General features: G+C 61.4%; 59 protein-coding genes (2 of these 59 only partly in view). 19 read left to right on the top strand and 40 right to left on the bottom strand.

The genetic code is table 11. The annotated features are described in order from the left end of the window. The 7 genes in view from Q0899_RS00850 to Q0899_RS00820 are tightly spaced (at most 9 nt apart) and all read right to left on the bottom strand, a layout consistent with a single transcriptional unit that may run on beyond the window. Positions 1-1041, bottom strand: partial view of an NADH-quinone oxidoreductase subunit E gene (locus Q0899_RS00850; RefSeq protein ID WP_299190786.1) — the 5' portion only. The gene continues 117 nt to the left of window position 1, outside the view; 1041 of the gene's 1158 nt are visible here — the first part of the coding sequence; its start codon is at positions 1039-1041; the stop codon falls past the left edge of the window. Further along, positions 1042-1317 carry a hypothetical protein gene (locus tag Q0899_RS00845; RefSeq protein ID WP_299190784.1) on the bottom strand — a complete coding sequence of 92 codons (276 nt, stop codon included), beginning with the start codon at positions 1315-1317 and terminating at the stop codon, positions 1042-1044. Continuing rightward, a complete protein-coding gene (locus Q0899_RS00840; RefSeq protein WP_299190782.1) occupies positions 1314-2531 on the bottom strand; it encodes an NADH-quinone oxidoreductase subunit D in 1218 nt (405 codons plus the stop codon). The genes Q0899_RS00845 and Q0899_RS00840 overlap by 4 nt, the downstream gene beginning before the upstream one ends. Further along, the gene (locus tag Q0899_RS00835; RefSeq protein WP_299190780.1) at positions 2531-3391 is read right to left on the bottom strand and encodes a sulfotransferase; all 861 of its coding nucleotides are present in this window, start codon (positions 3389-3391) and stop codon (positions 2531-2533) included. Before Q0899_RS00835 ends, Q0899_RS00840 begins: the two co-directional genes overlap by 1 nt. Next, positions 3391-4002, bottom strand: a complete 612-nt coding sequence (locus Q0899_RS00830) for an NADH-quinone oxidoreductase subunit C (protein WP_298292660.1) — start codon at positions 4000-4002, stop codon at positions 3391-3393. Before Q0899_RS00830 ends, Q0899_RS00835 begins: the two co-directional genes overlap by 1 nt. A gap of 9 nt (positions 4003-4011) precedes the next feature. Then, positions 4012-4545 carry an NADH-quinone oxidoreductase subunit B family protein gene (locus tag Q0899_RS00825; protein ID WP_298292662.1) on the bottom strand — a complete coding sequence of 178 codons (534 nt, stop codon included), beginning with the start codon at positions 4543-4545 and terminating at the stop codon, positions 4012-4014. Continuing rightward, a complete protein-coding gene (locus Q0899_RS00820) occupies positions 4536-4901 on the bottom strand; it encodes an NADH-quinone oxidoreductase subunit A (protein WP_298292664.1) in 366 nt (121 codons plus the stop codon). The genes Q0899_RS00825 and Q0899_RS00820 overlap by 10 nt, the downstream gene beginning before the upstream one ends. 296 nt (positions 4902-5197) lie before the next feature. On the opposite strand from Q0899_RS00820, the gene Q0899_RS00815 reads away from it, so the two are divergent. From Q0899_RS00815 to Q0899_RS00805, 3 genes are read left to right on the top strand one after another with little or no spacing between them, the layout of a single operon-like run. Next, on the top strand, positions 5198-5710 hold the full coding sequence (locus Q0899_RS00815) for a GNAT family N-acetyltransferase (protein ID WP_299190778.1): 513 nt from the start codon (positions 5198-5200) through the stop codon (positions 5708-5710). A 10-nt stretch (positions 5711-5720) separates the two neighbouring features. Continuing rightward, a complete protein-coding gene (locus Q0899_RS00810; RefSeq protein WP_299190776.1) occupies positions 5721-6719 on the top strand; it encodes an acyl-CoA desaturase in 999 nt (332 codons plus the stop codon). Continuing rightward, positions 6716-7372, top strand: a complete 657-nt coding sequence (locus tag Q0899_RS00805) for a CatB-related O-acetyltransferase (RefSeq protein WP_298359071.1) — start codon at positions 6716-6718, stop codon at positions 7370-7372. The genes Q0899_RS00810 and Q0899_RS00805 overlap by 4 nt, the downstream gene beginning before the upstream one ends. Here Q0899_RS00805 and Q0899_RS00800 read toward each other — a convergent pair. From Q0899_RS00800 to Q0899_RS00745, 12 genes are all read right to left on the bottom strand, one after another. Next, positions 7360-7821, bottom strand: coding sequence for a hypothetical protein (locus Q0899_RS00800; RefSeq protein ID WP_298359073.1), 462 nt, complete (start codon positions 7819-7821; stop codon positions 7360-7362). The genes Q0899_RS00805 and Q0899_RS00800 overlap by 13 nt on opposite strands. Beyond that, complete coding sequence (locus tag Q0899_RS00795) at positions 7818-8486, bottom strand: hypothetical protein (protein ID WP_299190773.1); 669 nt, start codon at positions 8484-8486, stop codon at positions 7818-7820. Before Q0899_RS00795 ends, Q0899_RS00800 begins: the two co-directional genes overlap by 4 nt. Beyond that, entirely contained in the window at positions 8486-8872 is a 387-nt protein-coding gene (locus tag Q0899_RS00790) for a Rid family hydrolase (RefSeq protein ID WP_299190771.1), read from the bottom strand. The genes Q0899_RS00795 and Q0899_RS00790 overlap by 1 nt, the downstream gene beginning before the upstream one ends. Before the next feature lie 6 nt (positions 8873-8878). Beyond that, positions 8879-10003, bottom strand: a complete 1125-nt coding sequence (locus tag Q0899_RS00785) for a lytic murein transglycosylase (protein ID WP_298359082.1) — start codon at positions 10001-10003, stop codon at positions 8879-8881. A 69-nt stretch (positions 10004-10072) separates the two neighbouring features. Continuing rightward, complete coding sequence (locus Q0899_RS00780) at positions 10073-10852, bottom strand: crotonase/enoyl-CoA hydratase family protein (protein WP_299190769.1); 780 nt, start codon at positions 10850-10852, stop codon at positions 10073-10075. After that, on the bottom strand, positions 10845-11699 hold the full coding sequence (locus Q0899_RS00775; protein WP_299190767.1) for a hydroxymethylglutaryl-CoA lyase: 855 nt from the start codon (positions 11697-11699) through the stop codon (positions 10845-10847). Before Q0899_RS00775 ends, Q0899_RS00780 begins: the two co-directional genes overlap by 8 nt. Then, on the bottom strand, positions 11696-12346 hold the full coding sequence (locus Q0899_RS00770) for a glutathione S-transferase family protein (RefSeq protein ID WP_298292684.1): 651 nt from the start codon (positions 12344-12346) through the stop codon (positions 11696-11698). The genes Q0899_RS00775 and Q0899_RS00770 overlap by 4 nt, the downstream gene beginning before the upstream one ends. Beyond that, positions 12343-14265, bottom strand: coding sequence for an acetyl/propionyl/methylcrotonyl-CoA carboxylase subunit alpha (locus tag Q0899_RS00765; RefSeq protein WP_299190765.1), 1923 nt, complete (start codon positions 14263-14265; stop codon positions 12343-12345). Before Q0899_RS00765 ends, Q0899_RS00770 begins: the two co-directional genes overlap by 4 nt. 99 nt (positions 14266-14364) lie before the next feature. Next, positions 14365-15978, bottom strand: coding sequence for a carboxyl transferase domain-containing protein (locus Q0899_RS00760; protein ID WP_299190763.1), 1614 nt, complete (start codon positions 15976-15978; stop codon positions 14365-14367). A 2-nt stretch (positions 15979-15980) separates the two neighbouring features. Further along, a complete protein-coding gene (locus Q0899_RS00755) occupies positions 15981-16478 on the bottom strand; it encodes a hypothetical protein (protein ID WP_299190761.1) in 498 nt (165 codons plus the stop codon). Positions 16479-16494: 16 nt separating this feature from the next. Beyond that, a complete protein-coding gene (locus tag Q0899_RS00750) occupies positions 16495-16851 on the bottom strand; it encodes a hypothetical protein (protein ID WP_298292693.1) in 357 nt (118 codons plus the stop codon). Then, a complete protein-coding gene (locus Q0899_RS00745) occupies positions 16848-18011 on the bottom strand; it encodes an isovaleryl-CoA dehydrogenase (protein WP_299190758.1) in 1164 nt (387 codons plus the stop codon). Before Q0899_RS00745 ends, Q0899_RS00750 begins: the two co-directional genes overlap by 4 nt. Before the next feature lie 625 nt (positions 18012-18636). Between Q0899_RS00745 and Q0899_RS00740 the strand changes: the two genes are divergently transcribed. Then, the gene (locus Q0899_RS00740) at positions 18637-19155 is read left to right on the top strand and encodes a hypothetical protein (protein WP_299190756.1); all 519 of its coding nucleotides are present in this window, start codon (positions 18637-18639) and stop codon (positions 19153-19155) included. Between the two features lie 3 nt (positions 19156-19158). On the opposite strand, the gene Q0899_RS00735 is transcribed toward Q0899_RS00740, so the two are convergent. Continuing rightward, positions 19159-20367 (bottom strand): aminotransferase class I/II-fold pyridoxal phosphate-dependent enzyme, encoded by a 1209-nt coding sequence (locus tag Q0899_RS00735; protein ID WP_299190754.1) that lies wholly within the window; start codon positions 20365-20367, stop codon positions 19159-19161. Between the two features lie 113 nt (positions 20368-20480). Between Q0899_RS00735 and Q0899_RS00730 the strand changes: the two genes are divergently transcribed. Next, positions 20481-21788 (top strand): MmgE/PrpD family protein, encoded by a 1308-nt coding sequence (locus tag Q0899_RS00730; RefSeq protein WP_298359102.1) that lies wholly within the window; start codon positions 20481-20483, stop codon positions 21786-21788. On the opposite strand, the gene Q0899_RS00725 is transcribed toward Q0899_RS00730, so the two are convergent. After that, entirely contained in the window at positions 21785-22450 is a 666-nt protein-coding gene (locus Q0899_RS00725) for an HAD-IA family hydrolase (protein WP_298359105.1), read from the bottom strand. The genes Q0899_RS00730 and Q0899_RS00725 overlap by 4 nt on opposite strands. A 114-nt stretch (positions 22451-22564) precedes the next feature. Here Q0899_RS00725 and glmU point away from each other — a divergent pair, with 114 nt between their 5' ends. Genes glmU through Q0899_RS00710 form a run of 3 tightly spaced genes read left to right on the top strand, consistent with a single transcriptional unit; the run spans position 22565 to position 26406 of the window. Further along, complete coding sequence (gene glmU / locus Q0899_RS00720; RefSeq protein WP_299190751.1) at positions 22565-23905, top strand: bifunctional UDP-N-acetylglucosamine diphosphorylase/glucosamine-1-phosphate N-acetyltransferase GlmU; 1341 nt, start codon at positions 22565-22567, stop codon at positions 23903-23905. Next, on the top strand, positions 23906-25729 hold the full coding sequence (gene glmS / locus Q0899_RS00715; protein WP_299190749.1) for a glutamine--fructose-6-phosphate transaminase (isomerizing): 1824 nt from the start codon (positions 23906-23908) through the stop codon (positions 25727-25729). It abuts the gene before it with no gap. Further along, positions 25726-26406: a DNA alkylation repair protein gene (locus Q0899_RS00710; RefSeq protein WP_299190747.1), complete on the top strand. Its 681-nt coding sequence runs from the start codon at positions 25726-25728 to the stop codon at positions 26404-26406. The genes glmS and Q0899_RS00710 overlap by 4 nt, the downstream gene beginning before the upstream one ends. Here the strand turns inward: Q0899_RS00710 and Q0899_RS00705 are convergent. Further along, the gene (locus tag Q0899_RS00705; protein WP_299190745.1) at positions 26398-26907 is read right to left on the bottom strand and encodes a hypothetical protein; all 510 of its coding nucleotides are present in this window, start codon (positions 26905-26907) and stop codon (positions 26398-26400) included. The two genes, Q0899_RS00710 and Q0899_RS00705, sit on opposite strands and share 9 nt — an antisense overlap. 97 nt (positions 26908-27004) lie before the next feature. On the opposite strand from Q0899_RS00705, the gene moaA reads away from it, so the two are divergent. Then, the gene (moaA, locus tag Q0899_RS00700; RefSeq protein WP_299190743.1) at positions 27005-28009 is read left to right on the top strand and encodes a GTP 3',8-cyclase MoaA; all 1005 of its coding nucleotides are present in this window, start codon (positions 27005-27007) and stop codon (positions 28007-28009) included. Positions 28010-28015: 6 nt separating this feature from the next. Here moaA and Q0899_RS00695 read toward each other — a convergent pair whose 3' ends face one another. The 3 genes from Q0899_RS00695 to argE all read right to left on the bottom strand — a co-directional run bounded on the left by Q0899_RS00695 (position 28016) and on the right by argE (position 30999). Next, on the bottom strand, positions 28016-28432 hold the full coding sequence (locus tag Q0899_RS00695; protein WP_299190742.1) for a hypothetical protein: 417 nt from the start codon (positions 28430-28432) through the stop codon (positions 28016-28018). A 166-nt stretch (positions 28433-28598) separates the two neighbouring features. After that, complete coding sequence (locus tag Q0899_RS00690; protein WP_299190740.1) at positions 28599-29759, bottom strand: M20 aminoacylase family protein; 1161 nt, start codon at positions 29757-29759, stop codon at positions 28599-28601. 88 nt (positions 29760-29847) lie between these two features. Continuing rightward, positions 29848-30999: an acetylornithine deacetylase gene (argE, locus tag Q0899_RS00685; protein WP_299190738.1), complete on the bottom strand. Its 1152-nt coding sequence runs from the start codon at positions 30997-30999 to the stop codon at positions 29848-29850. 226 nt (positions 31000-31225) lie between these two features. Here argE and Q0899_RS00680 point away from each other — a divergent pair, with 226 nt between their 5' ends. The 5 genes from Q0899_RS00680 (at position 31226) to Q0899_RS00660 (ending at position 37010) form a co-directional block, all read left to right on the top strand. After that, positions 31226-32233, top strand: coding sequence for an ABC transporter ATP-binding protein (locus Q0899_RS00680; RefSeq protein ID WP_298292714.1), 1008 nt, complete (start codon positions 31226-31228; stop codon positions 32231-32233). Further along, complete coding sequence (locus Q0899_RS00675) at positions 32220-33251, top strand: oligopeptide/dipeptide ABC transporter ATP-binding protein (RefSeq protein WP_299190735.1); 1032 nt, start codon at positions 32220-32222, stop codon at positions 33249-33251. Before Q0899_RS00680 ends, Q0899_RS00675 begins: the two co-directional genes overlap by 14 nt. A 23-nt stretch (positions 33252-33274) precedes the next feature. Further along, positions 33275-34990, top strand: a complete 1716-nt coding sequence (locus Q0899_RS00670) for a peptide ABC transporter substrate-binding protein (protein WP_298292718.1) — start codon at positions 33275-33277, stop codon at positions 34988-34990. Positions 34991-35071: 81 nt separating this feature from the next. Next, positions 35072-36097 carry an ABC transporter permease gene (locus tag Q0899_RS00665; RefSeq protein WP_298292721.1) on the top strand — a complete coding sequence of 342 codons (1026 nt, stop codon included), beginning with the start codon at positions 35072-35074 and terminating at the stop codon, positions 36095-36097. Next, on the top strand, positions 36090-37010 hold the full coding sequence (locus tag Q0899_RS00660) for an ABC transporter permease (RefSeq protein WP_298292723.1): 921 nt from the start codon (positions 36090-36092) through the stop codon (positions 37008-37010). Before Q0899_RS00665 ends, Q0899_RS00660 begins: the two co-directional genes overlap by 8 nt. A 70-nt stretch (positions 37011-37080) precedes the next feature. Here the strand turns inward: Q0899_RS00660 and Q0899_RS00655 are convergent, their stop codons facing one another. The 7 genes from Q0899_RS00655 to Q0899_RS00625 form a co-directional block, all read right to left on the bottom strand. Further along, complete coding sequence (locus Q0899_RS00655; RefSeq protein ID WP_298292725.1) at positions 37081-37365, bottom strand: hypothetical protein; 285 nt, start codon at positions 37363-37365, stop codon at positions 37081-37083. A 128-nt stretch (positions 37366-37493) separates the two neighbouring features. Then, the gene (locus Q0899_RS00650) at positions 37494-38786 is read right to left on the bottom strand and encodes a DUF3422 family protein (RefSeq protein ID WP_299195164.1); all 1293 of its coding nucleotides are present in this window, start codon (positions 38784-38786) and stop codon (positions 37494-37496) included. 139 nt (positions 38787-38925) lie between these two features. Further along, a complete protein-coding gene (locus Q0899_RS00645; protein ID WP_298292727.1) occupies positions 38926-39213 on the bottom strand; it encodes a hypothetical protein in 288 nt (95 codons plus the stop codon). Positions 39214-39347: 134 nt separating this feature from the next. Next, positions 39348-40214, bottom strand: coding sequence for a glutathione-dependent disulfide-bond oxidoreductase (gene yghU / locus Q0899_RS00640; RefSeq protein ID WP_299190732.1), 867 nt, complete (start codon positions 40212-40214; stop codon positions 39348-39350). 108 nt (positions 40215-40322) lie between these two features. Further along, the gene (locus Q0899_RS00635) at positions 40323-40850 is read right to left on the bottom strand and encodes a hypothetical protein (protein ID WP_298292731.1); all 528 of its coding nucleotides are present in this window, start codon (positions 40848-40850) and stop codon (positions 40323-40325) included. A gap of 182 nt (positions 40851-41032) precedes the next feature. After that, positions 41033-42466: an NAD(P)(+) transhydrogenase (Re/Si-specific) subunit beta gene (locus Q0899_RS00630; RefSeq protein WP_299190730.1), complete on the bottom strand. Its 1434-nt coding sequence runs from the start codon at positions 42464-42466 to the stop codon at positions 41033-41035. Positions 42467-42478: 12 nt separating this feature from the next. Continuing rightward, entirely contained in the window at positions 42479-44053 is a 1575-nt protein-coding gene (locus tag Q0899_RS00625; RefSeq protein ID WP_298292735.1) for a Re/Si-specific NAD(P)(+) transhydrogenase subunit alpha, read from the bottom strand. Positions 44054-44244: 191 nt separating this feature from the next. On the opposite strand from Q0899_RS00625, the gene Q0899_RS00620 reads away from it, so the two are divergent. Both Q0899_RS00620 and Q0899_RS00615 read left to right on the top strand, forming a co-directional pair. Continuing rightward, positions 44245-45000 carry an SDR family NAD(P)-dependent oxidoreductase gene (locus Q0899_RS00620; protein ID WP_298292738.1) on the top strand — a complete coding sequence of 252 codons (756 nt, stop codon included), beginning with the start codon at positions 44245-44247 and terminating at the stop codon, positions 44998-45000. A gap of 3 nt (positions 45001-45003) precedes the next feature. Next, a complete protein-coding gene (locus Q0899_RS00615; RefSeq protein WP_298292740.1) occupies positions 45004-45465 on the top strand; it encodes a GNAT family N-acetyltransferase in 462 nt (153 codons plus the stop codon). 96 nt (positions 45466-45561) lie between these two features. On the opposite strand, the gene Q0899_RS00610 is transcribed toward Q0899_RS00615, so the two are convergent. Together Q0899_RS00610 and hppD are read right to left on the bottom strand one after the other, a co-directional pair. Beyond that, on the bottom strand, positions 45562-46104 hold the full coding sequence (locus tag Q0899_RS00610; protein ID WP_299190727.1) for a flavodoxin family protein: 543 nt from the start codon (positions 46102-46104) through the stop codon (positions 45562-45564). A 49-nt stretch (positions 46105-46153) separates the two neighbouring features. Then, positions 46154-47251, bottom strand: coding sequence for a 4-hydroxyphenylpyruvate dioxygenase (gene hppD, locus Q0899_RS00605; protein ID WP_299190725.1), 1098 nt, complete (start codon positions 47249-47251; stop codon positions 46154-46156). A gap of 136 nt (positions 47252-47387) precedes the next feature. On the opposite strand from hppD, the gene Q0899_RS00600 reads away from it, so the two are divergent. Together Q0899_RS00600 and Q0899_RS00595 are read left to right on the top strand one after the other, a co-directional pair. Continuing rightward, the gene (locus Q0899_RS00600) at positions 47388-47855 is read left to right on the top strand and encodes an Lrp/AsnC family transcriptional regulator (RefSeq protein WP_298292745.1); all 468 of its coding nucleotides are present in this window, start codon (positions 47388-47390) and stop codon (positions 47853-47855) included. Positions 47856-47915: 60 nt separating this feature from the next. After that, on the top strand, positions 47916-48728 hold the full coding sequence (locus tag Q0899_RS00595; protein WP_299190723.1) for a cyclase family protein: 813 nt from the start codon (positions 47916-47918) through the stop codon (positions 48726-48728). Positions 48729-48736: 8 nt separating this feature from the next. On the opposite strand, the gene Q0899_RS00590 is transcribed toward Q0899_RS00595, so the two are convergent. Continuing rightward, positions 48737-49117 (bottom strand): DUF1801 domain-containing protein, encoded by a 381-nt coding sequence (locus Q0899_RS00590; RefSeq protein WP_299190721.1) that lies wholly within the window; start codon positions 49115-49117, stop codon positions 48737-48739. A gap of 64 nt (positions 49118-49181) precedes the next feature. Further along, positions 49182-50192 (bottom strand): nicotinate-nucleotide--dimethylbenzimidazole phosphoribosyltransferase, encoded by a 1011-nt coding sequence (gene cobT, locus Q0899_RS00585; protein ID WP_299190719.1) that lies wholly within the window; start codon positions 50190-50192, stop codon positions 49182-49184. 98 nt (positions 50193-50290) lie between these two features. Here cobT and cobS point away from each other — a divergent pair, with 98 nt between their 5' ends. Then, a complete protein-coding gene (gene cobS / locus Q0899_RS00580; protein WP_299190717.1) occupies positions 50291-51055 on the top strand; it encodes an adenosylcobinamide-GDP ribazoletransferase in 765 nt (254 codons plus the stop codon). A 54-nt stretch (positions 51056-51109) separates the two neighbouring features. Here cobS and Q0899_RS00575 read toward each other — a convergent pair whose 3' ends face one another. The 4 genes from Q0899_RS00575 to Q0899_RS00560 form a co-directional block, all read right to left on the bottom strand. Further along, positions 51110-51619 (bottom strand): CarD family transcriptional regulator, encoded by a 510-nt coding sequence (locus Q0899_RS00575; protein WP_298292754.1) that lies wholly within the window; start codon positions 51617-51619, stop codon positions 51110-51112. A gap of 221 nt (positions 51620-51840) precedes the next feature. Then, the gene (gene fdxA / locus Q0899_RS00570) at positions 51841-52176 is read right to left on the bottom strand and encodes a ferredoxin FdxA (protein WP_298292756.1); all 336 of its coding nucleotides are present in this window, start codon (positions 52174-52176) and stop codon (positions 51841-51843) included. A gap of 51 nt (positions 52177-52227) precedes the next feature. Beyond that, positions 52228-52602, bottom strand: coding sequence for an RNA-binding S4 domain-containing protein (locus Q0899_RS00565; protein ID WP_299190714.1), 375 nt, complete (start codon positions 52600-52602; stop codon positions 52228-52230). A gap of 111 nt (positions 52603-52713) precedes the next feature. After that, positions 52714-54230, bottom strand: the 3' portion of a protein-coding gene (locus Q0899_RS00560) for a helicase-related protein (protein ID WP_299190712.1). Its footprint extends 1174 nt past the window's final position; 1517 of the gene's 2691 nt are visible here — the last part of the coding sequence; its start codon lies beyond the right edge, outside the window — the gene reads right to left on this strand; it ends in the stop codon at positions 52714-52716.

Here is a 54230-nt window from a genome sequence, read left to right as displayed (position 1 = left end):
ATTTTCGTCGACCCAGGCCACCTCGGCTTTGCGCCACCCGGCGACCTGGTCAAAATGATAAACGCCCAGCTTGTTGAGCAATTTCTCCAATGCGGGGCCGACGCCTTTGATCATCTTGAGATCATCCGCGCCCCCGGCGCGCGCCTTCTTCAGCATCTCCGGCTTGCCGTCCTTGGCCACGGGCTTCTTGGCCGGTTTGGCCTCTGCCTTGGCGGGGGTCGGTTTGGCTGCTGGTTTCGCAGCGGGTTTGGCCTTCGGCTTGGCGTCTGTCTTCGGCGCGGGTTTCGCTGCCGCCTTGGGTTTCGGCGCGGGCGTGCCGCCCAGCGTTGGCGCGGCCTGCCCCCAAGGGGCCAGCAGCGGTACTTCGGTGCCGTCAATGCGCTTTACCGTATCACCAATATCGGCCGCCAGCTGCACAGACGCGTTATATTGCGTCTTGCCGCTGTCATATTCCGTCAATGATGTCAGACCCTTAAGCGGCTCGGCGGCGTAGCGCCCGTTCTGCGGCCCAGGGGTTGGGACCTCGCCCTTGTCCAACATGTCGATCAGGTCGCCCACGCGTTTGGCGGTTAGGTCCTCGTAGTAATCCTTGCCAATCTGCGCCATCGGCGCATTGGCGCAGGCGCCCAGGCATTCAACCTCTTCCCAGCTGAATTTGCCATCTGGCGACAGCTCATGCGGGTTGGGCGCGATCTTGCGTTTGCAGACCTCGATCAGATCCTCGGCCCCGCAGATCATGCAGGACGTGGTGCCGCAAATCTGGATATGCGCGACGCTGCCCACGGGCTGCAATTGGAACATGAAGTAGAACGACGCCACTTCCAACGCGCGGATATAGGCCATGCCCAACATCTCCGCGATGCCTTCGATGGCGGGACGGGTCAGCCAGCCCTCTTGTTCCTGCGCGCGCCACAACAGCGGAATGATCGCCGAGGCCTGACGGCCCTCGGGGTATTTGGTGATCTGAGCGTCTGCCCAGGCCTGATTGTCAGGTGTGAAGGCGAAGCTGTCAGGCTGCTCTTTATGGAGGCGGCGTAGCATTTAGTTCTCAAGCTCCTCGACGGGGATGCAGGCGTATTCGGCTTGCTCGCCACCCAGCTCCCCGGTTTCTTTGTAATTTTCGAAGGCACCGTTGCGAATGTCGAACCGGCAGATGAACGACCCCATGGTTTCGCCCTCAAGGATCACCACATTCTCACGCACCTGCACATAGCCCAGCGTGTCGGAGATCAGGTCCGACAGGTCCGGCTGCTGGTGGCCGTCGGCAAAAGCGGGGGCGACGAGTGTTGCAGCTGCGACAAAGGTCAAAAATTTCATCGGTCAATCTCCCCAAACACCACGTCCATGGTGCCAATGATCGCGGCCACGTCCGCCAGTTGGTGGCCTTTGCAGATGTAGTCCATCGCCTGCAGATGCAGGAAGCCCGGGGCCTTCATCTTGGCGCGGTAGGGTTTGTTGGTGCCGTCGGCGACAAGGTAGACCCCGAATTCGCCCTTTGGGGCTTCAACGGCAGCGTAAACCTCGCCCGCAGGCACGTGGAAGCCCTCGGTATAGAGTTTGAAGTGGTGGATCAGCGCCTCCATCGAGGTCTTCATCTCGGCGCGCGGCGGCGGGGTCATCTTGCCGCGTGCCATGACATCGCCCTTGCCCTCGGGCGCGCGCAGCTTTTCAATCGCCTGACGGATGATCGAGATCGACTGGCGCATCTCCTCCATCCGGCACAGGTAGCGGTCGTAGCAGTCGCCGTTCTTGCCGACGGGAATTTCGAAGTCGAATTCGTTGTAGCACTCGTAGGGCTGCGACCGGCGCAGATCCCAAGCCAGCCCCGACCCGCGCACCATGACGCCGGTGAAGCCGTAATCGAGAATGTCCTGTTCCGAGATGATGCCGATATCAGCGTTGCGCTGCTTGAAGATGCGGTTGTCGGTCAGCAGACCGTCAATGTCGCTGAGCGTGTTCAGGAAGCCGCCGGTCCATTCGTCGATATCGTCGATCAGGTCCTCCGGCAGGTCCTGATGTACGCCACCGGGGCGGAAATAGGCCGCGTGCAGGCGCGCGCCACAGGCACGTTCATAGAACACCATCAGCTTTTCGCGTTCCTCGAAGCCCCAAAGCGGCGGGGTCAGCGCGCCCACGTCCAAGGCCTGCGTGGTGACGTTCAGCAGGTGGTTCAGGATGCGGCCAATCTCGGAATACAGCACCCGGATCAACGAGGCGCGGCGTGGCACCTCGGTCCCCGTCAACTTCTCGATCGCCAGGCACCATGCATGTTCCTGGTTCATCGGCGAGACGTAATCCAGCCGGTCAAAATACGGCAGGTTCTGCAGATAGGTCCGGCTTTCCATCAGCTTTTCGGTGCCACGGTGCAGCAGGCCAATGTGGGGGTCGCAGCGTTCTACAATCTCGCCGTCCAGCTCCAGCACCAAGCGCAACACGCCGTGGGCGGCAGGGTGCTGCGGCCCGAAGTTGATGTTGAAGTTGCGGATCTTCTGCTCGCCCGTCAGGGCGTCGTTGAATTTCGAGCCGTCCATCAGGCCGCTCCCATCTTTGCCTGCCACGCGTCGGGCAAGTCGTTAAATCGTTCCGCCACGCCCGCATATTGCGGGGCCAGCTTTGCCCGAAGCGCCGCGCCCAAATCGGGGGCAAGCGTCATGGACGTCCCTTGATGCACCATCTTGCCGAAATCGCCCGGCACGTCGCGAATGCCCAGAAACGCGCAGAGCCGCGTTATGGTGTCGTTCGAAAACAGGCGCTCATAGAACTCGACAAACACGTCACTGGCCGGCACCGCCGCGCCCAGTCGCTTCAACGCGCCAACATAGTCTGATCGCGCGGCGACCGATTGGCTGCGGTCGTCCAGATAGTCCTGCGCGATTTCCGTGGCGAAGCGCTCTGCGTCGCCGCCCTTGCGTTCGGCCTTGATCGACGCCTGCATGCGGATGTTGGACCACAGCCGCGCCACCGGGTCGCGCATCAGGTAGACAAATTTGGTCACCGGGGCGACCTGCGCCATGCGGCGCAGCATATCGGTGGACACCAGCGCGTAAGACGGCGTGATGTCGCCAAAGAGCGGCGCAGGCCCGGCCACGTCCCGCACGTAATCCTTATAGGTCACGTCATTTGCCGCCTGATCGCGCAGCATCAGAATGTAGCGCCGAAACGCAATTGCGCGCGGCGCGTTCGGGTTCAGCTTGTCCGCCCGCGCCTGATAGAGCGCCGCCAGATCGCGTTTGAAGAACCCCTCCGCGCGGTCAAAATAATGCAGCTCTTTCGGGATTGGCATGGCGCAATCGGGATGCGTGTCCAAATAGCGGTACAGCCAGCTGGTGCCGGCCTTCGTCGCGCCCACCCCGTACATCACGGTCGGCATATCTGAGGGGCCTTGCGGCATCAGGCCTTGCCTTCCTCTGTCTTCTCGTCACCCGGCAGCACGTATTGCGCGCCTTCCCAGGGGGACATGAAGTCGAATTGGCGGTATTCCTGCACAAGCGTCACCGGCTCGTAGACCACGCGCTTTTGCTCTTCGTCGTAGCGCAATTCCACGTAGCCTGTGGTCGGGAAGTCCTTGCGCAACGGATGCCCGCGAAATCCGTAATCCGTCAGGATGCGGCGCAGGTCGGGGTGACCTGTAAACAGGATGCCGAACATGTCGAAAATCTCCCGCTCAAACCAGTTGGCGGCGGGGTAGATGTCGACCAGCGAGGCCACGGTTTCCTCTTCCCGGATCGCCACTTTGATGCGGATGCGGTGGTTCTGGTACATCGACAGGAAGTGGTAGACCACGTCGAACCGCATGTCGCGGGTCGGGTAGTCCACGGCGGTCATATCGATCATGGTCGAGAACCGGCAGGTCGCGTCGGTCTTCAGAAACTCCGAGAAAGACACCAGCGAGGCAGGCGCCACATTCACGGTCAGCTCGTCATTGGCAACGGACCATTCCAGCACGCAGTCGGGGCGTTTCGTTTCGATATACGTGGCCAGCTCTTGCAGGGCTTCGGTCATGTCTTGTCCTTAGCGGGTAATGGTGCCGGTCCGGCGGATTTTGCGTTGCAGCTGCAGGATGCCGTAAAGCAGCGCCTCGGCCGTGGGCGGGCAGCCCGGCACGTAGAGGTCCACCGGCACGATGCGGTCGCAGCCGCGCACCACCGAATAGCTGTAGTGGTAATAGCCGCCGCCATTGGCACACGACCCCATGGAGATCACGTAGCGCGGCTCTGGCATCTGGTCGTAGACCTTGCGCAGCGCAGGGGCCATTTTGTTGGTCAGGGTGCCCGCAACGATCATCAGGTCCGACTGGCGGGGGGAAGCGCGCGGCGCTGTCCCAAACCGTTCCATGTCGTAGCGCGGCATGGCGGTGTGCATCATCTCAACCGCGCAGCAGGCAAGCCCGAAGGTCATCCAGTGCAAGGACCCTGTGCGCGCCCAGTTGATGATGTCTTCGGTCGAGGTGACAAGGAAGCCCTTGTCCTGCAGTTCCGCATTCAGTTCCTGCGTGGCGACATCCTTGTCCCAACCCGCAGTATTTGCGCCAGCCATCACTCCCATTCGAGAGCTCCTTTTTTCCACTCGTAGGCGAAGCCGATTGTCAGCACCGCCAAGAAGATCATCATCGACCAGAAGCCCAGCAGCCCCACATCCTTGAAGGCCACGGCCCATGGGAAGAGGAAGGCAACCTCGAGGTCGAATATGATGAAGAGAATGGACACCAGGTAGAAGCGCACATCGAACTTCATCCGCGCATCATCAAAAGCGTTGAACCCGCATTCGTAGGCGGACACTTTTTCGGGGTCGGGATTCCGTACCGCCAGCACCACGGCGGCGAGGATGAGGATCAACCCCAAACCAATCGCAATCGCCAACAAAATAAGGATGGGCAGGTATTCGCGTAGCAGCTCGTCCACGAGTGTCTCCTTGGTATTCCCGCACCTCGACTGGCGGGGCCTTTTCGGCTTGCGGTGATCTTTACGCGTGCGGGTCGGAAGGGTCAATGCGACCGAGGGGGCAAAAATCAACGCAATCCCTAGAATTTGAAGCCTTGGCGGACGCCGCTCCAACTTCAGCTACCGCAATCGCGCCACCTCCATACCGCGACCCGACGGGCGCGGCTGCCAGAATGAAATCGGGACCGGTGCGATGACACCACAACCGCTCTGACGTAAGATCGGTTGTCAATGCAAACAAAGGCGGTGCTGTAGCAATGTCACTAAAGCTGGAATTCGTCTCGGAGCTCCCTGATCCCGCAGCATTTGAAGCGCTCATGCGCGAATACTACGGGGTCATGATCGACAAGCTCGTGGCGGCAGGTGGGCCAAGGCACGACGCGTCAGACATGGCGCGTGATACGATGGCACATCTGGATGACTTGTTGCCACCCGATGGCCGGATGCTGTTGGCGACCGAGCCGGACGGAACGCTGGTTGGGTGCGGCGTCATCCGAAAAATTCGGGCCGACGCGGCCGAACTGAAAAGGATGTATGTCCGGCCCCGCGCACAAGGAGAAGGTTTGGGGCGACAGCTGTTCGAGATGAGGATTGCCGAAGCGCGCGCCATGGGTTGCAGAAGCCTTTATGCCGACACGGTCAAGGGCAACGCGGCGATGCTTTCGATGTATGAAAAATTCGGTTTCACCTACATCCCGCGTTACCCGGAGAACGCCAACGGGCCCGAGCTGGAACCCTACCTCGTCTATCTTGAACATCACCTGTCGTAGGCCGCCGGGTATGCAAAGCAGCCAACTGACGCCGCTTGCGAAACCCGACAATTCGAGCAACGCTTGGCCTATGGCTACACCCCCTTGCGCGCATCACTGCAGCGACCTCATACCAACGGAGCGCGTCACTGCGCAGGCTGAGACGGACACGTCGAAGGGGCGCATTGTCTGGGCGCGGGGAAAATCGCTTTGGTATCTGGGCCATACTTTTTTGGCTGTCGTTGTGGCCCCGTTCTTCATCACATGGGACGCGGTTCTGGTGTTCGTCCTGCTGTCTGGCATCACCCTGTGCGCCGGGCATTCGGTCGGCATGCACCGCCTTCTGATACATCGCAGCTTTTCCGCGCCTTTGTGGCTGGAGCGGCTTCTTGTTTGGCTCGGCACCTTGGTCGGAATGGCTGGCCCCTTTGGCATGATCCGCGCACATGATATGCGCGACTGGCACCAACGGCAGACCTATTGCCCGCCCCATCCCAGCCACGGCGCGGGGTTCTGGCGCGACGCGTGGTGGCAGATGAATTGCGAGTACCGGCTGGAGGTGCCGCCGCGTTTCGCCATCGAGGAACCGACCGCATCAGACCCGTTCTACCGCTTCGTGGAGCGCTCTTGGATGGCGCAGCAGCTGCCTCTCGCGTTGATCCTGTTTGCCCTTGGCGGCTGGGCTTGGGTGCTTTGGGGCGTCTCGGTCCGCGTCTTCGTCTCCCTCACCGGTCATTGGATGGTGGGCCACTATGCGCACCGCCAAGGCCATCAGGGTTGGCGCATCGCGGGGCTGCCGGTGCAGGGCTACAACCTGCCCGGACTCGGCCTGCTTAGCTTCGGGGAGAACTGGCATGGCAATCACCACGCCTTCCCGCATTCCGCCAGGCTGGGCGTTGAGCAAGGCCAGACCGACCCCGGCTTCTGGTTCATCAAAGCGCTGGAAACCCTCGGGCTGGCATGGAACATAAAGACACCCAACAGCGAGGCCCCGCGTGAGGGACTGACCAGAGTATCAGAGGCCAGATGACATTTCCCGACCACACCAAGCGCAACCCCATCATATTCGAAAATGGTGATCGCTACCCCGGCACGGTATTTCTGGATCAGGCCATTGATCATGAAAACTTTCACATCGGTGCCTATAGCTACTATGCCGACACAACGCTGACCCCGGACACTGACATCGCCGCGCTGCTGGCGCCTTATACGTGGCCCGGCGCGCCCGAGAACATCCATATTGGCAAATTTTGCCAGATTGCGCAGGGCGTGCAGATTATCACAGGCCGCGCCAATCACGATATGTCGGGGCTGACGACCTTTCCGTTCCCGATATTCGATCCCGCGCAGATCGGCTCCTATCGCAGCTCCGTGGCGCGCAGTCGCGATGTCCGCATTGGCCACGACGTATGGATCGGGCGGGACGCGCTGTTGATGCCTGCGGCCAATATTGGCAACGGCGTGATCGTAGCCGCGCGGGCCGTGGTCACCGGCGATGTGCCGGACTACGCCGTGGTCGCCGGAAACCCCGCCAAGGTGGTGAAGATGCGCTTTGACGAGGCAACCCGCGCCCGCCTGCTGGCGCTTGCATGGTGGGACTGGCCTGCCGAGACCATCGAAGCCGCCCTGCCCGCGTTGCAAGCTCGGGACCTCGACGCGCTGGAGGCCCTTCAGCCGTCGTGACGCTTTGGGCCGGCGATCAATCCAACCAGAATAACGGCCAGAAAAATGCCCCAAGCGAACACGCTTCCCATCGCCGCCGGGCCTTCCAACGGGTGCGGGTCAAGAAGCTCTGGCGCATAGGATTCGAAACAAGATGGCGACGTCACAAAAGCCAACCCCAAAGTCACGGCCTTCCAAATTCCAAACGCGGCCCAAACCGGCCACCGGCCGAGCGCCGTTGGCGCACATTTTTCCGCAGCTGCGAGCAGCAGACCCATCACCAAGAACGACAACCCCCATGTCCAAAGCGCAATCGTGCGTGCGCCCGCGTAGTCTTTCGCAGTGATGTCGGGCGTGCAGTTTTCCGTCTCTGCGAACTCTATGGCCAGAAAGAAGACCGGCACAAAAAAGGCGGCGACCAGCAGCCCCAGCCACGCCACGCGCATCCAAATGGGCGAGGTGATCGTCACCGCGCCAATTCCTTGATGGACCGTTTCAAATACTTTGCCGCGCGGGACGGCAGATAGGCCAATGCCTGATCCGGCCCCATGTCTTGCCGCGCCAGAAACACCGCCAGAGCGTGCGCGCGCGACGGTTGGCGCATGTAGCCCTGCCAGCCGGCTTGTTCCGATCCGGCCAGTTGGATCACGCCAAGCCCGGCGGTGATGCAATGCAGGTCGGTCGCCAGCTCCTCTGCCTCCGCCCCGCCGGGCCAGTCGCGGGTGGACCGCGCCAGCCGCTGGTGCATCAGCTCATGCGCCAGCGTGGAGATCAGCGTCATCGGCTGGCTGATCAGCGCGGGGTCGTACCTGATATGCCCGCCCATAGCGTCGCCTTGCCATGTGCCCGCAACCGCGCCAAGGCTTTGATAGTTATGGCGTAACTCTGGTGGCACGTCGTCGATGGGGGCCAAAGTCACCTTGAGGCTCTGCAGACCCAGAATGTCTTTGAGGTTGTCCACCAGCCCCGCCACCACCGTGTCAGGATCGCCTTTGCGCGCCGGAAAGAACGCCTTCGTCGGCAGCACCAAAGGCGTGGCGGGTGTCATGATCTTGTTCATCGCGGCCCAGTCGAAACTGTCCTCGATCCAGTCCTGCACGTCGTCCGAGACGTCGTATCCCCCGAACCAACCCATCAGCGTGCCACTGCAATGACGCGCAGCTCTACAATGACGCCTTCCGTCGCAAAGCCCGCTACGTCGATGGCGGTCCAGGCGGGGTACGGATCGCGCATCCTAAGCGCCCATGCCTCTTTGAACAGGGCCAGATGGTCGCGCAATCCGACATGATAGCTGGTGACTTCGGCAATGTTGGCAAAGCTCAGACCCGCTTCCGACAATACGGCCTCTACTTGCGCAAACGCCACATCGATCTGGACCTTGGGGTCGTCTGAGACTGATCCGTCGGGCGCTGCACCGTTAAAGCCCGTCAGAAACAACAGCCCGCCTGCAAGGTGCCCCGGCGACATCTTCCAGTCGCGCGTCAGCCCCTCCATGCCCGATGGAACAATGGTCTTGCGCATCGCCCGTCAGCCCAGCCGCGCCAGCAATGCAGGTGAAGGATTGCCGGTTGCTGCCACGCCGATGCTGGCCTGATAGGCCGCAATCGCCGCTTTGGACTTTGGCCCCAGAACGCCGTCCGCCCCGCCGGTATCGAACCCCTTGGCGGTCAGCCGCGTTTGCAGCAGCTTACGCTGATCTATGGTCAGCCCGTATTTGTCCGGCCCGAACGGGGTCTTCAATGGCCCGCCACCCGCCAGCCGGTCGGCCAGATGGCCCACCCCAAGCGCATAGTTGTCGGAATTGTTGTAGCGCTTGATGGCGCGGAAGTTCTGCCCGACGGCGAAACGCGGCCCGCCGGGGTCAGGCTGCAAGCCGCCCGAGGTGGTTTCCCGCCCCCAGGGCTGGCTGCGCTGCCAGCCGGAGCGCGCCAGATACGCGGCCGTCGAGGCCAGTGCATCTGATGGGTCCTCCGACCAGATATCGCGCCGCCCGTCACCGGTGAAATCTACCGCAAACAATTGATATGACGTGGGAATAAACTGGGTGTGGCCCATGGCCCCCGCCCAGGACCCCACCAGCTTGTCTGCCGTGGTGTCGCCGGTTTGCAGGATCTTCAGCGCCGCGATCAGCTGCTTTTCGAAGAACACGCCGCGCCGCCCGTCATAGGCCAGCGTCGATGTGGCCGAGACCACCGGAATGGTGCCCCGCCGCGTGCCGAAATTGCTCTCCACACCCCAAATGGCGGCCACCACATTTGCCGGTACCCCGTATTTGGCCTCAATAGCGTTCAATCGCGACCGCTGCCGCGCGAAGGCCACCCGGCCCTGGGCGATCTTGTCGTCATTGGCGACGATGGCGAGGTAGTCCTCAAAGCTGCGTTTGAATTCGGTCTGGTTGCGGTCACGTTCGATCACGCCGGGCAGGAATCCCGCGCCGCGAAACGCGCGGCTCAACGTGGCATCCGTGATGCCTGCGGCCCGCGCGCGCGGCATGAAGCCAGCGACCCAGGCGTCCCAACCGGCATTTGGCACGATCCGGGCCGCCGGGTCAGCGGCCTGCGCGGCGCCGGGTGTCGAAACCGTTGTGCCGCTGCTGCAGCCCTGCAAGACAGCCGCGCCTGAGGCGGCTAAGAATACGCGTCGTGTGAACATGGTGGCCTCGTGCTGCTCTTTTGCTTTTGAGCAAGCCTACCATGAACGAAATTGCGGGGCGACCCCTGGTCATAGTGACGCCCAGTCCGGCTTGCGCTTGTTCAGGAAGGCGTCGACGCCCTCGCCCGCCTCGGGGTGGTCCCAGCGGGTGACGAGCGCCTGGATGCTGGCCTCCACCTCTGCCGGTCCGGGTGCCCCGCCAAGCCGCAACGCAAGTGCCTTGGCTTCGGCCACGGCGCCGGGCGCGCAGGCGAGATAGGGATCCACCTCAGCAGCGACGGCGGCGTCCAGATCATCGGTGATTTTCGCAATGAGCCCAAGCGCTTGCGCTTCCTCCGCGCCGAATACCCGGCTGGACATAAACACCCGGCGCGCATGGCCTTCGCCCATCCGCGCGACCACATAAGGGCCGATGGTGGCAGGCAGCAGCCCCAGCTTGGTCTCGGTGAGGCCGAACTTCGCTTGCGGGTCGCAAACGGCAACATCGCAGACCGAGGCCAACCCGACCCCGCCACCAAACGCCGCCCCTTCGATGCGCGCGATGATCGGTTTGGGCAAGGTGTTCAGCGCGCCCAGCATTGCAGCCAGCTTACCCGCCTCGGCGGCGCGTGTGGTCCCGTCAGCGTTGATCTGCGCCTTCATCCAGTTCAAATCCCCGCCCGCGCAGAACATCGCCCCCGCGCCGCGCAGGATCACGACACGCACCGCGTCATCAGCAGCCAGTACGTCCGCTGCTTTGTGCAGCTCTGCGATCATCTCGCCCGACATGGCGTTGCGCTTTTCGGGCCGGTTCAGGGTCAACGTGGCCACGCCGCGCGCATCCGTCTCCAACAGCAGGGTCTCAAACATCGCGCATCTCCTTCGCCATGCGGGCCGCCTGCCCGATCAAATCCAAATCCAGTCCGGTCTCATAGCCCGTCACAGCCAAATGCGCCGCGACCGCTTCCGTGGCCACATTGCCCGACGCGCCCGGCGCGTAAGGGCAGCCGCCCAGCCCGCCCACTGCAGCATCAAACACCCGCAGCCCGCGCGCCAGAGAGACGTCGATATTGTCGAGCGCCCGCCCGCCGGTGTCGTGGAAATGGCCTGCCAATTTGCCTGCGGGCAATTCTTCCAGTACCGCCGTCAGCATCGCATCCACCGTCTCCGGCAAGCCCTTGCCAATGGTGTCGCCCAGCGACACCTCGTAACAGCCCATGTCCCGCAGAGCCGCCACAACCTGCGCCACGTCCGCAGGCGCGGTCGGGCCATCATAGGGGCAGTCGGTGACGCAGGATACGTAGCCGCGCACCGGAATTCCGTCAGCCAAAGCGGCCTCGGCCACCGGCGCGAACCGGTCCAGACTTTCCGAGATTGAGGCATTCAGGTTGGCTTTGGAAAACCCCTCCGACGCGCTGCCAAATATCGCGATCTCGTCGGCGCGCGCGGCTTTCGCGCCCTCATACCCGCGCATGTTGGGGGTCAACGCCGCGTAGGACACCCCGCACGCACGCGTGATGCCCGCCAGCACATCGGCGCTGTCGGCCATTTGCGGCACCCATTTTGGAGAGACAAAGCTCGCCACCTCGATCCGCCGGAACCCGGCAGTGGACAGCAAATCCACCAGCGCCACTTTGGCCGTCGTTGGTATCAGCGCCTTTTCGTTTTGCAGCCCGTCGCGCGGGCCGACCTCGAATATCTCGACAAAGCTGGTCATTGCGGGGCCGGGTAGAAGTCTTGTTGGTAGATGCCCTCACCTTCAGGCGGCAGGGAAGCCTGAAATCCGGGGCGCGCGCTCAACCTGTCGTACCATGCAACGAGGTTCGGGTAGGCATCGGGCCGCACATAATGCACGCCGGAATAGACCGCGTAGCCGCAGGAGATATCTACCGCCGAAAACCCGCTGTCCAGCAGGTAGTCGCGCCCCTCCAGCCGTTGATCCAACGCACCAAAGCATTTGCCCAGACGCGCGGCCTCCAGCTTCATGATGATGTCCGAGCGCATTTCCGGCTCGTAGAGCATCACATGCTGCTGCGTCAGCGACGCGCAATGCTGCGCGACGGTTTCCGCAAAATGCAGCCAGATCAGCCAATCCGCGCGGTCCTCGTCGCCCGCCACTCGGCCCAACCCGGCCTGAGGAAAACGGTCGCACAGATATTCGGCGATCGCCCCGGTTTCAAACAGCACCTTGCCGTCTATTTCCAACGCGGGCACCCGGCCCACGGGATGCTTTGCCAAATAGTCCGGCGCACGCAGATTTTTGCCAAAAGGATGCACCACCGTTTCAAACTCCACGCCTAACTCGTTGAGCAGCCACAGGCTGCGCATGGACCGGGTTTGATGCGCGTGGTGCAGCCGGATCATTGCTGTTCCTCCAAAATGATCATCGGGTCGCCCGCCGCGATCTGCGCGCCTTCGGACACATGGACCGAGGCGACCACCCCGTCGCGCCCGGCGCGCAGCACATGTTCCATCTTCATTGCCTCCAGCACGGCCAGCTTGTCGCCCTCGGTAACATCTTGGCCGGCCTCGACAAACACCGCCTTCACCAGGCCCGGCATGGGGGCCAGCGTCGCGTCGCCCGCCAATTGGCCCGATGCGCGGTCCAACGGGTCCGCCACGGTGAAGCTGTAGGTATTGCCCCAGAACACGGTCACGCCGTCTTTGGTGCGCACGGCCTTGGCGGCAATCTTTTGCCCGTCCACCGACCAGCCGTTGCTTGTGCGGGCAACCTGATGACCCGTCTCCCCGAGGGAGACACGGTATGTGCCGCCGCCAAGCGTCGCCACTTGCGCAGCAATCTCGTCGTCACCCCATTGAAGCGCGACCCGTTGCTCCAATGGACCCCAAAGGGAAAAGCCCGTCTGCCCGCCGGCCTGAGCCCCCAAAGCCACCACGGCGGCCACCGAACGGCACCGCATGCACGGCACGGCAGGCGCTGTCAGCGCATCAAGGTCCCGCTCGATCAGGCCGGTATCCACGTCACCCGCGCCGAAGCCCTCATGTTGAGCAAGCGCTTTGAGAAACGCGATATTGGTGACCGTTCCCGCGATCTGGGTGTCGGACAATGCGCGTTCCAAAGCAGCAAGTGCCTGCGCGCGGTCAGCGCCATGCACGGTCAGCTTGGCGATCATCGGGTCATAAAACGGGCTGATCTCATCACCTTGGCGCACGCCCGTGTCGATGCGCGCGTCGGCGAAGTTCAGATGCTCCAACGTTCCGGTTGCAGGCAGAAAGCCCGCAGGCACGTCCTCGGCATAGATGCGGGCCTCGAATGCGTGGCCTTTGATCCGCAGGTCAGATTGCTTGGCGGGCAGGCCCTCGCCTGCCGCCACACGGAGCTGCCAGGCCACCAGATCGACGCCGGTGATTTCTTCCGAGACAGGGTGTTCCACCTGCAATCGGGTGTTCATCTCCATGAACCAGAACTTGTCCGGCGACAGCCCGTCCGAGGCGTCGACAATGAATTCCACCGTGCCCGCGCCCGCATATCCCACGGCTTCCGCCGCGCGCACCGCGGCCTGCCCCATGGCGTCGCGCATATCAGCGGTCATGCCGGGCGCCGGGGCTTCCTCGATCACCTTCTGATGACGGCGCTGCAGCGAACAATCGCGTTCAAACAGATGCACCGCGCGGGTGCCGTCGCCGAAGACCTGCACCTCGATATGGCGCGGCTTGGAGACGTATTTCTCGATCAGCACCACGTCGTTGCCAAAGGCTTTCAGGGCTTCTGACTGCGCGGCAGCCAATGCGTCGGCAAACTCGGAGGGCGCATCGACGCGCCGCATCCCCTTGCCGCCGCCGCCCGCCACGGCCTTGATCAGCACGGGGTAGCCTATCTTGTCGGCCTCGGCCGCCAGATTGTCCTGCGCCGCGCCGTGATAGCCGGGCACGACGGGCACGCCTGCCTCATGCATCAGGGTCTTGGCCGCATCTTTCAGCCCCATCGCGCGGATCGCCTTGGCAGATGGGCCAATAAAGACCAGCCCGGCCTTTTCAACCGCTTCGACGAAATCGGGGTTCTCCGACAGGAAGCCGTAGCCCGGGTGAATGGCCTGCGCCCCTGTGCGCCGGGCGGCGTCAATCACCGCATCAATGCGCAGGTAGCTTTCCGCCGGTGTCTGGCCGCCCAAAGACACGGCCTCATCCGCCATCTCCACATGGCGGGACGCCGCGTCGATGTCGGAATGGATCGCAACGCTGCGCACGCCAAGCAGGCGGCAGGTGTCGATGATGCGACAGGCGATTTCACCCCGATTGGCGGTTAGAATTTTGTCAAACATCACGAATGCCCTGCTTCTTTCTGCCAAAAATATGCCCGCCGGAGGCGCGAATTTTCCCCGAAAATTCGTAAAAATCTTTCTTCAAGATTTTTGCCCCCCTCACATGCGGAACACGCCGAAACGTGTCTCCTTGATCGGGGCGCACAGGGCCGCTTTCAATGACAGGGCCAGGACGTCGCGCGCTTTTCGCGGGTCGACCACGCCGTCATCCCAAAGCCGCGCCGAGGCGTAAAGCGGGTGCGACTGGCTTTCAAACTGGTCGATAACCGGTTGTTTGAACTTGGCTTCTTCGGCCTCGGACCAGCTGTCGCCTTTGCGTTCGATGCCGTCGCGCCTCACAGTTGCCAGCACGCCTGCGGCCTGCTCGCCGCCCATGACGGAGATGCGGGAATTGGGCCAGGACCACATGAAGCGCGGCCCGTAAGCCCTTCCAGACATGCCATAATTTCCGGCTCCAAAAGAGCCGCCCACCACCATGGTGATCTTGGGCACAGAGGTCGTCGCCACGGCCGTCACCATCTTGGCCCCATGCCGCGCTATGCCTTCGTTTTCATACTTCCGGCCGACCATGAAGCCCGTGATATTTTGCAGGAAAACCAGCGGGATACGACGCTGGGAACACAGTTCCACAAAATGCGCGCCCTTCTGCGCGGCCTCGGAAAACAGCACGCCGTTATTGGCGATGATGCCCACCTGCATGCCGCAGATCTCGGCAAATCCGGTGACCAAAGTCTCGCCAAACCGGGCCTTGAATTCGTCAAACCGCGAGCCGTCGACGACGCGCATGATGACCTCGCGGATGTCATATGGCGTGGTCAATGCCGCCGGCACGACGCCAAGCAGGTCGGCGGGGTCATAGACCGGTTCATCAAAGCCTTGCGGCGCATTGTATGATTTGGACGGCCCATCGCCTGCTTGCACGGACTTCATCGCTTCCCGAGCGAGAGCCAAAGCATGCGCGTCATCCTCCGCCAGGTAATCCGCCACGCCCGACAAACGGGTGTGCACGTCGCCGCCACCCAGATCTTCGGAGCTGACAACCTCGCCCGTCGCGGCCTTCACAAGAGGAGGGCCTGCAAGAAAAATGGTGCCCTGCTCTTTGACGATGATCGTCACATCCGACATGGCCGGCACATAGGCCCCGCCTGCGGTGCATGACCCCATGACCACGGCGATTTGCGCGATGCCTTTGGCCGACATGCGGGCCTGATTGTAGAATATCCGGCCGAAATGGTCGCGGTCGGGGAAGACCTCGTCCTGGTTGGGCAGGTTCGCGCCGCCACTGTCGACCAGATAGATGCAAGGCAGATGATTTTCCTCGGCGATCTCCTGCGCGCGGAGGTGCTTTTTGACGGTCATCGGGTAGTAGGTGCCGCCCTTCACGGTGGCATCGTTGCAGACCACCATCACCATTTTGCCGGAGACATAGCCGACCCCCGCGATCACCCCCGCGCAGGGGCCGGCGCCGTCATACATGCCATGCGCCGCCGTCGCGCCGACCTCCAGGAAGGGCGAGCCCGCATCCAGCAGGTTCGCCACCCGGTCGCGCGGCAACATCTTGCCGCGCGATAGATGCCGGTCGCGCGCGCGCTCCCCGCCGCCCAGCGCCGCATGTTCAGCGGCCTCGCGCACGACCTCCAATGCGGCCAGATTGGCCGCTTCATTGGTGCGGAATTCCTCGGATGAGGGGGATATAGCGGAGGTCAGTTTCATGGCTACTCTTCTTTGAACTCGCAGTATTCAGCGGTGGAACGCCCCTCAAGACAGGCGGCGAATTCGCCTGCCAGACCCGCAAACTCGCTGATTTCACAGCCCAGCCGCGCGCTCTCAGCGCCGGTTTCCTTGGTCGCGGCCACCTGGTTGCATTGTTGCACGACGTAGCTGCCCCATAGCCCCATCAGATCGATGATCTGAATACGGCCCTCCGGCGTCACGCCCTCGATGAGCTTGGCCTGCAGGTTCTGCACGGTCATCGACCAGCCTTCACGCTCATCGCTCAGGCAGGCGGCATGCGGGTCCGACCCCGGCGCCTCGTCGGCGCAGGGCTGGAACATCAGGCTTACACATTCGGGCCAGGAGGTTCCGTTCTCCATCTGCTCAAGGCAGCCCAGAACGAGCAACTTTTCCTCGGCCACGATCGGGTCCTCAGCTGCGTGCAGCTGGGTGGTGAAAATCAGGGCAGCCAGGGCCGCCGACAGGGTGGGTTTCAGCATCGTTTTTCCTTGTCCGTCAGGCCGCGTCGCGTCCTGCGACGGGCTCTTGCGTGACCCAGTCACCGGGCCCGTGTTTGACAATAAGCCCGCCCAGCGGGCCGACGTGATATTCGTAATGTCGGTCGGCATCAAATCGGGCGGGGCCGCAAATGACAACCATCCGGATGTGGCTTTGTGGACCTGGTTTGGCCTTGCAATCGGTCAGTTTTGCGCCTTTGGGGGCCGTGGCCAGATATTGGGACGCATAGGTTTCGATGATTTGGGTTTCCGTGATCTGCAGCGCGGCGCGCTGGTACTGCAACGCGGCCAACAGCGCAAACAGCGCCATCAGCGCGATGCCTGCGTAGTGGAATGCGCGCAGGCGAGCTCTCACCCCATCGCCCCCACCAATTCGCGGCCAACGAGCATGCGCCTGATTTCAGATGTGCCCGCGCCGATCTCCATCAGCTTGGCGTCGCGGAACAGGCGCGCCACAGGCGCGTCGTTCAGGAATCCCGCGCCGCCCATGGCCTGCACGGCCTGGTGGGCCTGGACCATGGCTTGCTCGGACGCATAAAGACAGCAGGCGGCGGCGTCCTGACGGGTGACGGTGCCTGCATCGCAGGCCTTGGCGACCTCGTAGACGTAAGCCCGCGCAGTGTTCATCGCGGTGTACATGTCTGCGATTTTGCCCTGCATCAGCTGGAAGGACCCGATGGGCTCGCCGAACTGCTTGCGCTCCGCCATGTACGGCATGATCGCGTCCATGCAGGCGGCCATGATGCCGGTACCGATGCCCGCAAGCACCACGCGTTCATAATCGAGGCCGGACATCAGCACGCGCACGCCGCGGCCCTCCTCGCCCAGCACATTTTCGAACGGAACCTCGACGTCATCAAAGATCAGCTCGGCCGTGTTGGACCCGCGCATGCCGAGCTTGTCGAAATGCGGCGAGGTGGAGAACCCCTTCATGTCCTTGTCGATCAGGAAGGCGGTGATGCCTTTGCTGCCCGCATCCGGGTCAGTTTTGGCATATACCACTAGCGTGGAGGCGTCTGGGCCGTTGGTGATCCAATATTTGTTGCCGGTCAGGCGGAAGTGGTCGTTGCGTTTCTCAGCCTTCAGCTTCATCGAAACGACGTCTGACCCCGCCCCTGCCTCGCTCATCGCAAGCGCCCCAACATGGGCGCCCGCGACGAGCTTGGGGAGGTACTTTTGCTTCTGCTCTTCCGTGCCGTTCAGCTTGATCTGGTTGACACAAAGATTGGAATGCGCGCCGTAGCTGAGCGATACCGAGGCGGAGGCGCGCGCAATTTCTTCGACCGCGATGACGTGGGCGAGGTAGGACATGCCCGCACCGCCATATTGCTCATCCACGGTGATGCCCAACAGGCCCAGCTCGCCCATCTCGGTCCACAGTTCGGGCGGGAAGGCGTTGGTTTTGTCGATCTCGGCGGCCATGGGAGCGACGCGATCCTGCGCCCAGCGGTGCACCATATCGCGCAGCGCATTAACATCTTCGCCCAGGTCGAACGTCATTGAGGCGGTGAACATGGCGGATCGCTCCAATTAATTGAACATGCGTTCATATAACATGCGAATCCCCCCCGAGGTCAACGACAATATGCGCCCTATTAACCTTTGGGGTGCGATTCCAGGGGAAGAGACCGTTAACCAGTTAACCAATGTTAACCTCGCCCGAAGCCCACATTCGGAAACCCCGAAGCCACTGATATCGCCAGACAATCCGGTTTGAGCCAGCAAAATAAGCGTTCCGCGCACGTCATCTGCGCGGTTCTGCCCGATGGCCGAGAGCCATCCGGTGAATTATGTCCAAATAATGGCCGTTACTTCGTTAACGCGATTCCGCGTAACCTTAACAATTTCTTAGTTTTTTCTTGCCTGTGGATAGTATCTGCCCCATTTTTGACACATTAACACCTGGGACCACGACAAAATCATGATCTACCTTGCCTTCTACAGAGGCGAGGGCCGGTTTTTAAGCGATACGCTCGTTCAACGCATCACACGCTCCGAGTTTTCGCATTGTGAATTATTTATTAGTGACCGACCGCCCCTCCCCGGAGACACATATCGTTGCATCTCCGCCGCCGGAAAACATGGCGGCGTATATACGCATGACGTCACCTTCCGAGCCGGAGCTTACGAGTTCGTTCCGGTGCCATGGGCACCGCAGGACACATTCGAACGCGCGCTGCGCCATCTTGGCAAAGGCTACGACTATTGGGGGCTCTTGATGACCCAGCTGGTCAACATGCGCCGCCACACGCCGGACCGCTGGTTCTGCTCGAAGCTATGCGCGCGGGCCATGGGGCTGGCTGATGCGCATACATATGCGCCGGGCGACCTGAAGCGCGTCGTCGAAGAACACAACCGCACATATTATGCCGCGCAAGGTGTCGTGGCGGAGCGACAGTCCAAAGCACGCCCCCGCACCGTCTTTGGCGGCACGCCGGTCTTCCCAGGATCCGGCACGTTCGCAGGTGGCATGCTAGCGGCCCGCAGCGGGGCGAAGGCTGTCATGGCCAACCTCTCTGGCGGGGCCGACTTGGACGGGGTTCGGGCCATCGGACCCGGACGCGTGGCCAGCCGGTCCCATGGATTGGCCACAGCGCAGCGCACCGCGCGCCTGTCCGAGAACAACGTGATCCAGTTGCAAGACCGGATCGCCAAGTAGCCGCTACTGCGCGGCGACGCTTTGCGACAGGGTCATTGCCTCGTCGGTGATGATCCGCGCTATTGTGCTGCAATCTTCCAAGGTAAAGGTCAGCGGCAGGCGCATGTCGATAAGGCCCGCCAGCACGCGATCCGTCTGCGGCAGGCTTTGGGCTGCGGCGTATTTCCAACTATCATAGCGGGAGGTGAAGGCCTTGGGCTCGGCTGCGCCAAACCATTTCAGCTCGACCCCGCGCGCGGCACAGCCCTGCACGAAGCTTTCGATCTGCTCTGGCCGGTAGCCGGGCAGCAGGAACTGGATGGAGGAGCCGACAAAGCGTCCCTCAGGCGCCCGCTCGATCACGTGGAGGCCGGGGCAGTTGCGTATCCCCTCCTCCACCTTGGCGTAGCGGGCGTTCCATTTGTCCACCTGGGCCTCGAGCATGGGCAGCTGCGGACGCAGGATCGCGGCACGCAGGTTGTCCATGCGGCCCGAGATATTGGGCGTGTCGTATTTCACCCGCTCGAACACCTCCACCGGCGGCGTTGCCGCGTGGCGCTCAAACAGCATGTAGCTGCCTGACAGCATGATGGCCCGAGCCATGACCTCGTCATCGTCAGAAGTCAGGAAACCACCCTCGCCAGAATTGATATGCTTGTAGGTCTGGCAGGAATAACAGCCGATTATGCCATGACGACCCGAATGCACGCCCTTCCAATCCGCGCCCATCGTGTGGGCGCAATCTTCGACCACCGCCACGTTGGCGGCGTCGCAAGTGGCCATAAGGGCCTCCATATCCACGAGATGGCCACGCATGTGGCTCAGCAGCAGCACCTTTGCGCCGGAGCTATCGATTTTGGCCGCAAGGTCGTCCAGATCGATGGTCAGATTTTCGGTGACTTCCACAAAAACCGGCTCTGCCCCGAGCGAGGCGATTGCACCCGGCACGGGGGCCAGCGTGAAGCCGTTGGACAGCACCTTGTCGCCCGCCTTGACACCGATGGCGCGCATTGCGCAGCCCATCGCGTAGCCCCCAGATGCCACGGCGAGCGCATATTTTGCACCGGTCAGCTGGGCAAATTCCTGTTCCAGCAGCGCGGTTTCGCCCAACTCGCCCTCAGCCACGTTGTAGCGGTGCAACCGCCCGTGCTGCAGCACCTCCAGGGCGGCTTTGATGCCCGCCTCGGGGATCGGTTCTTGCTGGGTGAAGGACCCGGTGAAGCGCTCTGACATGGGAGACATCCTTTTGCTGCGCGCAGTTTTGCGTGCGTCAGCGGCGGGCGTCAACGGGCGGCGATGTCGCAAACAGGCATTTTTGACAGCGCGGACGGGCCCATTCTGGAAACATGAAAGATATGGCGCCTGATCCTTCCGACTTTCTGCGAAACTTCGCCCTGGAGAAAGCTCCGCCAGAGGTGATCGCGCGTGCCAAGCTGCATCTTCTGGACCTGTGCGGCATTGCCCAGGGAGGGTCGCGCACCAAGCTGGCCGGGATTATCAACGCCCATGCGGCAGAGGATTTCGCGGGTGAGATGCCGATGCTCTGCTCGGACCTGACGGCCAGCCCGCTGGGCGTGGCGCTTGCGGGCGGCATGACCATCGACGCGCTGGACGGGCATGACGGGTCCAACCCGACCAAGGGCCATGTTGGCTGCGCGCTGCTGCCGGGGATGATGGCGCTTGCGCCAACAGATTGTTCTGGTGACGCGTTCCTGGAGGCGCTCATTCTAGGGTACGAGTATGGCACCCGCCTTGGGACGGTGCTGCACGCGACGACGCCGGATTATCACACCTCTGGCGCGTGGATGGCCGTCGCCGTGGCAGCCGTAGGCGCGCGGCTGCAGGGGCTGAACGACGTACAGACAGCGCATGCAATGGGCATCGCCGAATATCATGGGCCGCGCAGCCAGATGATGCGGGTGATCGACACGCCGACAATGCTAAAGGATGGCTCAGGCTGGGGCGCTATGGCGGGGGTGTCCGCCGTCAGGCTGGCCGCCAAGGGGTTCACCGGCGCCCCTGCGTTGACGTTGGACGGCCCCGTTTGGCAGGACCTCGGCACGCGCTGGTACATGTTGGAACAATACGTCAAACCCTACCCGACCTGCCGCTGGTCGCATGGGCCAGTTGAGGCCGCGTTGGGGTTGCAGCGCGCGCACGGGTTCAGCGCGGCGGATGTGGCCAAGATCGAGGTGGAGACGTTCCACAACGCCTGCCGTTTGGCATGCAACGACCCCAAGACCACCGAAGAGGCGCAATATTCGACCTCCTACCCTGTTGCGATCGCGTTGTCGCGCGGCGGCATCGGGCCGTTTGATCTGGATGAGGACGCATTAAACGACCCCGAAATCCGTCGGTTGTCGCTGGCCATGACCATGTCGGAACACGCAGACGCCGAGCGGGTTTATCCCGGCAAGCGTATCGCGCGGGTGCGGATATCGTTGATCTCCGGCGACGTGCATCAGAGCGAATGGCAGGAGCCAAAATGGGAAAGCACCGCGCCGCCGACGGCGGGCGAGTTGCGCGAGAAATATGATAGTATCGCGGTTCCCGTGGCCGGTATTGACCGGGCAGGACGGATTGCGGACGCGATTGAGGCTTTGCCAGATGCGGGCATCGCTCCATTGCTCGAAGGGTTGAGCGGCGCGCCTTAGCCAATCAGCTTGGCGACGGCCGCATCAAGGTGGTCGAAATGATCGATGGTCTCGTCGGGGAACAGTTCTTGCACGGAATTTCCAGCGGGGCTGAAGGTGACCAGAATGCTGGGCACCCCTGCGGCGGTCGAGGTTTTGCGGTCGGTTGCCGTGTCTCCAATGAGCACCGACTGCGAGACGTCGCCGCCCGCTTGTTCAACCGCCAGAATGTAGGGCGCGGGATCGGGCTTGCTGACCGGCAGCGTCTTGGCGCCAACGACCGCATCGAAGACGTCGTAGAAGTCGATTTCTTTCAGCAGCTTCTCGGCCAGTGTGATCGGCTTGTTGGTGCAGACAGCCACTTTGTAGCCCGCCAGCTTCAGCCGTGTGACCACCGCACGCGCGCCATCGTAGAGGGTTGTCTTGTCGGCGATCTGCTTGTCATAGGCCTCCAGCAAGATCGGGTAGCCCGCGTCGATGTCGTCATGGGTGAACGTGATGCCCAGCCGCTCGTACCCCAGCGTCATCATCGCCCGCCCGCCGCGCAAGGCGGTTCCGGCGTCCCGGGGGTGTTCCAGCACATCACCATGGCCCGCCGCGCGAAAAACGGCGTTTGCAGCGTCCAAAAGATCGCCGCTCGTGTCGGCCAAGGTGCCGTCCAAATCGAATACTACCGTGCGCATTGCCCTGCCCTTTGCCCCGCCGGCTTGTAATGCGGCGTAATGTGTTTTGAGGGCTGCGCGCTTGCGTTGCCCTGCGTGGAAGGTAGAACGGGCACAAAGACAAGGAAAGCAACAATGCAAACCGCACTCGTCATTCTGGCCGCAGGCATGGGCAGCAGAATGAAATCCTCCAAGCCTAAAGTGCTGCACGAGGTGGCCGGGCTGCCTTTGATCGGGCATGCCATGCGTTCAGGCGCTGCGCTGTCGCCTGCCCGCACCGTTGTGGTGACGGGTCATGGGGCTGAGGCTGTGGAAGCGGTGGTTGCCGGTTTGGACCCGTCTGCCGTTTGCGTCCGCCAGACCGAGCAGCTTGGCACTGGCCACGCGGTCGATCAGGCGCGGGACGCCTTGGACGGCTTTGAGGGTCAGGTCATCGTTTTATACGGCGACACGCCGTTCATTTCGCCGGAGACCTTGGCGCGCATGAGCGACAGCGATGCCGACGTCACCGTGCTTGGGTTTGAGACGGCCGATCCCGAAAAATACGGTCGGTTGGTTGTTGAAGGCGACGCGCTGATGCGGATTGTGGAGGCGAAAGATGCCTCCCCTGATGAGCTGGAGATACGTCTCTGCAATTCTGGTGTGATTTCAGCGGATTGCGCGACATTATTCAACTTGCTGTCCAACGTTGGCAACGACAATGCCAGTGGCGAATACTACCTGACGGATGTGGTCGGATTGGCGACCTCCTCTGGCATGAGCGCCAAGGTGGTGACATGCCTTGAAGAAGAAACGATGGGCATCAATTCCCGGGTGCAGCTGGCGGAAGCGGAGGCGGTGTTTCAACGCAACGCCCGCGTCACAGCAATGACCAATGGGGTGACCTTGGCAGAGCCTGCGACGGTCTATTTCAGCCATGACACCGCGATTGCCGCGGATGCGTGGGTGGGGCCGAACGTGGTCTTCGGGCCGGGCGTCACTGTCGATGCGGGCGCAGAGATACGCGCATTTTGTCATTTGGAAGGCTCCCATGTCGGCCCTGACGCGCAAATCGGTCCCTTCGCGCGGCTGCGGCCCGGCGCGGATCTCGCGGCCAAAGCGCGCATCGGCAATTTCGTGGAAATCAAGAACGCCACCATCGCCGAGGGCGCAAAGGTGAACCACCTCTCCTACGTGGGCGACGCATCCGTGGGCGAAGCCGCCAATATCGGCGCGGGCACCATCACCTGCAACTATGACGGCGTTATGAAGCATCGCACCGAGATCGGGGCGCGGAGCTTCGTGGGGTCGAACACGTTGCTGGTTGCGCCCGTGAAGATGGGTGACGAAAGCATGACCGCGTCGGGCACCGTGGTGACCAAGGACGTGCCGGACGGCGCTTTGGCCATAGGCCGCGTCGAGGCCCAAAACAAACCCGGATTTGCCCGCAAGCTGATGCAGGTATTGCGCGCCAAGAAGATGAAGAGGGACAGATAAATGTGCGGAATTGTTGGAGTTCTTGGCAAACATGAGGTCGCCCCCATTCTGGTGGAATCCCTCAAGCGGCTGGAATATCGCGGCTATGACAGCGCAGGCATCGCGACGGTCAATAACGGCGTGCTGGATCGCCGCCGCGCCGTTGGCAAACTGGTGAACCTGTCGGACTTGTTGGTCCATGAGCCGCTGGCTGGCAAGTCCGGTATTGGCCACACCCGCTGGGCCACGCATGGCGCGCCGAACACGGCGAATGCACACCCGCATCAATCCGGCCCTGTCGCCGTAGTGCACAACGGAATTATCGAAAATTTCAAAGAGTTACGCGAAGAACTTGCCGCAAATGGCTTCTCGTTTGAAACGGACACCGACACCGAAACCATTGCCCTTCTGACGCGGCACTACATGGATGGCGGCGACAGCCCGCAGGTGGCGACTGAGAAGACGATTGCCCGGCTGGAAGGCGCATTTGCGCTGTGTTTCCTGTTTCATGGCGAAGACGATTTGATGATCGCGGCGCGCAAGGGCTCCCCCCTTGCTGTGGGCCATGGCGAGGGCGAGATGTTTGTGGGCTCTGACGCGATTGCGCTTGCCCCCATGACCGACCGCGTCACCTATCTGGAGGAAGGCGACCGCGCCATTCTGACCCGCACCTCGGTGGAGATTTACGATGTCGAGGGCCGGCTGGCGAACCGCAAAGCCAAAAAGATCCGGCTCGACAATGCGCAGATTGAAAAGGGCGGCCACAAGCATTTCATGGCCAAGGAGATTGCCGAGCAGCCGGTCGTGCTGGCCGACGCGATTGCCGCCTACACGGGCGGCGCAGGCGACACGATCACCTTGCCCGGCGGCGAGTTGGACTTCACCGCCTGCGACCGCATTACCATGGTCGCCTGCGGCACCGCCTTCATCGCCTGCCAAGTCGCCAAATACTGGTTCGAGCAGCTGGCCGAGCTGCCGGTCGAGGTCGATATCGCCTCGGAATTCCGCTACCGCAAGCCGCCGATCTCGGACAAATCATTTGCGTTATTCGTGTCCCAATCCGGTGAGACCGCCGACACGCTGGCCGCGCTACGCTACGCGACTGAGCGCGCCGCGAAAATCCTGTCCGTCGTGAACGTGCCGGAAAGTTCCATCGCACGGGAAAGCGATCTGGCCCTGCCGATCATGGCAGGGACCGAGATCGGCGTGGCCTCCACCAAAGCGTTCACCTGCCAATTGACGGTGTTGGCGCTGCTGGCACTGAAAGCCGCGCATCAGCGCGGGCATCTGGACGACGCGGGCCTTGCGCAAAAGCTGGCCGACCTGCGCAACATGCCGGGCCTGATCAATCAGGCCCTGGCGTTGGAGCCGGTGATCAAATCAGTGGCCCGCAAGGTCGCCACGGCCACGGACGCCATCTATCTTGGGCGCGGGCCGATGTACCCGCTGGCGCTCGAAGGCGCATTGAAGCTGAAAGAAATCAGCTACATACACGCCGAAGGTTACGCATCAGGCGAGCTGAAGCACGGCCCCATTGCGCTGATCGACAAGAAGATGCCGGTGGTGGTCATGGCCCCGATGGACGAGCTTTTCGACAAGACCATCTCCAACATGCAGGAAGTCATGGCGCGCGGCGGCAAGGTGGTACTGATCACCGACAGCGACGGGGCCAAGACCGCATCAGACGGCGTGTGGGAAGGCATCGTCATGCCCAATTGCGACCCGTTCCTCGCACCGATCCTGTACGCCGTCCCCGCCCAATTGCTGAGCTACCACGCAGCCGTGGCCAAGGGCACGGATGTGGACCAGCCGCGCAACCTTGCCAAATCCGTCACCGTCGAATGACCCCCGCTGCTGCCATTGCGGAGCTGGAAGCGTTGGGAGACGCGGCGAAAGCCGCTGAGATGGCGGCGTATCACAAGGTGGACCGACGCTACCTTGGCGTGGCCAACCCGGCCCTGGACCAGCTTTCCAAAACCTGGCGCCCTTTGATGGATGTGGAAGAGCGCGTGGCACTGTCCGCCGCCCTTTGGGACACCAACACCCATGAAGCCCGCGTTCTGGCTGCAAAGCTGCTGACGCAGGCGCGGCTGCGCCCGTCGGATCAGTCGGCTTGGGCGCTTATCACCTCGTGGGTGCCCGATTTTGACGCCTGGGCCGTGGCGGATCACGCGTGTATGGCAGGTCAAAAGCGGCTGGTGTGGGACCCTTCGCGGGTGGATGAGATCGAGGCGTGGCACCGCTCGGACCATATGTGGACGCGCCGTGCGGCACTGGTGATCACCCTGCCCTGGACCAAACAAAACCACCCCAAACCGCAGGAGCTGGAGATACGCGACCGCGTGCTGGGTTGGGCTGCCACATATGTTGATGACCCCGAATGGTTCATCCAGAAGGCCGTGGCCTGGTGGCTGCGAGAATTGTCCAAACATGACCCAGACCGCGCCCGGGCGTTTCTGGATACGTATGGCGACAAAATGAAGCCCTTTGCCGCCAAAGAGGCAGCGCGCAAGCTAGTTTGAGTAGACTTTCAGCGTGGCCAGATCGGTCAGCCCGATATCCAGCGCGCGCATGGCAGACAGCGAGATCTGGCTGCCACCCGCCCCGCCTTCCAGTGGGATCAGCGTGACCTGTGCGACCGCGCCGCCGACACGTTCGATGCGGCCTTCCTGCTCCTCCGTGACCAAGGGCGTTTTCAGCCAGAAGCCGGGTTTGGTCGGGTCGCCCAAAGCCGCGACCGTCTCGCCCAGGAAGCCGCTAACCGGGGCGGGCACATTCGTCACCGCCTCCTTCTCTGCCTCTGTTGCGGTGTCGAGCGCGGCAGCATCCGTGCCCCCCGTCGTGCCGACCTCGATCGGGCCTGCTTCGGTGGACGGTGCCTCAATCGCGCCATCTGTTGCGTCCAACGGCACGTCTTCGACGATAATCGGCTCCGGCGTTTCGCTTTGATCAAACGGGTTTTTGAATTCGCCGCCACAGGCAGCAAGGATCAGACATAGCGATAGCGGGGCAAAAGAGCGCATTTTGGACATCATGGGCGCAGCGTATGCGGAATTCACAAACGCATCAACGCGCGAACTGCGCCTTGTGGCGCTTCTTCGCCGCAGCTAGGGTCACCGCATGACTGCGCCGCTGATCGACCCATTCCAACGTGCCATCACCTACCTGCGCCTGTCGGTGACAGACCGCTGCGATTTTCGCTGCGTCTATTGCATGTCGGAGAATATGACGTTCCTTCCCAAGAAGGAGCTGTTGTCGCTGGAGGAGCTGGACCGCCTGTGTTCCAGCTTCATCCGTCTGGGTGTTGAGAAGCTACGGATCACGGGTGGTGAGCCTTTGGTGCGGCGCGGCATCATGACATTTTTCGACAGCATGTCGCGGCATCTGGAAACCGGTGCTTTGAAAGAGCTGACGCTGACCACAAACGGCTCGCAGCTGGAACGTTTCGCCGATGATCTTTATGCGGCTGGCGTGCGGCGGGTGAACATCTCGCTCGATACGCTGAACGAAGATAAATTCGCCGAGATCACCCGCTGGGGCCGCCTGCCGCAGGTGTTGCGTGGCGTCGACGCGGCTTTGAAGGCCGGGTTGAAGGTCAAGATCAACGTGGTCGCGTTGAAGGATTTCAACGAGGACGAGCTGTTTGATCTGGCCGCATGGTGCGCTGATCTGGGGATGGATTTGACCTTTATCGAGGTCATGCCGATGGGCGATATCGGCAACGAGAACCGCATCGGTCAATATTGGTCACTACAAGACCTGCGCGCCAAGCTGGCCGAAGAGTTTACACTGACCGACCTGTCCGATCGCACCGGCGGGCCGGCGCGTTATATGCGGCTGGAAGAGACCGGGCAGCGGATCGGGTTGATCACGCCGTTAACCCATAACTTCTGCGAAAGCTGCAACCGGGTGCGAGTGACCTGCACAGGTGAGATTTACACTTGTCTTGGGCAGGAAGGGAAATCCGACCTGCGCGCGCCTTTGCGCAGCTCAGAGGCGGACGCACCATTGGAAGAGGCCATTCGCGCGGCCATTGGGCTGAAACCCAAGGGCCACGACTTTGACTATTCCCGCCAGGAGCTTGGCGGGCAGATGACCCGCCATATGAGCCATACGGGCGGGTAATTACGCTTAGTTGCGGAAGGTCCCATCACCGTAATCTAGGCTAATGTCATTGATCTTGGTCGATGACTTCACGCCGGTTGAGACGCAATTCGCATTCGCCTTTTTGAGCGCACGAGCTGACTTGGCTTTTGCAAAGAAACTAAAGTCTTTGACCACGGTCTTGCCGTTAATCTTCAAGGTCCCGCCGCGTAGACTGTTTTTGATGGAAGAACTCAGCTGAATGTTTGTCACGACGCCGACGCCGCAAAGCTCAATTACGCCGCGATCGCCCTTTAGGGCAACGAGCGCATCGTACCCACCAGCAGTTGCGTTGTTCCACCGCAGGTTTGCCGACTGAAAATCCTCATCGACCGTCACCGAGCGCGACACTTTTGTCTGGCTTAGGGCCGGTGACGAAAAAAACGCGGCAATCAGCGCGGCCACAATAACATAACCAAATCTCATCTTAACCTCTTGAAATAAAAATAACTTTCAATCTCATAGGTACCAATAAGGTAGCGAAGGTCAACGCCGAAACGGGCGTTTTTAGGAACTTTGTCAGCCCTCTTGCCCGCACCACAGCGATGCCGGGCAAGAGAGGGCTGACTGACTAGCTTGCCAGCCGCTCCTCCACAATCCCCGCCCACCAAGAACAGCCCGCAGGAATGGTCTCGTCGTTGAAATTGTATTCGGGGTGGTGCACCGGCGCAGTGTCGCCGTTGCCGACCAGAATGTAGGCGCCGGGGCGTTCTTCGAGCATGAAGGCGAAATCCTCGCCGCCCATCACCAATGGTGCATCCTCGCAATTGCCCGAAACCTTAGAGGCGACAGAGGCAGCGAATTCTGTTTGTTCCTCGTGGTTGACCATGACCGGATAGCCCATCATGTAGTTCACATCCATCGTCCCGCCGAAGGTCTGGACGACGCCTTCGGCGATTTCCGGCAAGCGTTTTGCTGCGAGGTCGCGCATCTCGGTGGACATGGTGCGCACGGTGCCTTTGACCGTGACGGTTTCGGGGATGACGTTGAAAGCTTTGCTCTCGGTTTCAAAGGATGTGACGGAAACCACCATCTGCTGAACCGGGTCGGAGTTGCGCGACACAAGCGTCTGCAAAGCGATCACCAAATGCGAAGCCATGACGGTTGTGTCGATGGTTTCCTGCGGTTTGGCGGCATGGCCGCCCTTGCCTACCACCTTGATTTCAAACGTATCTGTGGCCGCAAAGAACGCACCGGGGCGGATGGCAAAACTGCCCACCGGTTTGCCGGGCCAGTTGTGCATGCCGTAGACTTCGTCGATTTTGAAACGGTCCATCATGCCGTCTTCGCACATCTCGCGGCCGCCGCCGCCGCCTTCTTCGGCGGGTTGGAAAATCACCACCACGGTGCCGTCGAAATTGCGGGTCTCGGACAAATACTTCGCGGCCCCCAACAGCATCGCGGTGTGGCCGTCATGGCCGCAGGCATGCATCGCGCCGGGGGTCTTGGAGGCGTAATCCAGACCCGTCGCTTCGAAGATCGGCAAAGCATCCATGTCGGCGCGCAAGCCAATGGTTTTGCCTGACTTATTGGACTTGCCCTTGATGACGCCGACGACCCCTGTGCGGCCAATGCCGGTGGCAATCTCGTCGCAGCCGAACTCTTTCAGCTTCTCGGCCACCAGCGCGGAGGTGCGGTGCGTCTCGAACAGAATTTCCGGATTTTCGTGGATGTCACGGCGCCATTCGGTGATCTCTGACAGCATTTCGGAAAAGCGGTTTTTGACGGGCATTTGGCGGTCCTTTCAGGGACAAAATCGGTGTCTGGTTTTCGTAGAGAAAGCGTATAGACCGCGTCCATACGTTCTTCTTTAAGATGGGTTAATCGACCAGATGGTCAACCAGTTTTGAGATAAACTCTTCACCCTGCCGGAATTGATCGGCTGAGATAAACTCATTTGGCTGATGCGCCTGCGCGATGTCGCCCGGGCCGCAGATGATGGCCGAGTAGTCTTTTTCCTGAAACTGCCCGGCCTCGGTGCCGTAGCTGACGACATGGGTGCCGTTGTCGCCAGTCAGCTGGCGCACCAGGCTTTCGGCTGCGCCCTCTTCTTCCGGCTGCAAGGGTGGGACTTGAAAGCGTTGTTCGATTTCGATGCGGGTTTGCGGCACAACGGCCTGCATCTGTGCTTCGACCTCGGCCACTTTGGCAAACAAGCGGTCCCGATAGTCGGCGATGTCGTCGCCGGGGACGAGGCGGAAATCGATGCCGAACTCGCAATCCTTGGCGGTGATGTTATGCGCCGTGCCGCCGGAGATCATTCCGGTGTGGGCGGTGGTGAAAGGCGGTTCAAACTGCGCGGCGACATCGGAGGGGGTTCTGGCGCGAATTTCGTCATTCAGGTCATTGGCCCAGCTGATCAACCGCGCCCCTTCCATGATCGCGTTAACCCCGGTGTGCATCAGCGAGGAATGCACCTCGAACCCGTGCATATGGATCCACCACCCGTAGCCGCCCTTATGGCCGGAGACGGTTTTCATCATCGACGGCTCGCCAATGATCGCGGCGGAAGCCGCAGGCATATGTTTGCGCATCTCGGCAATCATGAAGGGCGCGCCGATGCAGCCGACCTCTTCGTCATAGGACAGGGCGATCTGGATCGGGCGTTTGACACCACGTTCCAGGGCCAGCGGCACAGCGGATAACGCAAGCGCGTCGAAGCCCTTCATGTCGCAGGTGCCGCGGCCATACAGCTTGTCACCCTTCTGGGTGACCACGAATGGATCGGTGTCCCAGGCCTGCCCCTCAACCGGGACAACATCGGTGTGGCCGGACAGAATCACCCCGCCCTCAACCTCGGGTCCGACATTGGCATAGAGATTGGCCTTGGTGCGGTCGTCATTGTAGACGCGCGTCGCTTTGACCCCATGCCCAGCTAGATATTCCTCAACCCAGTCGATCAAATCGAGGTTGCTGACATTGCTGACAGTCGGAAACGAGACCAGCTTGTCCATGAGTGCGCGTGCGTCCACGTGGTACCTCCCCGGGCGAAATAATGTTATACCGGACCGTGAGCCGCAGCACCAAAAAGGTCAAGCAGCCGCCGAAACGCGTAAGAAATAGACACATGCCCGGACCTGACGCAAGGTACGGGAAAAAGGCGTTGCCGAAACATTTTACCGTGTTAACGTCGGGGCTTACGAACGGCACCTGGCGCGCGATAACGACGCTACATATAGGGCCAACAGGGGGAACTACATGCCAGACGGGGCTCTGCCAGTCCTTGATGTGAAAGACTTGAAGACCGTGTTCAAAACCCGCGGGGGTGAGGTTCACGCCGTTAATTCTGTCAGCTTTGACGTCAAACCCGGGGAACTTTTGGGCGTTGTCGGCGAATCCGGCTCCGGCAAATCGGTGACCATGATGTCGCTCATTGGGCTGCTGCCGTCGCCGCCCGCCGATGTGCGTGAAGGGCAGGTCTTGCTGGACGGCGAGGACCTGCTGAAGATCAACCCCAACGATTTGCGCCACGTGCGCGGCGGCAAGATTGGGTTCGTGTTTCAGGACCCGATGACGTCTTTGAACCCGGTGTTCAACGTGGGCTACCAGATCATGGAGCCGCTGCGCATCCATATGGGGATGAACAAGACCGACGCCCGCGCCCGCGCGGTTGAGCTGCTTGAATTGGTGGGCATCCCCGACGCCGCGCGGCGGCTGAAGGACTTCCCACACCAGTTTTCCGGCGGCATGCGACAGCGGGTGATGATCGCGATTGCATTGGCGTGCGACCCCAAGGTGCTGATTGCAGACGAGCCGACAACGGCGCTGGACGTGACCATTCAGGCGCAGATCATCGAGCTGGTCAAAGACCTGCGTGAAAAGCTGGGCATGGCGATTGTCTGGATCACCCATGATCTGGGCGTGATCGCCGGCATCGCCGACCGCGTGATGGTGATGTATGGCGGACAGGTGGTCGAACAGGCCCCCGTGCGCGAACTGTTCGGCAACCCGCAGCACCCCTACACGCGCGCGCTTTTGCAGACCATTCCATCGGTGCGCGGCGAACGCGCCGAGAAACTGAATGTCATCGAAGGCCAGCCGCCGATTTTGGCAGGCGCGCCCGAGGCCTGCCCATTCCGCGACCGCTGCCCGTTCCGCTTTGACCGCTGCAACGACGAAAACCCGCTGCGCCGCGAGGTTGGCCCATCCCATGACGCCGCCTGCCATTTTGATTTCACCACCGGGGGGCCGCATGCCACTCGATAACGCGAAGAAACCGCTGGTCTCGGTAGACCAGCTGAAGATGCACTTCCCGATCTACGGCGGGCTGTTGCGGCGGCGGGTTGGCGAGGTGAAGGCGGTGGACGACATCTCGTTCGACATTCAGGAAGGCGAGACGCTTGGGCTGGTGGGCGAAAGCGGCTGCGGCAAATCCACCGTGGGGCGCGCGCTGCTGCGCCTGTACGAGCTGACCGACGGCACCGTCAAGATTGACGACTACGACATCGCCCATGCCAACCCCGAGCAGCTGCGCAAGATGCGGCCCACCATGCAGATGATTTTCCAGGACCCGCAGGCGTCCCTCAATCCGCGCATGACCGTGGGCGAGATCATTGCGGAACCCCTGCGCGAGCATCTGAAAATGACCAAGCTGCAACGCGAGGACCGGGTGGCCGAGCTGATGGACCAGGTCGGGCTGAACCGCGACTTTGCGAAACGGTACAGCCACGAGTTTTCCGGCGGGCAGCGGCAGCGGATCGGGATTGCCCGCGCGCTTGCGCTGAACCCCAAATTTATCGTCTGCGACGAGCCGATTGCCGCGTTGGACGTGTCCATTCAGGCGCAGGTGGTGAATCTGCTGGAAGAGCTGCAGGACAGCCTTGGGCTGACCTACCTGTTCATCTCGCATGACCTGTCCATGGTGCGCCACATCGCCGACCGCGTCGCCGTCATGTATCTGGGCCGCATCGTCGAACTGGCCCCACGCGACGACATTTACGCCGAGCCGCTGCACCCCTACACCAAAGCGCTGCTGTCAGCCGTGCCGGAACCCGATCCCAGCGTGGAAAGCACCGTGGAACGGGTGATTTTGACGGGCGACGTGCCTTCCCCATCGAACCCGCCCACGGGCTGCAACTTCTGCACCCGCTGCCCGGCGGTCATGGACATTTGCAAACGCGAAGAGCCGGAATTCCGGGAGGTCCTGCCGGGCCGCTTCGTGTCCTGCCACCATTACGACAACGTAAACGAGAGCGCCGTCAAGGCGACAGCCGAGGACTTATGAGCAACCAAACTGGGAGACTACCAATGAAACTAAGAACAGCCCTACTGGGCGCCGCAGCATTGCTGGCGACATCGCCAATGGCATTTGCTGACGGCCATGAAGGCGAACGCGGCCGTGACGGCAACGTTTCCATCATCTATTGGCAAGCGCCATCCATCCTGAACCCGTTCCTGTCAGGCGGCACCAAGGACGTTGAATCCGCCTCGATGATCATCGAGCCGCTGGCCCGCTACAACGAAAATGGCGAACTGGTTGCGTGGCTGGTCGACAGCATTCCAACCGTCGACAATGGCGGCGTGTCCGAGGACCTAACCTCGATCACCTGGAACATCACGCCGGGCATCACCTGGTCGGACGGCACGCCGTTCACCTCAGCCGACGTCAAGTTCACCGCCGACTATTGCATGAACCCCGAAGGCGGCTGCGCGCAGGCGACCAAGTTCGAAGGCGTCACCAATGTGGAAGCCGTGGACGACCTGACCGTCAAAGTGACCTTCGACAAGCCGACCCCGTTCCCATACGGGCCATTTGTCGGCGGCGAGAGCCCGATCCTGCAAGCGGCACAGTTTGCCGATTGTGTGGGTGCCGCGGCCTCCACCTGTACGGAGCAGAACTTCAACCCAATTGGCACCGGCCCGTTCACTGTGACCGAGTTCAAGCCGAATGACGTTATCACCATGGCGGCCAACGAGAACTTCCGCCACGAGGGCAAGCCCGCCTTCGCGTCCGTGACGTTCAAAGGCGGCGGCGACGCAACGGCCGCTGGCCGTGCGGTGATGGAAACCGGCGAGTTTGACTACGCCTGGAACCTGCAGCTGGCCCCCGACGTGATCGCGTCCATGGAAGCTGGCGGCAAAGGCACGCCCGTTGCAGGCTTCGGCCCGCTGGTGGAGCGCATCATGCTCAACAACACCAACCCCGATCCGGCGCTTGGCCCGGATGAGCGCTCTGTCGTGCGCCCGCACCCGTTCCTGGGTGACCCGGCGGTCTACAAAGCCATGTCGCTGGCCATCGACCGCCCACTGCTGGTCGAGATCGGCTACGGCAAAGCCGGCAAGGTCGGCTGTAACTGGGTGCCTGCGCCTGCGGCTTTCGCATCCGACACGTTTGACTGCGCCACGCAAGATATCGCCGGTGCGAACGCAATGTTGGACGAAGCGGGCATCACCGACACCAATGGTGATGGCGTGCGTGAGAAGGACGGTGTGCCTTTGAAAGTGGTCTACCAGACCTCCACCAACGCGGTGCGTCAGGACTTCCAGGCCCTGATCAAGCAGTGGTGGTCGGAAATCGGCATCGAAGCTGAGCTGCGCAACATCGACGCGTCGGTCTTCTTCGGCGGCGACGCGGCGTCGCCAGACACATTCCAGAAGTTCTACGCGGATGTGGAAATGTACGCCAACACCTTCAACGGCACCGACCCGCAGTCCTATCTGGGCAACGGCCTGTGCGACAAGGCGCCTTCGCCAGCCACGCAGTGGCAGGGTGAAAACATCTCGCGCTTCTGTAACGAAGAGTTTGATGCGCTGCACAAAGAGCTGACATCGACCGCCGGCCTTGAGGCCCGCGCCGAGATCGGCAAACGCCTGAACGACATCATCGTTGAAAACGGCGGCATGATCCCGCTGGTTCACCGCGGTCGTCTGTCTGCCCATGCCAACTCGCTGGGCGGCGTGGTGCTGAACGTCTGGGATTCCGAGCTGTGGAATGTCGCAGACTGGTACCGCATCGGCGAATAAGCCTGCGTTGAAAACAACCGGTAAGGCGGGGTTAACCCCGCCCTACCCCTCAATCTAAAGACCTGAACCGAGGCGTCTGCCATGCTCACCTACACGATCCGCCGGTTGATCCTGACGATCCCGACGCTTCTGTTCATCTCTTTCATCATCTTCCTGATTGTGAAGCTGAGCCCGTCCGACCCGACCTCGAACCTGCCGCTGACCATCCCCTCGGACGTCCGCGAGAAGATCCGCGAGGCGCTGGGCGTCAACGAACCGCTGCCGGTGCAATATTTTCTCTGGCTCAAACAGTTCTTCTGGCTGGAGCCGCGCATCGCGCTGGAGGGCTGGTTTGGCTGGGATCTCGGCACCGAAGGCGAGGTGCGCCTGATCTCCTACCAGACCCGCTCCCCCGTCATGGACCTGATCTGGCAGCGCATGCCGCAGACCTTGTGGGTGGTAGGCACGGCCTATGTCGTGGGCATCCTCCTGGCCGTGCCCATCGGCATCTATTCGGCCTACAAACAATATTCGATCTTCGACCAGTTCGGCACGTTCATCTCGATGGTGGGCTTTTCGGTGCCGCCCTTCTTCTCCGGCGTGCTGGTGATCGTGATCTTCTCGGTGATGATCCCCAATGACAGCTTCTGGTGGCTGCCGTCGATCTACGACACCACCCACCGCGTCGTGGATTGGGAAAGCTTCAAATACCAGTTCCGACAGATGATCATGCCGGTCATGGTGCTGGCGTTGCAGATCACCGCGCAGATCTCGCGCTTTGCGCGCGCCTCCATGCTGGACAATCTGGGGCAGGATTATGTGCGCACCGCGCGGGCCAAGGGCGTGCGCGAACGGTCGGTGGTGATGCTGCATGTGCTGCGCAACTCGATGATCCCCGTTGTCACCGTCATCGCGCTGGGTATCCCCGGCATTTTCGGCGGCGCCATCATCACCGAGCAGGTGTTCAAGGTGAACGGGCTGGGCCAGCTGCTGATCATCGCCATTCAGGGCGGCGACGTGCCGACGGTGCAGACGCTGACCTTCATCTTCGCCATCCTGATCGTGCTCTTCAACCTTGTGGCGGACGTGCTCTACGGCCTGCTGGACCCGAGGATTCGCTATGACTGATACACCCGCGGAAACACCAGCCGAAATTCGCAAACCCGCCCGCAGCCAATGGTGGGACGTCTGGGACCAGTTCAAGTCCCACAAGGGCGCGATGCTGGGCGCGATCTTCTTTGCCATCATCCTGTTCGGGGTGATCTTCGGCCCGATGCTGTGGCCCTATGACGCCACCACCATCGACATCCGATCCCGCAACCAGGGTCCCAGCTGGGGCCACCCGATGGGCACCGACCAGCTGGGCCGCGACACCTTTGCCCGCGTTATGGAGGGTGGTCGCGTGTCCCTCGCCGTGGGGCTGACGGCGATGTTCATCGCCTTGCTACTGGGCACGCTGATCGGCGTGTTGGCTGGCTATTTCAAGCGGTTGGACGGGCTGCTGATGCGCACCACCGACCTGTTTCTGGCGCTGCCGCTGCTGCCCCTTCTGCTGGTTATCATCATGTTGTTCCGGGAAACGCTGTCGGCGAGATTTGGCCCCGAGGGCGGCATCTTCATCCTGATGGTGTCGGCCATCGGCATCACCTCGTGGATGCAGACGGCGCGCATCGTGCGCGGCGACGTGCTGTCGCTGAAAGAACGCGAATTCGTGCTGGCCGCCCGGTCCATAGGCACGCCAAACCGGCGCATGATCACGCGCCACGTGCTGCCCAATGTGCTGTCGCCGATCATGGTGTCGGCCACTTTGGGCATCGCCACGGCGATCATCACGGAATCCGCGCTCAGCTTCCTCGGCCTTGGCTTCCCGCCCGACTTCCCGACCTGGGGACGCCTGCTGCGCGACGGCACCGACTTCCTGCAGCAATACCCCGAACGCGCCATCTGGCCGGGGCTGATGATTTCGCTGACGGTGTTGGGGGTGAACTATATGGGCGACGGGCTGCGCGACGCATTGGACCCGCGCATTCGGGGGCGGTAGGCGCAGAGTTTCACCGAAACTCTGCCTCCAAACTCTCTTCGAGAGTTTGGCCCCCACGCAAAATTTGCGCTCAGCCGCGCATCTTTTTCATGACCATGCCGACGACCATCTGCACGACCATGCCGGCCACGCCGCCGCCAACCAGATTGCCGGCCATAGCGCCGATATCCATGCCTGCGCCGGCATCACCGGCCGCCCCGCCAAGCAAACCGCCCAGCAACTGACCGCCCACAACGCCGCCCGCGCCGCCGGCTATCAGGTTGCCAATGCCGCCCATGCTGGAGCCCTGATTAACCTTGCCGCCGGCGGTCCCGCCGATTGCGCCACCGATCACCTGTGCCAGAATATTTTCCATGTGTCTCTCCGTCCCTTGTTGGGATGCCTGTTCCGACATCCGCCTAAATATTGTGCAATTAGGGACCCTACTGTCAATATCTATGAAAAAACGGGGAAAATGGGGGGTTTGCTCCCCATATTGGTGGTCTATTCCATCTTGTCGCGGATGCGGCGCACCATCCACCAGACGCCCAGGATCACCACCGGCGTCAGAAGTGCCGCCAGCACCAGCTTGGACAGACCCGCCGCGTCGCCCACGGGCTGCGCCATGTAGAGCGCCAGGTTGACCGCGTAGTAGCTGATTGCCACCACGGAAAGCCCCTCGACCGTCTTTTGCAGCCGCAGCTGCAGGTCGGCGCGTTTGTCCATGCTTTCCAGCAGGCTTTGGTTCTGGGCGGAGCGTTCCACATCCACCCGCGTCCGCAGCAAATCGCTTGCGCGCGACGCCCGCGACGACATGGACGCAATCCGCCGCTCCGTGGCCTTCACGGTGCGCATGGCCGGATCAAAGCGGCGCATCATAAATTCGGCGAAGGTCTGCAGGCCGCGAAAGCGTTCCTCCCTCAGGATCTCGATGCGCTGGTTGACCAGCGTCTCATACGCCCCGGTGGCGGCAAAGCGGTAGGCAGCCTTAGCTGACAGGGCCTCCAACTCGGACGACACTTGCAGCAGGCTATCAAGGGTGTTGTCCGCAGGCGCGGTGCCCCCTGCCATCTGACCGGTCATCTGCCCCATAATGTGCGTCAGCGTCTCGTCGATGCCCGTCAACGAACCGCCCATCGACCGCACACGGCTCAGGCCCAGCATGGACATGGACTTGTAGGTCTCGATCTCGCACAGGCGCTGCACGACGCGGCCCAACCTGCGCGGGCCACACTCGTCGCCTACAAAGACGGCAAAGCGCATATGCCCGCTTGCATCAATGCGGAAGTCGCCCGCGATGACGACGCTGTCATCCAGCACCCGGCTACAAGCCAGACTTTCGGGCACGAACCAGTCGCCCAGCGTGTCAAAGACCTTGTCGTCGCCCGGGTGCTTTTCGACCCGCACCAAGGCAGAGGTCATCCGCACGCCCGGCGCGTCATCCAGCCAGTCTTCGGGGAACGCGGCAAATGTTGTCCCGTCAAAGGGCCGGTCCGCCACGCCGTCGCCAAACAGGGTGTAGGTCACAAATTCGGTATGGCTCTCCCATTTCAGCTCGTACCGGCCCAGCTGGCCGAACCAATGTGTGGCGCCGGGCTGAGGGTGCGGCGCGCCGTACCGGTCCAGCAGGGTCAGCAGATGCGCCCGGTCCAGATCCCGGTCCCGCGCCGAGGCGTCAACCTCTTGTTTTATCGCCAGAAAAGCGGCGTGGCATGGGGCCGTCAGGGAGGGGAACGGTCGCGCGTGCAGCTCATTCGCCAAAGCATAGCGCAGCGGGTGATCTTCAACAGGTGGCATCGGCATGACTTTCTTGACCTAGGGGCAACCTAGTCATGCCTCGCCCAAAGTAAAGAAAAATATAATAATATCCGTGAGTTAGAGGTGTGCAATTGTATACCGACCCAGCGCACCGCGAGGCGGGTGCGCTGGGCTGGGGTCATTCCGACGCGTTGTTACGAATGATCCGGCGCCACGAGCGACGCTCCCAGCGGTTCACGAAGTTGGGGCTGTCCAACCCCCTGCGGTCCCGTCGGCTTTCGCGGCGGTCAATCCGGTCCTCGATCAGGTCGCGCGGGCCATTATTGGTTTGCCGGTCAATCCGGTCTTCGCGCCGGTCGATACGGTCCTCGATCCGGTCAAGCACGTCGCCCTTTGCCGCGTAGACCGGCGCCGCTTGGGACAGCGCCAAAGTGGTGGCCGTCGCGATTAAAGTCAGGGTCTTCATGTCAGGTCTCCTCTCGATTGATGGTGTCTATCAAACGGGAGGGATGCCGGTTTCCGTCGCCCTTCTCAGGATCGGCCACATGTTTCGAGATCGCGTTGATCCTGCTTTCGCCATGGCCGACCCCTAATCTTAGATCAGGTTTCGCCTTGCAGCTTGTCCTGGGTCTGGGTGTCAAAATCACCCGCGTCATGCCGCTCGTGCAGCTGACCTTCAAGCGGGCCGAAGGTTTTGTTCACCATGGCTCCGCGCTTATAGGCAGGGCGGTTTGACACCAGCTCGTACCAGCGGAACACGTTCTTGTAGATGCCCACGTCGAGGAACTCCCCCGCATCGTAGCTTTCGCCAGCGACGGTGCGTCCGTACCACGGGCAGGTGGCCATGTCGGCGATGGTGTAGGTATCGCCCGCCAGATACTCGTTCTCCGCCAGATGCCGATCCAACACGTCCAGCTGGCGCTTGGCCTCCATCGTGAAACGGTCGATCGGGTATTCCATCTTGTAGGGCGCGTAGGCGTAGAAATGGCCGAAGCCGCCGCCCAGATAAGGGGCCGATCCCTGCAGCCAGAACAGCCAGTTCATGGTCTCGGTGCGGGTCTTCAGGTCGGTCGGCAGGAAGGCGTTGCCGAATTTTTCCGCCAGATAAAACAGGATCGAGGCGCTCTCGAACACCCGCGTCTTGGTTTCGGTGTCATACATGGCGGGGATCTTGGAGTTCGGGTTGATCTCCACAAAGCCCGACCCGAATTGATGCCCCTCGCCGATGCGGATCAGCCAGGCGTCATATTCCGCGCCCGTGTGGCCCGCGGCCAGCAGCTCTTCGAGCATGACGGTGACTTTGACGCCGTTCGGCGTGGCAAGGCTGTAAAGCTGCAGCGGGTGCTTGCCGACGGGCAATTCCTTGTCATGGGTGGCGCCCGCAATGGGGCGGTTCAGCTTGGCCCATTCGCCGCCGTTTTCAGCTTCCCACTTCCAGACCTTCGGGGGGGTGTATTCATCTTTCATGGCGCAATTCTCCTTTGCCCTTAACAGATAGCCCCGGCGCTGGATGTTCAAACGAAAAACGCCTGCGACTATTGCCGCAGGCGCGTAGGCGTTGTGTTGTGACGCACTTTACTTGTTGGTCACTCTTACCAACTTGGTCCAGCGCGGCGTTCCGCCGCTGACTCTTTCCTCATATTTGAGGAAGTTCCCGGTGGTAAACTCCACCTTGTAGACATGGTTGTAGTCCTCGTTGATCCGAGTGTCGGACGTCAACAGGTTACCGCCGTCATACCAATAGCGCTTCTTCCACTTGCCGTTGTATTTCGGGTGACCCTTATACGTGTAGATGCATTCGCCGATCGCGTCCCCGCATTTCGTGGAGAACCGCACGGTATAGCTGTTGTCATACTTGATCGAATGCAGCCGGCCCTGAGCGTTGTAAACATAGGTGCGAATGAAGTTTTCCTTCACGCTCTCCTTGCGTACCCGGTGATACTTACCGCTCTTGCCCAAGTAGGTAAGGCTGTAGTCCCGGCCGTTGTTGCGCTCGTAGTGAAACGTCGTTCCAACCGCGACCTCCGAAAACCGCTTATCGAAACTCTGGCCGAGAACCGCAGTGGTCATCATCGCCAGTGACAAAAGAATATACTTAAACATCGGTTCCAAAATCCTTTCCAAGGTAACCGCATTGGCCAAATAATTGCGCCAACAAAACTCACTTTCCTAGGTGCATCATGGACGGGATTCGACCGGATAACAACTGGCCTAAGCGCATAGTTCTCAAGTTTGGTGATAGGTGCAAAACGCGCGCCCGGAATGCCCCCGGGCGCGCCTTGAGCCTAGTCGATCTTCGGCAGCAGCGTATCCAAAGACGCTTTCGCGTCGCCATAGAACATCCGCGTGTTGTCCTTGAAGAACAGCGGGTTCTCGATGCCGGAATAACCGGTCCCCTGCCCCCGTTTGGAGACAAACACCTGCTTGGCCTTCCAGCATTCCAGGACCGGCATGCCGGCGATGGGCGAGTTCGGATCGTCCTGCGCCGCCGGGTTCACGATGTCATTGGACCCGATCACGATGGCAACGTCCGTGTCAGGGAAGTCCTCGTTGATCTCGTCCATCTCCATCACGATGTCATAGGGCACTTTGGCCTCCGCCAAGAGCACGTTCATGTGGCCCGGCAGACGGCCTGCCACAGGGTGGATGGCAAAACGCACGTTCTTACCCTGCGCGCGCAGCTTGCGCACCAGTTCAGCCACTGCCGTTTGCGCCTGCGCCACGGCCATGCCGTAGCCCGGGATGATGATGACGCTATCCGCTTCGTTCAACGCTGTCGCCACGCCGTCGGCGTCAATGGCAACCTGTTCGCCTTCCACGGCCATCTGCTCGCCCGCCGGGCCGCCGAAGCCGCCCAGAATGACGGAGATGAACGACCGGTTCATCGCCTTGCACATGATGTAGGACAGGATCGCACCAGAGGAGCCAACCAGCGCGCCGACCACGATCAACAGATCGTTGCCCAGCGAGAAGCCAATCGCCGCCGCCGCCCAGCCGGAGTAGCTGTTCAGCATCGACACCACCACCGGCATATCCGCGCCGCCAATGCCCATGATCAGGTGGTAGCCGATGAACAGCGCCGCCAAGGTCATGATGAAGAGCGGGAAGAAGCCGCCGGTGTTGAAGTACCAGATCAGGCAGATCAGCGACAAAGCCGCCGCGCCCGCGTTCAGCATATGGCCGCCCGGCAGCTTTTCAGCCGCCGAGTTCACCTTGCCCGCCAGCTTGCCGTAGGCAATGACGGAGCCGGTGAAGGTCACCGCACCGATGAAGATGCCTAGGAACAGCTCGACCCGCAGGATCGATACCTCGACCCCTGTTTTCTTGGCCAAAAGGGCTGCGAAGGTGCCCAGGTCATTGAGCTGGTCGCCTGATAGCCCCATCACGCGGTTCAATTCAAAATGCGCGATGAAGCCCACGAAGACGGCCGCAAGGCCCACCAGCGAGTGCATCGCCGCGACCAGTTCCGGCATCTGGGTCATCTGCACCCGCGTCGCCAGTTGGTAGCCGATCATGCCGCCAAGGGCGATCAGCACGACCGAGAACAGCCAATAGCCCGAGCCCGGCCCGATCAAGGTCGCAAGCACGGCCAAAGCCATACCGGCGATGCCGTACCACACCGCGCGTTTGGCGCTTTCTTGCCCCGACAAGCCGCCAAGCGACAGGATGAAGAGGACCGCTGCGACCACATAAGCCGCTGTTGTAAATCCGAATTCCATGATCCCTACCCCTTACGACTTCTGGAACATGGCGAGCATGCGCCGTGTCACGAGAAAGCCACCGAAAATGTTGATGCCGGTCATAAACACCGACGCCGCCGCGAGCAGGACCACCAGGAAGGACCCCGACCCGATCTGGGTCAACGCGCCCAAAATGATGATCGAGGAGATCGCGTTGGTCACCGCCATCAAGGGCGTGTGCAGCGAGTGGGCGACGTTCCAGATCACCTGGAAGCCCACGAACACCGCCAGCACAAAGACAATGAAATGCTGCATGAAGCTGGCCGGGGCCACGAGGCCCACGGCCAATAGCAGCGCCGCGCCAATGGCGATCAGCGTCACTTGGGTTTTGGTCTCTTGCTTGAAGGCCGCCACTTCATTGGCGCGGACTTCTTCGGGGGTCAGCTCCTTGGGCTTTTCCTTCGCAGGCTGCGCCGCGATTGCCGCCACCTTGGGCGGTGGGGGTGGCCATGTGACCTTTTTCTTATGCGTCACGGTCGCGCCGCGGATCACGTCGTCTTCCATGTCGTGCTTGATCTTGCCGTCCTTCTCAGGCGTCAGATCAGCGATCATGTGGCGGATGTTGTTGGCATAAAGCGACGAGGCCTGCGCGCCCATCCGGCTTGGGAAATCGGTGTAGCCAATGATGGTGACGCCATTGTCGGTGACGATCTTCTCGTCCATGACGGTCAGCTTGCAGTTGCCGCCCTTCTCCGCCGCGAGGTCCACGATGACGGAGCCGGGTTTCATGGCTTTCACCATGTCCTCGGTCCACAGCTCGGGCGCCTCACGGTTCGGGATCAGCGCCGTGGTGATGACGATATCGACCTCGGGGGCCAGTTCGCGGAATTTGGCAAGCTGGGCTTCACGGAATTCAGGGGAAGAGACGGCGGCGTAACCCCCTGTTGCCGCGCCGTCTTGCGCTTCCTCCTCGAAATCGAGGAAGACAAATTCCGCGCCCATGGATTCGACCTGCTCCGCCACTTCGGGGCGCACGTCGAAGGCGTATGTGATGGCACCAAGCGAGGTCGCCGTGCCGATAGCAGCAAGACCCGCAACACCCGCGCCAACGACCAGAACTTTGGCAGGCGGGACCTTACCGGCGGCGGTCACCTGACCGGTGAAGAAGCGGCCAAAATTGTTGCCCGCCTCGATCACCGCGCGGTAGCCCGCGATATTGGCCATGGAGGACAGCGCGTCCATCTTCTGGGCGCGGCTGATGCGCGGCACCATTTCCATGGCAATCACCGTAGCACCAGCATCGGCGGCGGCTTTCATGCCTTTTTCGTTGGCAGCTGGATTGAAGAATGAGATCAGTGTCTTGCCAGAGACCAGCTTCTTTTGTTCGGTGGTCGTGGGCTGGCGTACTTTGACAATAACGTCGGCGGCCTTCCACAGCGCCGTGGCGGATTTCACGACCTCAACGCCCGCATCTTTGTAAGCTTTGTCTGAGAACCCTGCGGCAGCACCCGCTTTGGATTCGATCACGCATTCGTGGCCTAGCTTTTGCAGCAGAACCGCGCTTTCAGGTGTCATCGCGACCCTGTTTTCACCGGCAAATGTCTCTTTGGGTGCCCCGATTTTCATGTGGCCCTCCTTTTGTGGCTCAAATGAAATGTAACTCGCAGAACTCTGCTCTTATCCTTGGCGTCCCGAAACGTAAAGCGCGACGATAGGTAAAGTAACAAAATGTCGCAAGTGTGCCTTTGTATGCAATTTTATGTCTCTCTGGATTTGCGCGGCTGTTGGGGTAATCTGACGTGGAAATAGGAGGTTGCATGCATTTATCGGGCAAACATGCGTTCATCACCGGCGGCGGCACCGGCATCGGGCTGGCCATTGCGCAAAGCCTTGCTGCGCAAGGCGCATCGGTCACCATCACCGGACGGCGGATTGACGTGCTCAAAGACGCTGCGGCGTCTTTTGGCGGGTTGCCACTGGCATTGGATGTGACTGACCCCGATGCCACTGCGTCGGTGGTTGAGGCCGCGATTGCGCAGAACGGGCCCGTTCAAATTTGCGTGCCCAATGCCGGGATTGCCGAGGGCAAATCCATCTCCAAGATGGATTTGGCGTTCTGGCGGCGGACGATGGCCACGAATCTGGATGGGGCGATGTTGACGATACAGGCCTGCCTGCCCTCGATGCTGACGACCGATTGGGGCCGCGTGATTGCCGTGTCCTCGATTGCTGGGGTGCGCGGGTTGCGGGGTGCGCCGGCATACTCGGCTTCAAAGCATGGGCTGATCGGGCTCATTCGCGGCTTGTCGGAGGATTACATGGGCGGGCCTTACACGTTCAACGCGCTGTGCCCGGGCTATGTCGACACCCCGATTGTGACCCGCAACACCGACGACATCGCGGCGCGGGCGGGCATGTCCAAGGAGGACGCGCTGGGCACGATGGTGCGGTCCAACCGCCATAAGCGACTGATAGAGGCCAGCGAGATTGGTGAGGCCGCAGCCTGGCTGTGCGGCGCAGGCTCTGGAAGCGTCAACGGACAAACCATTGAAATTGCGGGCGGACAGGTCTGAGCCATGACGGTCCGCGCCTACAGTTTGGACGATGCAGAGGCGACCTACCGCGTCTTCTTTGACGCCGTCCGGCTGGGTGCAAAGACCCGCTACACCACCGAGCAACGCACCGCCTGGGTGCCGGATGAACGGATGCCGGACAGCTGGCCGGACAAACTGGCGCGCGACACCACCTTCGTCTCTGAGGAAGACGGCCGCATCACCGGCTTCATGCAGTTGCTGGAACTGTCGCATGTCGACATGGCCTATGTGGCCCCGGACAAGATGGGGACCGGCACGGCCTCGGACCTATATGACAAGATCGAAGCGGAGGCCCGCAAGCAAGGGTTCACCATGATGACCACCGAGGCGAGCCACCTGGCGAAATCTTTTTTCGCCAAACAAGGCTGGCAAGTGGAGGCGGCACAGGTGGTCACCCGCAACGGTGTCGAGATCCCCAATTTTCGGATGTTCAAGGACCTGTGATGCGGGGCGGTGGAAATTTCTTAAAGTAAGAAATTTGAAGAATTTTCGCCGAAAATTCTTCCGCCTCCGGCGGGCATATTTGGGGCAGAAAGAAACCTAGACGGCGAACCTTTCGGTCAGCTGTTTCACCCTTTGCCCGTAGGCCCGCGCGCTTTGCAAATCCCCTTGCGGCATACCCCCAGGCCCCGCGATTGCCATGACCCCACCATTGGCCCCAGTCCAGTTGGTGGCCGTGTCGGTGTTGGTCCGGCTTGGCGGCGAGTTTTGCCCCAACGACACCCAGATCATCCCATGCTGGTTGGCCAGCGTGATGAAATAGGACAGGCACTCGCCTTTATCGCCATTGGTCGACCCTGACGTGGTGAATCCCCCCGCCAGCTTGTCCTGCCAGTCGCGGTTGTACCACCGCTCGCCCGTCGCATCCGCGAAGCGTTTGAACTGCCATGCGGGGCCGCCCATATAAGTGGGGCTGCCGAACAGAATCGTGTCGGCATCGTCCAGCGCGTCCCACATCTTCTTCTTGGTTTCGCCGTCATGGGGAAGCGTCCACAGACGCGCATCGGCGGCCTCGGCGATGATTTCCGCCAATTCGGTGGTCTTGCCGGTGCCGGAGTAGCTGACGATTTCGATATTTGGCATGCGGCCCCCATTTTCCTCAGAGAACAAGGGGCGCGTCAAATTTTCAACCCTATTCGGCGGCGCTCAGCACGCCTCGGTCGATCTGGTCCTGCTCGATCGCTTCGAACAACGCTTTGAAGTTGCCCTCCCCAAAGCCGTCATCGCCTTTGCGCTGGATAAATTCAAAGAAGATCGGGCCGATCACCGTTTTGGAAAAGATTTGTAGCAGGATACGCGTCTCGCCCCCGCCGACCACGCCTTCGCCGTCAATCAGGATGCCGTGTTTTTTCATCTTCTCGATGGGTTCTTCATGGCCTTTGACCCGCGTTTTGGAGAGCGGGTAGTAGGTTTCGGGCGGGGCGGGCATGAATTTGACGCCGTTCTCAGCGATCTGGTCGGTGGCCGCGTAGATGTCCTTGGCGCCGACCGCGATATGCTGGATGCCCTCGCCATTGTAGCGCTTCAGGTATTCAACGATTTGCCCAGTCTCGCCGCGATCCTCGTTGATCGGGATACGGATGCGGCCGCAAGGGGACGTCAGCGCGCGCGACAGCAGCCCCGAATGTTTGCCCTCGATATCGAAGAACCGGATTTCCTTGAAGCCGAACAGGTCGCCGTAGAAACGGAACCAGACGTCCATATTGCCCTTGTGCACATTATGCGTCAGGTGGTCGAGATAGTGGAAGCCCACGCCCTCGGGATGGGTTTTGCTGACCCAGTTGAATTCGGCGTTATAGGGGTTCGCCTCGTAATACTGGTCGATGAAATAGATCAGCGAGCCACCGATGCCCACGATGGCGGGCACGTCCATGGTTTTGCCAGTGCCCTCGTAGGGTGTCGCGCCTTTGGCGACCGCGTGCTTGAACGCATGCTCCGCGTCGACAACGCGCCACGCCATGGCGGGGGCGCAGGGCCCGTGTTCCTCAACGAAATTCAGCGCGTGGCTGCCGGGCTCGTTGTTGAGCACATAGGTGATGTCGCCCTGCTGCCAGAGCGCGATCGCCTTGGTCTTATGTGTCGCAGTGTGGATGTAGCCCATGCGCGCGAAGGTCTCGCGCAGCATGTCCGGGTCGGGATGGGCAAATTCTACGAATTCGAACCCGTCAGTGCCGGCCGGGTTGGCCTCAGAAATGGTGGATTTCGGGGCGTCGTGCGGGAAAGGGCCCATGGGGAATACTCCTGTGACTGCATGTTGGGTGCATCATACCGCTTGAGGGGCGCACATTGTGCGCATTCTCATGGCCGTTAGCGAAAAATATGCTATTCTTCAGTCATCATTTACGACATTCACGCGAGATTTCCGCATGGACACCTTAGACAAGACCGACTTGCGCATCGTGGATGCGCTGCAGACCGACGCTCATATGACGTCCCAACAATTAGCCGAGGTGCTGAACCTCTCGCCCAGCCAGGCGGGGCGACGCAAACAGCGGCTGGAGCAGGACGGCTACATCACCGGCTACGTGGCGCGCCCCGACCCCGCCAAACTGGGGCTGACCGTGCAGGCCTTTGTGCAGGTGCAGACCGCGACCCACACGCCTGAGACGCATCAGGCGTTTCTGAGCCTCACCCGCCGCCAGCCCGAAATTATTGCGGCCTGGACCCTGACCGGCGACGCCGACTACCTGCTGCGCGTGATTTGCGAGGATCTGGCGGCGCTGAACCGGCTTGTGCAGGACATTTTGCTGCCCCATCCGGCGGTGGGCCGGGTGCAGAGCCAGATCGTGATGGACCAGATCAAGGCGGACAGCCCGCTTCCCACGAAACCGTGAGTTGAACTCCCCGTGAGCGCGCCGCAGGGTGCGATCCTCAAACAAAAAGGAGTTTTCGATATGTGTGATATCTGTGTGATGAATTCCGTCAAAGAAAAGATGCTGTCCCGTCGGTCCTTTTTCAAAGGCGCAGCACTGACCGGGGCGGCAGCAATGGCCTCGACCATTTCCGCCCCGCCCGCGCTGGCCGCCGGGCACGGAACCGTGGAGGACCTGACGCACACGCTGAGCGAAGACTTCCCGACATATTTCGGCGCGCCCGGCTACAGCGCCGAGCAGACGTTCAAATTCGCCGATAACGGCTTCAACCTGCTCAACCTCGCCATCAACGAACATACCGGCACCCATATCGACGCGCCGCTGCATTTTTCGGCGGACGGGTTGTCGGTGGATGAGATCGAGGTGTCCAATCTGGTGGCCCCGCTCTGCGTGATCGACATCGCGGCGAAGGCGGCGGAAGACGTGGACGCCCAGGTGACGCCGGACGACATTCAGGCCTGGATTGACGCCAATGGCGACATCCCCGCCCATGCCTGCGTTGCGATGCATTCGGGATGGGGGGCGAAAACCGGTGGCGACGAGTATCGCGGCTTTGACGGCACCGCGCAGCATTACCCCGGCTTCCATGTGGAGGCCGCGCAGATGCTGCTGGAAACCGGTGCCGGGTCCATCGCGTCAGACACGCTGTCGCTTGATCATGGCATATCGGCCGACTTCGCGACCCATTACGCGTGGTTGCCCACCGGTCGTTTCGGGATCGAGAACCTTGCCAATCTGGACCGGGTCCCCGCAGCCGGAGCCACGTTGATCATCGGCGCGCCCAAGCATCGCGGCGGGACCGGCGGCCCTGCGCGCATCTTCGCGATGGTTTAGATCAGGGGCTAGCGCTTCTGGTAGTAAGTTAGCGCCGCGCAAATAACATGGGTGGTGGCCCTCGGGTCGCCACCCAGCACCAACGCACGATTGCCGGAAAATTCGGCGACGCCGCCGAACAGCTCGCGGGCTTGATCAATAATCGTGGTCTGGCAATGCACGAAGAGCGCGGCCTTGCCGCCCAGCAAGCCCAGCCGGATCGTGGTGCCGGATTTCTTCGGCGGCACAACAGACGGTTGGCCCCATTTCAGGGTTTCTTCCAACGGGCCTACGCCGAGCCGCGCAGCCTCTGCGTAGATCAGGTCGCGGGCCTCCAGTAGCGTCGCGGCTTCGGCCTCCGGCATGTCGTCGAAAACTGCGGGCAAAGTGGTCAGGGTCATATCAAGCATCATGCGCTCCTAAGCTGGGATATGCCAAGCCTAGCGCAGGTGCTTTTCACAAATCTTGCTCAAGTTAGCCGTCGCTCACGCCAGCTTCGGCGAAGGTCGCCATGCCGGAATGGCAGGCCACGGCCCCTTTCAGCACACCAATGGCCAATGCGCCGCCCGACCCCTCGCCCAAACGCAGCCCGAGGGAGAGGAGCGGCTCTTTGCCCAACCCATCAAGCATCTTCTGATGCGCGCCTTCGGCGGACAGATGCCCCGCAACCGCATGATCCAACGCGCCTTTTTGCGCCTTCTCCAACACCGCAGCCGCCGCCGTGCAGATGAACCCGTCGAGGATCACCGGAATGCCATGCTGCCGCGCCGCCGCAATTGCGCCCGCCATGGCCGCCAATTCGCGGCCACCAAGGCAGCGTAACGCCTGCAACGGGTCAGTCGTGTCATGCAGCGCCAAGCCTTCGGCCACCACGCGGGTTTTGATCGCAAGCCCCGCGTCGTCCACGCCCGTGCCACGCCCGGTCCAGTCGCCCGCCTCACCGCCAAACAGCGCGCAGCCAATGGCCGCCGCCGATGTTGTGTTGCCGATCCCCATCTCGCCGGTGACAAGCAAATCCGCCTTCGGGTTCACCGCGTCCCAGCCGGTGCGCAGCGCGATGACACAATCCGTTTCGGACATCGCGGGCTCAACTGTGAAGTCCTGCGTGGGGCGGTCCAGCTCCAACGCATGCACATCCATCTTGGCCCCGAACGCCTTGGACAGCTGGTTGATCGCCGCCCCGCCATGTTCAAAGTTGATCACCATCTGCGCCGTGACTTCTGACGGGAAGGCGGACACGCCCTGCGCGGTGACGCCGTGGTTGCCCGCAAAGATGATCACCTGCGGGGCGTCGATGCTGGGCTTCGGGTTGCCGCGCCACGACGCGTACCAGATCGCCAGTTCCTCCAAGCGGCCCAACGCGCCCGGCGGCTTGGTCAGCTGCCCGTTGCGGTCTTGGGCGCCAGCCAATGCGGCGGCATCCGGCCCGCTTTGGGCGGCGAGCACCGTTTGAAAGTCTGCAAGGGTGGAAAACGGAGCGGTCATCGGCGGGCCATCTGTTTGAGATTGTGTTCCCAGCCCTTCTAGCCGTAGCGTGTCCCGACCTAAAGACCCTGCACGCCCCGGAGTGGCCCAAAACCGACATGCCCTTGCCCTCGCCCAAGATTCTGGTGAACGATCTCAAAATCGCGCTGAACCTTCTGACCCGACTGCCGGTGCCTGCGGCCGATTGGTCCGACAAAGACCGCCCCTCCGCCCAAGCTGCATGGGCCTACCCCATCGTGGGGCTGGTGGTCGCTGCTTTGGCCACAGTTTTGGCCATGGTTGCCCTATGGTTGGGCGTCCCCGCGCCAGTTGCTGCGCTGATCTTCATGGCCAGCCTCGTGATGAGCACAGGTGCCATGCATGAAGACGGGCTGGCGGATTGCGCCGACGGTTTCTGGGGCGGCTGGGAGAAGGCGCGCCGCTTGGAGATCATGAAAGACAGCGCCATCGGCACCTACGGCGTACTGGCGTTGATACTTGTCTCGGCTGCGCGGTGGACGCTTTGCACACAACTGCTGGCTGGCGGCGCAGTCTGGGCGATGCTTCTGGCACCCGTAGTCTCGCGCGCAGCCATGGTGCAGGTGATGGCGACCTTGCCAAATGCGCGCGATGGAGGGCTCTCCGCAGACACAGGAAGGCCGGAGCAGGAGGTGATGTTTGCCGCGCTTAGCATCGCAGCAATCGCGGCTTTGCTGGTCACAGGGCTAAGTGCAATTTGGGTATTGGCCACCGCCGCCTTGGCAGTTTTTGCCTTGCGCCAACTGGCGAAATCAAAAATCGACGGCCAAACCGGCGACGTCCTAGGCGCGACCCAGCAAGTGACCGAAGCCGCAGTACTGATCGCCCTCGTCGCAACGCTGTAGAAACGCAAAACGCCGCCCCTTGAAGGAGCGGCGCTTGCAGATGTTTCGAAAGGCTTAAGCCGCGGAACGGCTGATCAACACGTCGTCGATTTCCTTCATCGCCGACGGCTCGTCATTGCCCTGCACGACCGCGATTTCACGGGTCAGACGCTCCAAAGCGGCTTCATAAAGCTGACGCTCGGAATAGCTCTGCTCACGCTGGTCGCCGTGGCGATGCAGATCACGCACCACTTCGGCAATGGCAATTAGGTCGCCCGAGTTGATCTTCTGCTCATATTCCTGCGCCCGACGCGACCACATGGCGCGCTTCACGCGGGCTTTGCCTTTCAGCGTCTTGAAGGCCTGGCCAACCAGGTCTGGCGAAGACAGCGGGCGCATGCCCACTTCCAGCGCTTTGTGCGTTGGAACGCGCAGGGTCATCTTGTCCTTTTCAAAGGCCACAACAAACAGCTCCAACTCGATGCCTGCGACTTCCTGCGTCTCAATGCTGACAACCTTGCCGACGCCATGGGCTGGATACACCACGAATTCGTTCGGGCTGAAGTCTTGCTTCTTCTTGCTCATAAATACTCACTTTCACAGCAAATCGGACAGGGCCGGTGGAAAGCCCCCCGGTCACATCCGAATTCATTTTCATATGGTTAAGCGCTGGTTTCTCCCCGCTCCGAAAGGCGGCCTGGCGCTGTCATCCTTGACGTATACATAGCACAAAAACGCCCCCCCTTAAAGGGCGGCGCGGCTCATACCACGTTGAGTATCTCTAAATGGGGGGCCAAACGCCCGAATCAGCCGCCCTCGCCCGCATTTTCGGAGAACAGCTCCATCTTGCCCACTTTGCCGTCCATTTCGTCGGCGGTGGGCAGCGGGTCCTTTTTGGTGATGATGACCGGCCATTTCTCGGAATATTTGCGGTTGAACTCCACCCATTTGTCCATGTCCGGCTCAGTATCCGGGCGGATGGCATCAGCGGGGCATTCCGGTTCGCAGACGCCGCAATCGATGCATTCATCGGGGTGGATCACCAGCATGTTCTCCCCCTCGTAGAAGCAGTCCACGGGGCATACTTCGACGCAGTCGGTGTATTTGCAGGCGATGCAGGCGTCATTGACGATATAGGTCATGGGGTTTGTCCGAGTAAATCTGTTGGCAGTGTCGTAATCCGCAATCAGGCATCATTCAAGCGGGGGCTTGTGCGAAAGGTCCAGGGTGCGGCGATCTTTCTTGGTGGGGCGACCTTTTCCCCAAGGGGTGACGGTGCGCGGAACTTTCTCCTCAAACACGGTCTTGTCATGGTACAAACCTTGCGCCTCAGATGCCGGTCCGCGTCTTGAGCCGCATTCAACTACGACCACAACACGCGTTTGTGTTCCTTGCGGGAAGGTAATCCCATCCCCTTCGCCCACCTGAAAGGCCGGTTTGGCAATCTTGGTCGCATTCACCCGCACATTGCCCGCCTTCACGACGGAGGCCGCCAGCGTGCGCGTCTTGAAAAACCGCGCCTGCCACAGCCATTTGTCCAACCTTATGGTCTCGCGCGCGTCAGACATGCTTCTTTCTGCCGGAAATATGCTGGGAGGATGCCCGCGTGGCGGAGGGCAAAGCCCTCCAAGAACGCAAAAACATCACTTGCGCGCAGCGCCCATTTGGATCCCGCCGGATCAGTCTTTCTTCAGCCCCATCAGGGCTGCCGCAAACGGGTTGTCGGGATCGATGGCTTTTTCTTTCTTCGGAGGGCGGGCCTTAAAGCTTTGCGCCTTGGTGTCGCGCGGAGCCCCTTTGCTTTTCGGCTTTCCGCGAGGCTTACCGCCGTCTTTGCGCGGCGGGCGCTGGGGCTTCGCCCCGCGATTGCCGCCCCATTTGAAGGTGTAGAACACCTCCATCTCCGGTGCTGCGTCCTCGGCAGGTGCTTCCGCTTCCGGGGCTGCTTCGCCTTCCGGCTTGGCCTCCTCGACGGGCTTCTCGGCGACCACCTTGACCTTCACCCGTTCGCCCTTCTCGGCCTTGTAGCCCAGACCACCCATCAGGTCGGCAAACTGCTCCAGCGTCATACCGGTGATCGACAGCATGTCGGGTTTGGCCTCAAACCCGCCGCGCGAATCCTCGGTGCGCAACTGGTCCGCCAGGCGTTCCAGCATGTCGATCCGGATGGCCCGCTCGCCAGCCAGGCGGTAGCCTGCGTTGGTGTAATACCCGTCAGGCGCGTCCTTGACCGCTGGCACGGTGACCAGACCGGGGGGCGGGGCTTCGGGGAATTCCGACAAGCCCTGCTGCAGCGACCACAGCACCAGACGCAGGCGCGTCGGCGCGGGCTTCAACAGCAAAGGCATGAAGATGGTGAATTGGCCGAACCGGATGCCGTGCTTGCGCAACGCGCCGCGCGCGTCTTGGTCCAAGGCCTTCACGTCATTCGCAACCACGTCACGCGGGATCACGCCCAACGCCTCCGACATCTGGAAGGCAAAGCCCTTGGCCAGCCCGGTCAGCGTCTCGTCGCCGGACATGGCGATCATCGGTTCAAAGGCCGCCGCGATCTTGCGGTCGATGAAATGCTGTAGACGGCGTTTGACCTTTTCGGCCACATCGGCACCGGCCTCGTCATCGACAAAAGGCTCGACCGTTGGCTTGAGCGGGTCGTCGCCCTTGGCGAGCTTGCCCACCGCCATGTCGCCCCACATCAGGCCGCCTTGTTCGGTGAAATCCATTTCGGTGTCCGGCGCGTTGTAGAACTTGTCGGCCCGCAGGTTGAAATGCGGGGCAAGGGCTGCGACCGCCGCCTGTTTCAACGTCTTCGCCTCGTCCGAGGAACTGGTATCCGCCTGCTTGAAGCGGAACCCGTCCAGCTTGCCGATCAGCTCGCCCTCAACGGTGACTTCACCGGTCTCATTCACGTCAGCCACAAGGCTCTCCTTCTGCTTCAACCGCCGCAACAACACGGATGTGCGCCGGTCGACAAATCTTTGGGTCAGCGCGCCATGCAGCGCATCCGACAGGCGGTCTTCTACCGCACGGGTTTCCCCGCGCCAATGGCTTTCGTCAACAACCCAGCCTTTGCGCTGCGCCACATAGGTCCATGTGCGGATATAGGCCAATCGTTTCGACAATGTGTCAATGTCGCCGTCACTGCGGTCAATCCGGGCCATTTGGCGGGCCATATAGTCGTTTGGCACTTGGCCCT

Source organism: uncultured Litoreibacter sp. (assembly GCF_947501785.1).
GTDB lineage: Bacteria > Pseudomonadota > Alphaproteobacteria > Rhodobacterales > Rhodobacteraceae > Litoreibacter.
The sequence above is the reverse complement of the archived record's forward strand: the minus strand, read 5'-3'. Positions and strand labels throughout refer to the sequence as shown.

Excerpts from the sequence above, each read along its gene's own strand:
- Q0899_RS00805 (WP_298359071.1), top strand. The coding sequence starts at position 6,716 with ATGACATTTCCCGACCACACCAAGCGCAACCCCATCATATTCGAAAAT.
- cobS (WP_299190717.1), top strand. The coding sequence starts at position 50,291 with ATGCCCTTGCCCTCGCCCAAGATTCTGGTGAACGATCTCAAAATCGCG.
- Q0899_RS00600 (WP_298292745.1), top strand. The coding sequence starts at position 47,388 with ATGGACACCTTAGACAAGACCGACTTGCGCATCGTGGATGCGCTGCAG.
- Q0899_RS00625 (WP_298292735.1), bottom strand. The coding sequence starts at position 44,053 with ATGAAAATCGGGGCACCCAAAGAGACATTTGCCGGTGAAAACAGGGTC.
- Q0899_RS00595 (WP_299190723.1), top strand. The coding sequence starts at position 47,916 with ATGTGTGATATCTGTGTGATGAATTCCGTCAAAGAAAAGATGCTGTCC.
- Q0899_RS00830 (WP_298292660.1), bottom strand. The coding sequence starts at position 4,002 with ATGACCGAAGCCCTGCAAGAGCTGGCCACGTATATCGAAACGAAACGC.
- fdxA (WP_298292756.1), bottom strand. The coding sequence starts at position 52,176 with ATGACCTATATCGTCAATGACGCCTGCATCGCCTGCAAATACACCGAC.
- Q0899_RS00845 (WP_299190784.1), bottom strand. The coding sequence starts at position 1,317 with ATGAAATTTTTGACCTTTGTCGCAGCTGCAACACTCGTCGCCCCCGCT.
- glmU (WP_299190751.1), top strand. The coding sequence starts at position 22,565 with ATGCAAACCGCACTCGTCATTCTGGCCGCAGGCATGGGCAGCAGAATG.
- Q0899_RS00620 (WP_298292738.1), top strand. The coding sequence starts at position 44,245 with ATGCATTTATCGGGCAAACATGCGTTCATCACCGGCGGCGGCACCGGC.
- Q0899_RS00815 (WP_299190778.1), top strand. The coding sequence starts at position 5,198 with ATGTCACTAAAGCTGGAATTCGTCTCGGAGCTCCCTGATCCCGCAGCA.
- Q0899_RS00780 (WP_299190769.1), bottom strand. The coding sequence starts at position 10,852 with ATGTTTGAGACCCTGCTGTTGGAGACGGATGCGCGCGGCGTGGCCACG.
- Q0899_RS00645 (WP_298292727.1), bottom strand. The coding sequence starts at position 39,213 with ATGAAGACCCTGACTTTAATCGCGACGGCCACCACTTTGGCGCTGTCC.
- yghU (WP_299190732.1), bottom strand. The coding sequence starts at position 40,214 with ATGAAAGATGAATACACCCCCCCGAAGGTCTGGAAGTGGGAAGCTGAA.
- Q0899_RS00590 (WP_299190721.1), bottom strand. The coding sequence starts at position 49,117 with ATGCTTGATATGACCCTGACCACTTTGCCCGCAGTTTTCGACGACATG.
- Q0899_RS00810 (WP_299190776.1), top strand. The coding sequence starts at position 5,721 with ATGCAAAGCAGCCAACTGACGCCGCTTGCGAAACCCGACAATTCGAGC.
- Q0899_RS00565 (WP_299190714.1), bottom strand. The coding sequence starts at position 52,602 with ATGTCTGACGCGCGCGAGACCATAAGGTTGGACAAATGGCTGTGGCAG.
- Q0899_RS00635 (WP_298292731.1), bottom strand. The coding sequence starts at position 40,850 with ATGTTTAAGTATATTCTTTTGTCACTGGCGATGATGACCACTGCGGTT.
- Q0899_RS00680 (WP_298292714.1), top strand. The coding sequence starts at position 31,226 with ATGCCAGACGGGGCTCTGCCAGTCCTTGATGTGAAAGACTTGAAGACC.
- moaA (WP_299190743.1), top strand. The coding sequence starts at position 27,005 with ATGACTGCGCCGCTGATCGACCCATTCCAACGTGCCATCACCTACCTG.
- Q0899_RS00670 (WP_298292718.1), top strand. The coding sequence starts at position 33,275 with ATGAAACTAAGAACAGCCCTACTGGGCGCCGCAGCATTGCTGGCGACA.
- cobT (WP_299190719.1), bottom strand. The coding sequence starts at position 50,192 with ATGACCGCTCCGTTTTCCACCCTTGCAGACTTTCAAACGGTGCTCGCC.
- Q0899_RS00610 (WP_299190727.1), bottom strand. The coding sequence starts at position 46,104 with ATGCCAAATATCGAAATCGTCAGCTACTCCGGCACCGGCAAGACCACC.
- Q0899_RS00660 (WP_298292723.1), top strand. The coding sequence starts at position 36,090 with ATGACTGATACACCCGCGGAAACACCAGCCGAAATTCGCAAACCCGCC.
- Q0899_RS00825 (WP_298292662.1), bottom strand. The coding sequence starts at position 4,545 with ATGGGAGTGATGGCTGGCGCAAATACTGCGGGTTGGGACAAGGATGTC.
- Q0899_RS00760 (WP_299190763.1), bottom strand. The coding sequence starts at position 15,978 with ATGAAACTGACCTCCGCTATATCCCCCTCATCCGAGGAATTCCGCACC.
- Q0899_RS00615 (WP_298292740.1), top strand. The coding sequence starts at position 45,004 with ATGACGGTCCGCGCCTACAGTTTGGACGATGCAGAGGCGACCTACCGC.
- Q0899_RS00775 (WP_299190767.1), bottom strand. The coding sequence starts at position 11,699 with ATGACCAGCTTTGTCGAGATATTCGAGGTCGGCCCGCGCGACGGGCTG.
- Q0899_RS00745 (WP_299190758.1), bottom strand. The coding sequence starts at position 18,011 with ATGTTCACCGCCTCAATGACGTTCGACCTGGGCGAAGATGTTAATGCG.
- Q0899_RS00765 (WP_299190765.1), bottom strand. The coding sequence starts at position 14,265 with ATGTTTGACAAAATTCTAACCGCCAATCGGGGTGAAATCGCCTGTCGC.
- Q0899_RS00835 (WP_299190780.1), bottom strand. The coding sequence starts at position 3,391 with ATGCCGCAAGGCCCCTCAGATATGCCGACCGTGATGTACGGGGTGGGC.
- hppD (WP_299190725.1), bottom strand. The coding sequence starts at position 47,251 with ATGGGCCCTTTCCCGCACGACGCCCCGAAATCCACCATTTCTGAGGCC.
- Q0899_RS00630 (WP_299190730.1), bottom strand. The coding sequence starts at position 42,466 with ATGGAATTCGGATTTACAACAGCGGCTTATGTGGTCGCAGCGGTCCTC.
- Q0899_RS00675 (WP_299190735.1), top strand. The coding sequence starts at position 32,220 with ATGCCACTCGATAACGCGAAGAAACCGCTGGTCTCGGTAGACCAGCTG.
- Q0899_RS00770 (WP_298292684.1), bottom strand. The coding sequence starts at position 12,346 with ATGATCCGGCTGCACCACGCGCATCAAACCCGGTCCATGCGCAGCCTG.
- Q0899_RS00725 (WP_298359105.1), bottom strand. The coding sequence starts at position 22,450 with ATGCGCACGGTAGTATTCGATTTGGACGGCACCTTGGCCGACACGAGC.
- Q0899_RS00785 (WP_298359082.1), bottom strand. The coding sequence starts at position 10,003 with ATGTTCACACGACGCGTATTCTTAGCCGCCTCAGGCGCGGCTGTCTTG.
- Q0899_RS00665 (WP_298292721.1), top strand. The coding sequence starts at position 35,072 with ATGCTCACCTACACGATCCGCCGGTTGATCCTGACGATCCCGACGCTT.
- Q0899_RS00705 (WP_299190745.1), bottom strand. The coding sequence starts at position 26,907 with ATGCGCTCTTTTGCCCCGCTATCGCTATGTCTGATCCTTGCTGCCTGT.
- Q0899_RS00840 (WP_299190782.1), bottom strand. The coding sequence starts at position 2,531 with ATGGACGGCTCGAAATTCAACGACGCCCTGACGGGCGAGCAGAAGATC.
- Q0899_RS00795 (WP_299190773.1), bottom strand. The coding sequence starts at position 8,486 with ATGGGTTGGTTCGGGGGATACGACGTCTCGGACGACGTGCAGGACTGG.
- Q0899_RS00575 (WP_298292754.1), bottom strand. The coding sequence starts at position 51,619 with ATGAGCAAGAAGAAGCAAGACTTCAGCCCGAACGAATTCGTGGTGTAT.
- Q0899_RS00710 (WP_299190747.1), top strand. The coding sequence starts at position 25,726 with ATGACCCCCGCTGCTGCCATTGCGGAGCTGGAAGCGTTGGGAGACGCG.
- Q0899_RS00790 (WP_299190771.1), bottom strand. The coding sequence starts at position 8,872 with ATGCGCAAGACCATTGTTCCATCGGGCATGGAGGGGCTGACGCGCGAC.
- Q0899_RS00690 (WP_299190740.1), bottom strand. The coding sequence starts at position 29,759 with ATGCCCGTCAAAAACCGCTTTTCCGAAATGCTGTCAGAGATCACCGAA.
- Q0899_RS00650 (WP_299195164.1), bottom strand. The coding sequence starts at position 38,786 with ATGCCACCTGTTGAAGATCACCCGCTGCGCTATGCTTTGGCGAATGAG.
- Q0899_RS00655 (WP_298292725.1), bottom strand. The coding sequence starts at position 37,365 with ATGGAAAATATTCTGGCACAGGTGATCGGTGGCGCAATCGGCGGGACC.
- Q0899_RS00735 (WP_299190754.1), bottom strand. The coding sequence starts at position 20,367 with ATGTCAGAGCGCTTCACCGGGTCCTTCACCCAGCAAGAACCGATCCCC.
- Q0899_RS00730 (WP_298359102.1), top strand. The coding sequence starts at position 20,481 with ATGAAAGATATGGCGCCTGATCCTTCCGACTTTCTGCGAAACTTCGCC.
- Q0899_RS00755 (WP_299190761.1), bottom strand. The coding sequence starts at position 16,478 with ATGCTGAAACCCACCCTGTCGGCGGCCCTGGCTGCCCTGATTTTCACC.
- glmS (WP_299190749.1), top strand. The coding sequence starts at position 23,906 with ATGTGCGGAATTGTTGGAGTTCTTGGCAAACATGAGGTCGCCCCCATT.